This window comes from Cellulosimicrobium composti, assembly GCF_009711085.1.
Taxonomy (GTDB): domain Bacteria; phylum Actinomycetota; class Actinomycetes; order Actinomycetales; family Cellulomonadaceae; genus Cellulosimicrobium; species Cellulosimicrobium composti.
This window is the reverse complement of record NZ_WMKA01000009.1, coordinates 57,672-115,115: the sequence shown is the minus strand read 5'-3', so window position 1 is coordinate 115,115 and position 57,444 is coordinate 57,672. Positions and strand designations below refer to the sequence as shown.

40 protein-coding genes (1 of these 40 cut by a window edge) are annotated in these 57,444 nt (G+C 73.8%); 10 read left to right on the top strand and 30 right to left on the bottom strand.

Going from position 1 to position 57,444, the window contains the following annotated elements; translation table 11 throughout:
• Both GJV82_RS06205 and GJV82_RS06200 read right to left on the bottom strand, forming a co-directional pair.
• A partial coding sequence (locus GJV82_RS06205) for a 5-oxoprolinase subunit B family protein (protein ID WP_318657349.1) occupies positions 1-666 on the bottom strand: 666 nt, incomplete at its 3' end.
• Positions 663-1,457 (bottom strand): LamB/YcsF family protein, encoded by a 795-nt coding sequence (locus GJV82_RS06200; RefSeq protein ID WP_318657348.1) that lies wholly within the window; start codon positions 1,455-1,457, stop codon positions 663-665. The genes GJV82_RS06200 and GJV82_RS06205, both read right to left, overlap by 4 nt.
• 78 nt (positions 1,458-1,535) lie before the next feature.
• Here GJV82_RS06200 and GJV82_RS06195 point away from each other — a divergent pair, with 78 nt between their 5' ends.
• Positions 1,536-2,123, top strand: a complete 588-nt coding sequence (locus GJV82_RS06195) for a GNAT family N-acetyltransferase (RefSeq protein WP_196217192.1) — start codon at positions 1,536-1,538, stop codon at positions 2,121-2,123.
• 50 nt (positions 2,124-2,173) lie between these two features.
• Here GJV82_RS06195 and GJV82_RS06190 read toward each other — a convergent pair whose 3' ends face one another.
• The 15 genes from GJV82_RS06190 to GJV82_RS06120 form a co-directional block, all read right to left on the bottom strand.
• On the bottom strand, positions 2,174-2,839 hold the full coding sequence (locus tag GJV82_RS06190; RefSeq protein ID WP_155098617.1) for a hypothetical protein: 666 nt from the start codon (positions 2,837-2,839) through the stop codon (positions 2,174-2,176).
• 288 nt (positions 2,840-3,127) lie between these two features.
• A complete protein-coding gene (locus GJV82_RS06185; RefSeq protein ID WP_155098616.1) occupies positions 3,128-8,710 on the bottom strand; it encodes a ThuA domain-containing protein in 5,583 nt (1,860 codons plus the stop codon).
• Between the two features lie 104 nt (positions 8,711-8,814).
• A complete protein-coding gene (locus tag GJV82_RS06180; protein ID WP_318657347.1) occupies positions 8,815-9,759 on the bottom strand; it encodes a sugar phosphate isomerase/epimerase family protein in 945 nt (314 codons plus the stop codon).
• 219 nt (positions 9,760-9,978) lie between these two features.
• The gene (locus tag GJV82_RS06175) at positions 9,979-11,208 is read right to left on the bottom strand and encodes a substrate-binding domain-containing protein (protein ID WP_155098615.1); all 1,230 of its coding nucleotides are present in this window, start codon (positions 11,206-11,208) and stop codon (positions 9,979-9,981) included.
• Between the two features lie 127 nt (positions 11,209-11,335).
• Complete coding sequence (locus tag GJV82_RS06170) at positions 11,336-12,418, bottom strand: ABC transporter permease (protein WP_155098614.1); 1,083 nt, start codon at positions 12,416-12,418, stop codon at positions 11,336-11,338.
• Complete coding sequence (locus tag GJV82_RS06165) at positions 12,415-13,461, bottom strand: ABC transporter permease (protein WP_155098613.1); 1,047 nt, start codon at positions 13,459-13,461, stop codon at positions 12,415-12,417. Before GJV82_RS06165 ends, GJV82_RS06170 begins: the two co-directional genes overlap by 4 nt.
• Entirely contained in the window at positions 13,458-15,125 is a 1,668-nt protein-coding gene (locus tag GJV82_RS06160) for a sugar ABC transporter ATP-binding protein (RefSeq protein ID WP_081772178.1), read from the bottom strand. The genes GJV82_RS06165 and GJV82_RS06160 overlap by 4 nt, the downstream gene beginning before the upstream one ends.
• Positions 15,104-16,351, bottom strand: a complete 1,248-nt coding sequence (locus tag GJV82_RS06155) for a Gfo/Idh/MocA family protein (protein WP_155098612.1) — start codon at positions 16,349-16,351, stop codon at positions 15,104-15,106. Before GJV82_RS06155 ends, GJV82_RS06160 begins: the two co-directional genes overlap by 22 nt.
• A gap of 229 nt (positions 16,352-16,580) precedes the next feature.
• The gene (locus GJV82_RS06150) at positions 16,581-17,582 is read right to left on the bottom strand and encodes a sugar phosphate isomerase/epimerase family protein (RefSeq protein WP_024839221.1); all 1,002 of its coding nucleotides are present in this window, start codon (positions 17,580-17,582) and stop codon (positions 16,581-16,583) included.
• Between the two features lie 41 nt (positions 17,583-17,623).
• On the bottom strand, positions 17,624-18,385 hold the full coding sequence (locus GJV82_RS06145) for a hypothetical protein (protein WP_155098611.1): 762 nt from the start codon (positions 18,383-18,385) through the stop codon (positions 17,624-17,626).
• Between the two features lie 251 nt (positions 18,386-18,636).
• Positions 18,637-23,616 (bottom strand): ThuA domain-containing protein, encoded by a 4,980-nt coding sequence (locus tag GJV82_RS06140; protein WP_155098610.1) that lies wholly within the window; start codon positions 23,614-23,616, stop codon positions 18,637-18,639.
• Positions 23,617-23,866: 250 nt separating this feature from the next.
• Positions 23,867-25,039: a Gfo/Idh/MocA family protein gene (locus GJV82_RS06135; RefSeq protein ID WP_024839224.1), complete on the bottom strand. Its 1,173-nt coding sequence runs from the start codon at positions 25,037-25,039 to the stop codon at positions 23,867-23,869.
• Positions 25,040-25,158: 119 nt separating this feature from the next.
• A complete protein-coding gene (locus GJV82_RS06130; protein WP_155098609.1) occupies positions 25,159-26,229 on the bottom strand; it encodes a substrate-binding domain-containing protein in 1,071 nt (356 codons plus the stop codon).
• Positions 26,230-26,338: 109 nt separating this feature from the next.
• On the bottom strand, positions 26,339-27,379 hold the full coding sequence (locus GJV82_RS06125; protein ID WP_024839226.1) for an ABC transporter permease: 1,041 nt from the start codon (positions 27,377-27,379) through the stop codon (positions 26,339-26,341).
• Positions 27,376-28,896: a sugar ABC transporter ATP-binding protein gene (locus GJV82_RS06120; protein WP_081772180.1), complete on the bottom strand. Its 1,521-nt coding sequence runs from the start codon at positions 28,894-28,896 to the stop codon at positions 27,376-27,378. The genes GJV82_RS06125 and GJV82_RS06120 overlap by 4 nt, the downstream gene beginning before the upstream one ends.
• A gap of 400 nt (positions 28,897-29,296) precedes the next feature.
• On the opposite strand from GJV82_RS06120, the gene GJV82_RS06115 reads away from it, so the two are divergent.
• From GJV82_RS06115 to GJV82_RS06105, 3 genes are all read left to right on the top strand, one after another.
• Positions 29,297-30,478, top strand: coding sequence for an ROK family transcriptional regulator (locus tag GJV82_RS06115; RefSeq protein WP_024839228.1), 1,182 nt, complete (start codon positions 29,297-29,299; stop codon positions 30,476-30,478).
• Positions 30,479-30,556: 78 nt separating this feature from the next.
• On the top strand, positions 30,557-31,222 hold the full coding sequence (locus GJV82_RS06110; RefSeq protein ID WP_155098608.1) for a ThuA domain-containing protein: 666 nt from the start codon (positions 30,557-30,559) through the stop codon (positions 31,220-31,222).
• Between the two features lie 40 nt (positions 31,223-31,262).
• Positions 31,263-32,156 (top strand): dihydrodipicolinate synthase family protein, encoded by an 894-nt coding sequence (locus GJV82_RS06105; RefSeq protein ID WP_155098607.1) that lies wholly within the window; start codon positions 31,263-31,265, stop codon positions 32,154-32,156.
• Positions 32,157-32,171: 15 nt separating this feature from the next.
• Here GJV82_RS06105 and ligA read toward each other — a convergent pair whose 3' ends face one another.
• Positions 32,172-34,580: an NAD-dependent DNA ligase LigA gene (ligA, locus tag GJV82_RS06100; RefSeq protein ID WP_318657346.1), complete on the bottom strand. Its 2,409-nt coding sequence runs from the start codon at positions 34,578-34,580 to the stop codon at positions 32,172-32,174.
• A gap of 63 nt (positions 34,581-34,643) precedes the next feature.
• Positions 34,644-35,138 carry a M15 family metallopeptidase gene (locus GJV82_RS06095; protein WP_318657345.1) on the bottom strand — a complete coding sequence of 165 codons (495 nt, stop codon included), beginning with the start codon at positions 35,136-35,138 and terminating at the stop codon, positions 34,644-34,646.
• 304 nt (positions 35,139-35,442) lie between these two features.
• Between GJV82_RS06095 and GJV82_RS06090 the strand changes: the two genes are divergently transcribed.
• Both GJV82_RS06090 and GJV82_RS06085 read left to right on the top strand, forming a co-directional pair.
• The gene (locus tag GJV82_RS06090) at positions 35,443-36,660 is read left to right on the top strand and encodes a sensor histidine kinase (protein ID WP_155098605.1); all 1,218 of its coding nucleotides are present in this window, start codon (positions 35,443-35,445) and stop codon (positions 36,658-36,660) included.
• Positions 36,657-37,400 (top strand): response regulator transcription factor, encoded by a 744-nt coding sequence (locus GJV82_RS06085; RefSeq protein ID WP_318657344.1) that lies wholly within the window; start codon positions 36,657-36,659, stop codon positions 37,398-37,400. Before GJV82_RS06090 ends, GJV82_RS06085 begins: the two co-directional genes overlap by 4 nt.
• 7 nt (positions 37,401-37,407) lie before the next feature.
• Here GJV82_RS06085 and GJV82_RS06080 read toward each other — a convergent pair whose 3' ends face one another.
• The 3 genes from GJV82_RS06080 to adhE form a co-directional block, all read right to left on the bottom strand.
• Positions 37,408-37,797, bottom strand: a complete 390-nt coding sequence (locus tag GJV82_RS06080) for a DUF6907 domain-containing protein (protein WP_143314189.1) — start codon at positions 37,795-37,797, stop codon at positions 37,408-37,410.
• Between the two features lie 65 nt (positions 37,798-37,862).
• Positions 37,863-38,099 carry a helix-turn-helix domain-containing protein gene (locus GJV82_RS06075; RefSeq protein WP_231492774.1) on the bottom strand — a complete coding sequence of 79 codons (237 nt, stop codon included), beginning with the start codon at positions 38,097-38,099 and terminating at the stop codon, positions 37,863-37,865.
• 196 nt (positions 38,100-38,295) lie between these two features.
• Positions 38,296-41,040: a bifunctional acetaldehyde-CoA/alcohol dehydrogenase gene (gene adhE / locus GJV82_RS06070; protein WP_155098604.1), complete on the bottom strand. Its 2,745-nt coding sequence runs from the start codon at positions 41,038-41,040 to the stop codon at positions 38,296-38,298.
• Between the two features lie 206 nt (positions 41,041-41,246).
• Between adhE and GJV82_RS06065 the strand changes: the two genes are divergently transcribed.
• A complete protein-coding gene (locus tag GJV82_RS06065; protein ID WP_155098603.1) occupies positions 41,247-43,460 on the top strand; it encodes a prolyl oligopeptidase family serine peptidase in 2,214 nt (737 codons plus the stop codon).
• Positions 43,461-43,553: 93 nt separating this feature from the next.
• Here GJV82_RS06065 and GJV82_RS06060 read toward each other — a convergent pair whose 3' ends face one another.
• The 3 genes from GJV82_RS06060 to GJV82_RS06050 all read right to left on the bottom strand — a co-directional run bounded on the left by GJV82_RS06060 (position 43,554) and on the right by GJV82_RS06050 (position 48,054).
• A complete protein-coding gene (locus GJV82_RS06060; protein ID WP_318657343.1) occupies positions 43,554-46,031 on the bottom strand; it encodes a glycoside hydrolase family 65 protein in 2,478 nt (825 codons plus the stop codon).
• Entirely contained in the window at positions 46,028-46,801 is a 774-nt protein-coding gene (locus GJV82_RS06055; RefSeq protein ID WP_155098602.1) for an HAD family hydrolase, read from the bottom strand. The genes GJV82_RS06060 and GJV82_RS06055 overlap by 4 nt, the downstream gene beginning before the upstream one ends.
• A gap of 200 nt (positions 46,802-47,001) precedes the next feature.
• Positions 47,002-48,054, bottom strand: coding sequence for a uroporphyrinogen decarboxylase/cobalamine-independent methonine synthase family protein (locus GJV82_RS06050; RefSeq protein WP_024839240.1), 1,053 nt, complete (start codon positions 48,052-48,054; stop codon positions 47,002-47,004).
• Positions 48,055-48,200: 146 nt separating this feature from the next.
• On the opposite strand from GJV82_RS06050, the gene GJV82_RS06045 reads away from it, so the two are divergent.
• Positions 48,201-48,644, top strand: coding sequence for an ester cyclase (locus GJV82_RS06045; protein ID WP_155098601.1), 444 nt, complete (start codon positions 48,201-48,203; stop codon positions 48,642-48,644).
• Here GJV82_RS06045 and mnmA read toward each other — a convergent pair.
• Both mnmA and GJV82_RS06035 read right to left on the bottom strand, forming a co-directional pair.
• On the bottom strand, positions 48,602-49,777 hold the full coding sequence (gene mnmA, locus GJV82_RS06040) for a tRNA 2-thiouridine(34) synthase MnmA (RefSeq protein WP_318657342.1): 1,176 nt from the start codon (positions 49,775-49,777) through the stop codon (positions 48,602-48,604). The genes GJV82_RS06045 and mnmA overlap by 43 nt on opposite strands.
• Positions 49,774-51,027 (bottom strand): cysteine desulfurase family protein, encoded by a 1,254-nt coding sequence (locus GJV82_RS06035; RefSeq protein ID WP_024839243.1) that lies wholly within the window; start codon positions 51,025-51,027, stop codon positions 49,774-49,776. Before GJV82_RS06035 ends, mnmA begins: the two co-directional genes overlap by 4 nt.
• A gap of 209 nt (positions 51,028-51,236) precedes the next feature.
• Between GJV82_RS06035 and GJV82_RS06030 the strand changes: the two genes are divergently transcribed.
• Complete coding sequence (locus GJV82_RS06030) at positions 51,237-52,283, top strand: aminoglycoside phosphotransferase family protein (protein WP_024839244.1); 1,047 nt, start codon at positions 51,237-51,239, stop codon at positions 52,281-52,283.
• A 54-nt stretch (positions 52,284-52,337) separates the two neighbouring features.
• Here GJV82_RS06030 and GJV82_RS06025 read toward each other — a convergent pair whose 3' ends face one another.
• From GJV82_RS06025 to GJV82_RS06015, 3 genes are all read right to left on the bottom strand, one after another.
• Positions 52,338-54,473 carry a PhoX family protein gene (locus GJV82_RS06025; RefSeq protein WP_024839245.1) on the bottom strand — a complete coding sequence of 712 codons (2,136 nt, stop codon included), beginning with the start codon at positions 54,471-54,473 and terminating at the stop codon, positions 52,338-52,340.
• A 111-nt stretch (positions 54,474-54,584) separates the two neighbouring features.
• Positions 54,585-55,592 (bottom strand): electron transfer flavoprotein subunit alpha/FixB family protein, encoded by a 1,008-nt coding sequence (locus GJV82_RS06020; RefSeq protein ID WP_024839246.1) that lies wholly within the window; start codon positions 55,590-55,592, stop codon positions 54,585-54,587.
• Positions 55,593-55,605: 13 nt separating this feature from the next.
• Positions 55,606-56,421 (bottom strand): electron transfer flavoprotein subunit beta/FixA family protein, encoded by an 816-nt coding sequence (locus tag GJV82_RS06015; protein ID WP_024839247.1) that lies wholly within the window; start codon positions 56,419-56,421, stop codon positions 55,606-55,608.
• A gap of 111 nt (positions 56,422-56,532) precedes the next feature.
• On the opposite strand from GJV82_RS06015, the gene glgX reads away from it, so the two are divergent.
• Positions 56,533-57,444 carry the 5' portion of a glycogen debranching protein GlgX gene (gene glgX, locus GJV82_RS06010; RefSeq protein ID WP_404812932.1) on the top strand. It continues 1,389 nt past the right edge of the window, so the window shows 912 of its 2,301 coding nt (coding positions 1-912); its start codon is at positions 56,533-56,535; its stop codon lies beyond the right edge, outside the window.

Sequence of the window (57,444 nt, the reverse complement as noted above, 5' to 3'; positions counted from 1 at the left end):
CGCGCCCGCCGCGGACGCGCGCGCGGCGACCACCCCGCGGACCGGCACGAACCGCACGCGCGCACCCGGCGCGACGAGCGCCGGGGGGTCCCGGTCGGCGTCGAACATCGGCGCGCCCGTGCGCCCGAGGAGCCGCCACCCGCCCGGGGACTCGCGCGGGTAGACGGCCGTGAGGTCGCCCGCGAGCGCGACGGACCCCCCGGGGACGCGGGTCCGCGGCGTCTCGAGGCGCGGCGCCGCGATGCGGGGGTCGACGCCGGACAGGTACACGAAGCCGGGCGCGAAGCCCCCGAACGCGGCCTCGTACTCGCGCCCGGCGTGCCGTGCGACGACCTCCTCGGTGCTCGTGCCCGCCCACCGGGCGACGTCGTCGAGGTCCTGCCCGTCGTACTGCACGGGGATCTCGACGAGCGTGCCCGCCGGTGGGGCGTCGTCGTCCCCCGCGCGGCGTACCGCGTCGCGCGCCCAGGCGAGCGCCCGACGGACGTCGCCGGGGGCCGCGCAACGCACGAGGACGGTCCGGGCCGCGGGGACGACGTCGACCACCCCCGGCGGTACGTCGGCGAGGAGCGCGCGGTGCACCGCGCGCACGGCCGCGAGGTCCGGGAGGTCGACCAGCAGGGCCGTCTCGCCGAACCGGCTCACGGCCCCGTCGGCGCGCGTCACGACGGGCGGACCTCGCGCGCGCCCGTCACCGCGTCCACGAAGGGGCGGACCTCCACCCCGGCCTCCTGGAGCGCCGTCCGCAGCGCCCCGAGCAGCCCGACGGCGCCGGGGGTGTCCGAGTGGACGCACACCGAGTCCGCCTGGACGCGCACCGACGAGCCGTCCGCCGCCTCGACCGTCCCCGTCGTCACCAGCCGGACGACGCGGCGCGCGACCTCGTCCCCGTCGTGCACGACGGCGCCCGGCCGGCCGCGCGGGACGAGCTCGCCGGAGGGGAGGTAGCCGCGGTCCGCGAACGCCTCGCGGACGGTGGGCTGGCCGGCGGCATCCGCGAACCGCAGCACCGCCGAGCCGGGGAGCCCGACGACGGGCAGCGTGGGGTCGTAGGCGCGCACCGCGTCGACGACGGCCCGGGCCTGCGCCTCGTGGTGGACGATCGCGTTGTAGAGCGCGCCGTGCGGCTTGACGTAGCGCACCCGGTCCCCCGCGAGCCGGGCGAACCCGTCGAGGGCCGCGAGCTGGTAGAGCACCTCGTCGGCGAGCTCGCCGGGGTCCACGTCCATGAACCGCCGACCGAACCCCGCGCGGTCCCGATAGCTCACGTGGGCCCCCACCCGCACCCCGCGCGCCGCGGCGTCCCGCGTCACGGCCCGCATGGTGGTGGCGTCGCCGGCGTGGAAGCCGCACGCGACGTTCGCGCTGGTCACGAGCCCGAGCAGGGCCCCGTCGTCGGCGAGGGTCCAGCGGCCGAAGCCCTCGCCGAGGTCGGCGTTGAGGTCGATGCGCGTCACCTGCCCATCATGCCCGGGTCGCGCGGTCGCGGCGGGCACCGTGCGGCCCGTCGTCGCGGCGAGGCGTAGATTCCCCGCATGCCCGACGACCTGACCACCGCACCGCACGCCGTGCGGGTGCGCCGCGCGACGACCGACGACGCGGGCGCCCTCGCCGACCTCGCGGCGGTCACGTTCCCGCTCGCGTGCCCGCCCGGGACGTCGCCCGACGCGATCGCCGAGCACGTCGCCACGCAGCTCTCCCCGGAGCGGTTCCGCGCCTGGGCCGCGAGCGCCGACCGGGTCCTCCTCCTCGTCGAGCCCGACGACGACACACCGGGCGCGGCCGGGGACGCGCCCGTCGGCTACGCGCTCCTGGTGCGCGGCACACCGGACGACCCGGGCGTCGAGGCCGCCGTGGGCCCGGGTGCGGCGGTCGAGCTGTCGAAGATCTACGTGCACCCGCGGGCCCAGGGCACGGGCGTGGCGAGCGCGCTCATGCGCGCGGCCCTGGACGCCGCGCCGACGCTCGGCGAGGGGCTGACCGTGTGGCTCGGGACCAACGTGCTGAACGCGCGTGCCCAGGCGTTCTACCGCAAGCACGGGTTCGCGGTCGTCGGGTCGCGCACCTACGTGGTGGGCGGCGAGGAGCACTCGGACGTCGTCATGGTGCACGGCGCGTCCTGACCGCCGCGCGGGACGCCCGCCGGGGTCGGGCGACGACGCGCGCGGCCGTCTCAGTGGTCGTGGGAGTCCTCGCCGGGGACGTCGAGACCGCCGTCGAGCGAGTCGCCGGGGTGGACGGGGAGGAACACGTGGACGTGCCCCTGTCCCCCGGCGGTCGCGCGCAGGTCGAGCTGGACGGCCGCGAGGCCCCACGTGTCGACGGCGCGCGTGCGCAGCTCGCCCGCGAGCGCGTACAGGTCGGGGGCGGCCTCGGGGGCCGCGTCGGCGGCGAGCGCGACGGCGTCGAGCGCGTCCCCGACGAGCTCGAGCGACGTGAGCATGCCGTTGCGGACGATGTTGTGCTCCGACGAGCCGCTCGCAAGCGCCTCGGTCTCGGCGACGAGCGCGTCCACGTCCGCGCGCCAGGTCGCGACCTGCGCGGGGTCGGCGGGCACCGCGGTCGACCCGTCGACCGGGAGCACCGCGTGCAGCCCGTGGAGGACGGGCACGAGCTCGGTCTGCAGGTGCTGGGCGTGGTCGATCGACGCGACGAGGTTCTCGGCGTCGCGCGCCTCCTCGGCCGCCTCGAGCTCGGCGACCCGCGCCGGGTCCACGGCGAGCCCCTCGGCGGGCTCGCCCGCGTCGCGCGTCAGCGCGACCACGGCCGCGGCCACGACGGCCACGACGGCGAGCGCGCCGAGCACGACGAGCGCGCGGCGCCACGGGTCGAGGCCCACGAACCACCGGCGCGCGCGGACGCGCGCCGGTGGCCGGGGTTCGGGGCGGCCGGCACCACCCCGGTCGTCAGGACGGGAGCGCGCCGCGGACCTCGTCGGCCCGCCCGTGCCCCGGGACGCCCGGGCGTCCCGTGCGGCCGGTCGTGCCGACGACGTGCGTGCTCCGGTGCGCTGTGCCACCTGTCGCTCCTGTCCTGTGGTCGTCCCGCTCGGGTCGCCGGCCCGGCCACGAGGGCCGGGCCGGCGGGCGGCCGGTGACGGGAGCGGGTGCCCGTCACCGGCCCGCCGTCAGCCGCAGCTCACGGCGTCGTACGGCACCTCGATCTCGGTCGTGACGTCGCCGAGCGTCGCCGTGACCGTCGCCGTCCCCGCGTCGAACGCCGCGGCACGCGAGGCGAACGACTGGTAGGCGTTCGCCCCCACCTCGACCGCGTCGAACTCCTTGGAGCCGAACGGCGTGGTCAGGGTGATCGCGACGGGCGCCTCGTCGGCGTTCGTCGCGCGCAGAGCCAGGTACGCCTTGCCCGCGAGGCAGCGGGTGGACGCGGTGACCTCGACGTCGACCGTCGGCTCCGGCTCGGAGCCCGTCGTGAGACGGAACCAGTCGAACGCGACCGTGACGGGCGTCTCCTGCTCCGGGCCGATCGCCATGAGGCCGATCCTCGTCAGCGGCACGTCGTTGGTCACCGGCTCGCCCAGCGGCGTCCAGCTGACCCCGCCGTCGCTGACCCAGGCCTGGTACGTCGTCCCCACCTTCTCGAGGCGCAGGTACCAGTAGCCCGACTCGGTCGAGTCGGCGAGCTCGAGCTGACGGTTGCCGCCGTTGCCGAACTGGCCGCCCTTCTCCGAGACGAGCTCGGCGCCGAGGTCCAGCGCCGTGCCGGGCGTGTTCTTCGCGAGCACGTCGGCCTTGACGTAGTTGTCGTCGTCGCCGTACGCGATGAGCCCCGCGAGCTGCCACCGGTGCACGAGCGGCGCCTTGAACCGCGTCTCGACGACCCAGTCACCCTCCGGAGCGGTCTGGAGGACGAAGTTGCGCGGGTCGTCGTTGTTCCCGGCGTTGATGTCGCCCGGCTGGGTCGTGATGCGCAGCTCGCCGTCGGACACGGCGACCTTCGACCCGTCGTAGCGGACGATCGCGTCCCAGCGGCAGCCGTCGAGGGCGTCGCCCTCGAACTCGTCGCTCGGCTCGCGCTCGCCGTCGTCGGTGCCCGCGCCGGTCACCCGGACGTGGTCGACCTTCGCGACCGTGTCCGCCGTCGCGGTGTCGCCGGCGGCCATGACGCCGAACGTCGCGCCCGCCTTGACGGGCGCGGAGCCCGCCATCGCCGTCCACGCCTCGCCGTCCGCCGAGTACGCGGCCGTGATGGCGGAGCCGTCCGAGACGAGGCGCAGGTGGATCGTCGAGGGGAAGTCCCCCGCGACGTCCGTCTGGCCGTGCCACGTGCGGGACCCGCCCGTCTCGGTCTGGAACTCGAGGAAGCGGGCGCCGTTCTGGTTCTTCGTGAACGCGAGCTTGGTGTACTCGTCGTCGGTCACGTGGACCAGGAGCCCGGCGTGCTGCCAGTGCCGGGCGAGCGGGACGTCGATCTTGGCCTCGAGCGTCCACGCCCCGGCAGGGGCGGGCTGACCGAGGTAGCTGATCGGCCCGGCCGCGTCCTCGTTGATGTCGCCCTGCACGACGGGCAGGACGGCGTGGCCGTCGGCGACCGTGATCGGCGCGCCGTCGGCCTGGCGGACGACCGTCCACCGCGGGTCGAGCGCGTCGCCGTCGAACTCGTCCGACGCCTGCGCGAGGCACTGCGGCGGGGTCTGCTCGCCCGGCTCCTCGGTCTGCGGGTCGTCGTCGAACACGAAGTCCTGGAACTCGACCGCGCTCGTCGCCGTCGTGCTGTGCGCCGTGACGAAGAGGCCCACGTCCTGCACGGACGCCGCACCCGGCAGGGCCTGCGGCTCGCCGATCTGCGTGAAGGTCTCGCCGTCCTTGCTCCAGGACGCCGTGTACAGGTCGCCGTCGCGCACGATGCGCACCCACGCGGGGTAGCTCGTCGTGCTCGCGCTGCTCGACGCCGTGAGCTGCCCGCTCGAGTTGCCGCGCAGCCACTCGAAGCCGCCGCTCGGGCGCATGCCCAGGGCCGCGTAGCCCTGCGAGCTCGAGACCTGCGTGACGTCGTTGCGGACGATGATCCCGGCCTTGGCGGACCCGTTCGAGTTGCCCTGGCTGTTGATCCTCACCGTCGCCGACCAGTTCTCGTCGGCACCCTGCTCGCGGTAGATGGTGGAGTACTCGTTGGTGCCCTGCCACATGTTCGCGCCGCCCGACGTGATGAGGTACTTGCCCTCGGCGAGCTGCTCGAACGTCCCGTTCGCGTTGGTGAAGGTCTTCATGCCCCCGAAGAGGTCGCCGACCTGAGCGAGCACGACGCGGGACCGCGTGTACAGGCCCTTGTCGTTCGTCGCGACCGCGGTGAGCTCGTAGTAGTTGTCCGCCGTGGGGTTCCACGTGGCCTCGTACGGAGCCGTCTCGTCCACGCCGATGGACTCGCCGTCGACGAAGAACTCGACCTGGGTCACCGTGTTCTCGGTGTCGTCCGCCTCCGCGGTGACCGTCATCTCGCCCTGCTCGAGACGGACGCCGGCCTCGGGCGACGTGATCCGGACCTTCGGGCGCGTCGTGCCCGAGACGCCCTTGCCGTCCGCCTCGACGAAGTTGAGGCGACGCTCGCCCTCGCCCGGGAAGACGACGTAGAGCGTGAACGGCTCCATGGGGTCGGTGACGTCGACCGTCACGTCGGTGAACGTGCCGAGGCCCGTCTGCGGGATCTCGGCCGTCCCGAGGAGCTCGCCGTCGGGCGCGTCACGACGCAGCTCGATCGTGCTCTCGGCCGCGGCCGCGACGCGCAGCGTCAGCGCCTGGACGCCGTAGAGGCTCACCGGGTCGTACGACGCCCAGGACCCGTTCGAGCCCGTGATGACGGACCCGCCACCCTCGACGTCCCGGCTCGGGATCGTCGTGGTGCCCTGCGACTCGGCGTGGAACTCCGCCTCGCGCTTCTTCGGGAAGATGAGCGTCGTGTCCGAGCCGGTGAGCGCGGGCACGCCGCCCTCGCCGCCCCGGTCGGTGTACCGCGCGTCGATCACGTAGAAGACGTTCATGTCCTCCCCGTGCCCGCCGCCGAGGCTCGTCGCGACGGTGCCCGTGCGGCCGTGCAGCGGCTCGGACGGGTGCGCGTGCGCGTCGTGCCCGAGGGCCGGCTGGATGATGACCTGCTCGTCGTCGATCTCCTCGCCGTCCGGCGAGTCCTCGGCGTCGGTCACCGACACGTCCCACGTGATGTCGTCGCCGAACTCGAAGAACGAGCCCGTGGGCGGCAGCCCGAAGTCGACCTCGGGACGCGTGTTGCCCACCGTGATCGGGACCGTCGCCGTGCCGACCTTGCCGGCCGGGTCGGTCACCGTGAGGCGGGCGTCGTAGACGCCGTTCTCGGTGTAGGTGTGGCTGGGCGCGGCGGACGTCGAGTCCGTCGTCCCGTCACCGTCGAAGTCCCACGCGTACGTCAGCTCCTCGCCCTCGGGGTCGGTGCTCGCCGTGCCGTCGAACGACACCTCGAGCGGTGCGATGCCGGAGTCCGGCGTCGCGACCGGCTGCGACACCGGCGAGCGCGAGCCCGACACGTAGTCGATGCGGTGCAGGCCCGAGTTCGGGTTGTCGCGACCGAAACCGCCGCCCCAGTCGAGCACGTACATCGCGCCGTCGGACCCGAACTTGGAGTCGATCGGCGCGAGGAACTGCTCCTCGGGCAGGAACGGGTTGACCTTCTCGACGTCGGTCGCACCGGCCCCGGCCTCGGGGTCCTTGAGGTCGATCGTGTACATCTTGTTCCGGGCCCACTCGTAGAAGAAGGCCTTGCCGTCGTAGGACGACGGGAACTTCGTGTCGGAGTCGAGCTCCGGGTCGTACTCGTAGAACGGGCCGCCCATGGGCGCGAGGCCGCCGCCCGCGTTGATCACGCCGGGCACCGACGAGCGCTGGTAGCCGTACCAGAGGTCCGCGGGCTGCGCCGGGGGCAGCTCGGTGAGACCGGTGTTCTTCACCGAGTCGTTGATCGGCGCGTCGCAGTCGAAGAAGTCGCCCACCGTCACCGGGTTCGTCCGGTAGTCGATGTCGCGGAACGGCTCGTTGTCGCCCATGCACAGCGGCCAGCCGAAGAAGCCCGGCTCCTTGATGAGGTTCCACTCCGCGATGCCGGCCGGGCCGCGGTTGGCCAGGTTGTCCGACCCGTTGTCGGGCGAGTAGTCGGCGACGCCGAGGTACCCGGTCTTCGGGTCGATCGTGAACCGGAACGGGTTGCGGAAGCCCATCGCGTAGATCTCGGGCAGCGTCTTCTCGGTGCCCGGGGCGAACAGGTTCCCCTCGGGGATCGAGTAGGTGCCGTCCTCCTCGGGGTGGATGCGCAGGACCTTGCCGCGCAGGTCGTTCGTGTTCGCCGACGTCGCGCGCGCGTCGTGCCACGTGCCGTCGCGCTCCGAGATCGGCGCGTAGCCGCCCGAGGGCTCGGAGTGCGGGTTCACGTCGTCGCCCACGCCGATGTACAGGTCACCGGTCTCGTGGTCGACGAGGAGGCCGCCGCCCGTGTGCCCCGGCTCGTCGGGCAGGCGCCCGGCCGGGATCTCCAGGAGCACCTTCTCCGAGGCCGGGTCGATGACCGTCTCGCCCGGTCCGCCCGAGGTGACCGTGAAGCGCGAGACGCGGCTGAAGAAGTTCGCCGGGTCGGAGTCGTCCGGGCTCGCGGGCGCGTAGTACTGGTACAGGTACCCGTTCTCCGCGAAGTCCTTGTCCAGCGCGATCCCCAGCAGGCCGTCCTCGCCGCCCGAGTACACGGGGATCGTGATGGCGGTCGTGGTGTTCTGCGTGCGCGGGTCGTAGACGCGGATCTGGCCGCGCACGAGCTCGGTGAAGAACACGCGGCCGTCGGGCGCGACGTCCATGCCGAACGGCGCGCTCGTGTTCGTGTCGAGCGCCACCTTCTCGAACGAGCCCCAGTCGGTGCCGCCGCAGTCGCCCTCGACCAGGCCCGCGGCCCACTGCACGCCGCCGACGACGTGCTGCACGAAGTCGGGCTCGTCGGTGTAGTGCGCCCCGAAGTGGCCCATGCCCGTCATCCAGGCCCGGCCGCCGTCGTACGCGCGGCACCACGAGATGGGGTGGTCGTAGCCCATCCTGTTGCCGCCCGGGTCGTACGTGGTCTCGTCCATCGTGGCGAGCACGTGAGCGTTCCCCCGGACGTTCGCCGAGTAGTTGTACCACTCGTCCGCGCGCGTCCAGCGCTGCGGCAGGTGCTCGGTCGACGGGTGCGTGCGGTCCTCGACGCGGACCGTCCCCGGCAGGCCCGGGCTGTTGCCCGTGGCGGCGTGACCGGGCATCAGCGCGCCGATCATGTCGTCCCACCACTGGTAGTCGCCGCGCATGTCGGTCGCGTTGTGGATGGCGACGATGCCGCCGCCCGCCTGCTGGTAGCGCTCGAGCGCGGCCTTCTCGTCGGCGTTCCAGGGGTCGCCCGACGTCTGGAACATGACGAGGGCGTCGTACTGCGCGAGGTCCTCGTCGTTGAAGACGGACGAGTCCTCCGTGTGGTCGGACGCGATGCCGACCTCGGCGAACGCGGCCTCGAGCACCGGGGTGCCCTGCGTGATCGCCTCGGTGTGCCGGAACTGGGTCGTCTTGGTGAAGATGAGCACCTTGTGCTCTTCGTCCGCGGGGACGGGGTCGTCGGCGGCAGTGGCCATCGTGACGGGCGCGAGCGTGAACGCGAGCGCTCCGATGGTCAGTGCCGCGACGGACCGCGCCCTGCGGGGGCGTCGTGCGGTCATCGTGGTGCCTCCAGGGCATGACGTGCGGACCCGGACGTCCTCGTCCGGGAAGGTTGGTCGTCATCCCGCGGCGTGCCGGCGCCTGCGGTCGTCGTCGACTACGGCTACGAGTGCTCCGGCGTGGGCATCAGTCCCTTCAGGTAGGCGAGGCCATCGAGCGCGATGGCGTCCTGGCTCGGCGCCAGCGGCCGCCAGATCGAGGCGGCCGTGGCGATCGTCGCGTTCTCGGCCGTGAAGGACTCGATGACGAGCGGTCCGTCGTAGCCGGTCGCGTCGAGCGCGGCGAGGAGGCCGCGCCAGTCGAGGTGGTCGGTCCCGGGCGCGCCGCGGTCGTTGCCGCACACCTGGACGTGCTCGATGCGCTCGCCCGCGCGCGCGATCGCGGCGGGCAGGTCCGTCTCCTCGATGTTCATGTGGTAGACGTCGAGCATGAGGCCGATGCCGGCCGCGGGCAGGCGCCGCACGACCTCCAGCCCCTGGTCGACGGTGTTGAGGAGGCTCGTCTCGTAGCGGTTGAGCGGCTCCAGGCCGACGACGACCCCCGCGGCGATCGCGTGGTCCACGACGGGCGCGAGGTTCTCCGCGAGCTCGGCGTACGCGGCCTCGCGCTCCGCCGGGCCGAGGCGCCACGTGCGGCCCACGGACGCGTACGCGGGCCCGCCGATCACCGGGGCGCCGACGGTGTGCGCGACGTCGACGACGTGGCGCAGGTAGTCCTGGGTCGAGCGCACCGTCGCGGCGTCCGCGGCGACGAGCTCGCGGCCCTCCCCCATGACGAGCGAGACGCTCGCGCCGAGCCCGTGGTCGGCGAGGACGGCGGCCGCCGTCGCGGGGTCCCAGTCCCCCGGGTTCTCGACGGGGAGCTCGAGCACGTCGAACCCCCACCCGGCCACGCGCGGCGCGATGCCGCGCAGCGCGTCGTCGGTCAGGGGCGAGGTCCATACCCAGGTGTTGACGCCGAGCGCGCGCGGGCGCAGCGGCGGGACGTCGGACCCGTGCGGGGACGGGCCCGGGCGGGCGGACGGCGCGGTCGGGGCGGAAGGAGCCACGTCGCTCTCTCTCGTCAGGTCCGACGCACGGCCGTCCCCGCCCGCGCGCCCGACGACGCGAGGCGCACCTCCGCGCGGGAGGTGCGCCGCGTCGTCGGGCCGACGGGCGGGGCGCCCGGCCGGTCGGACGGCGACCGGGCGGCCCCTGGGTGGTCCGGCCCCGCGGGGCCGGACCGAGGTGCTTCGTCGGACGTTACCGGTCCGCGGCCCTCGAACGGGTCAGCGGTCCGTCCAGGCCTCCGGGAAGCCCGGCAGGTCCTCGCCGCCGAACTTCGCGTAGTGCAGCGACGGCATGTCCTTGTTCGCGTCGAGGTAGGCGTCCAGCTCCTCGGCCTCGATCGGCGCCTGCGGCAGGACCCACTCCGACGGCACCTGCTCGCCGGCCCAGATCATCTGCGCCGCGAGGATCGGGGTGCGCCACTGGAAGTTGGAGTACACGGCGCCGATCGCCGTCATGTCCGTGTCCTTCCACTTGCGCAGGAAGCTCATCTCGTCCTCGCCCATGAAGACCGGGTACGGCTTGCCCGCGTCCTCGAACGCCTCGACCGCCGCGACGGCGCCGTCGCCGGCGTCCATCCAGATGCCGTCGACGTCCCCGCGCTGGAGGTACTGCGTGACGATGTCCTTGATCTTCGCGCCGTCACCGCCGGTGAACTCCGCGCCGACGACCTCGAGCTCCGACTCGGAGAAGATCTTGTCGGCCGCCGCCCAGCGGTTCTCGAGCACGTCCACGCCCGGGAGGATGCGCAGCGCGAGGACCTTCGAGCCCGGCTCGAGGTTCTCCACGAGGAACTCCGCGCCGTCGGCGCCGTAGGCGTAGCCGCCGATCGGGTGGATGAACGTCACCATGCAGTCGGTGTTGACGCCGCGGTCGAACACGATGACGGGCTTGCCCGACTCGCACGCCGCCTCGACCGCGGGCGTCAGCGTCGCCGTCGTGGACGGCGAGATGATGATCGCGTCGCAGTCGCCGGCCTCGACGAAGGCCTGGATGTCGGAGATCTGCTTGTTGTCGTCGTCCGCCGCGTCGGACACGCGGAACTCGCCGATGACGCCCTCCTCGGTGAGGACGTCGACCTGCTGCTGCATCGTGATCCAGCCGGTCACGCGCCACGGGTTGGACACCGAGGCGTTCGAGAAGCACAGCGTGTTGCCGCCCTCCGCGCTCGCGAACTCGGCGGTGTCCACGTACTCGGGCTCGATCGCCTGGAGCCACGGCTGGTCGGCCGGCCCCTCGGGCACGACCTCGCGCTGGGCGAGCTGACGGTCGTAGTCCGCCTGGACGAACCACTCGGAGTCGGCGCCGCCGGACTCCTCGCTCGCGGGGCTCTCCTCGGCGGACGTCTGACCGCCCTCCCCGGTGTCGGTGGGCGTGTCGGTCGTGCAGGCGGCCGCGAGGAACAGCGTGGCCACCGCCGTGCCGGCCAGGAGTGCTCGTGTACGTCGCATGTCCTTCTCTCCTTGGTGAGACGTCGTCGTCCCGCAGCGTGCGGGGAAGGGGGTGCTGGGTCGGTAGGTGGGGGTCTGCGGGCAGGCTGGAGGTCGCGCGGGCGGGGGTCCGCCGGGGCGCCGGGGCTCAGGCGTTGGCGGGGGCGGGCTCCTTCGGTGCGGCGGCCGGCCCCGCGGCAGGCGGGGCGCCGGAGGCGGACGCGCGGCGCCGGGAACGGCGCGGCAGCGCGGCATACGCGACGGCGGCGATGATGATCACGCCCTGGACGGCCGGTCGGATGGTCGACGGGAGGCTGAGCTGGTTGAACAGCGTGAACAGCGCCTCGAGCGTGAGCGCGCCGGCCATCGCCGCGACGACGGTCCCGCGCCCGCCGCCGAGCACGACCCCGCCGAGCACGACGGCCGTGATCGCCATGAACTCCAGTCCCTGGCCCACCTGGGCCGTCACGCCCGCGTAGCCGCCGATGAGGACCGCGGCGACGGTCGCGAGGAACCCGGACAGGAGGAACGCGCGCGTGCGCACCCACCACACCGCGCTCCCGGCGTACCCGGCCGCGACGTCGTTGTCGCCCGTCGCGACGAGCGTGCGGCCGAACGGGCGGCGCATGAGCAGCGCGGCGAGCACGCCGAGCACGACGACGACCACGAGCGCGTACGGCACCTGGAACTGGCCGGGAGTGTCGGGCAGGCCCCCGCGGCCCCACTGCCGGAAGCCGTCGGTGAGGGCGCCCGTGGGCGCGCCGCCCGTCCAGAGCCGGATGGCGCCGTAGAGGACGAGCATCATGCCGAGCGTCGTGATGAACGACGGCACCTTGAGCAGGGTCGTGACGAGCCCGTTGACGAGGCCGACCGCGAGGCCGAACACGACCATGAGCGCCATGACGGGCCACGTCATCGCGTCCTCGCCGTCCATGAGCTTCGCCGCGATGACGACCTGCGCCCCCACGAGCGAGCCGACCGAGAGGTCGAACTCGCCGGACACGATGACGAAGTACTGCCCGATCGCGAGGATGACGAGCGGCGCGGCCTTCTTGGCGAAGGCCATGAGCGACATCGGCTCGCCGAACGAGGGGTTCATCACGAGGATGACCGCGAAGACGAGCACGAGGAGCGCGAACACGGTCCAGCTCCCGCCGGCGGTGAGCCGCTCGAGCCAGCCCGCGCGCGGCGCGCGCGCGGGGATCGTCCGGCGCGTGGTGTCGGTGGTCATGCGGACGCACCTCCGGTGCGGGTCGGGCGGAAGCGGGCCCGGCTGCTCGCCGGGTCGATCTGCCGCCGGGCGTACAGCGCGACGGCGGCGATGATGATGACGCCGCGCAGGACGTCCTTGAAGAACGGGTCGACGTCGAGGACGTTGAAGACCGTGTCGAGCACCGCGAGGATGAGGACGCCGCCCACCGTCCCGACGACCGAGCCGCGCCCGCCCAGGAGGAGGGTCCCGCCGAGCACCACGGCGGCGATCGAGTCGAGGTCCAGCCCGTAGGAGTACACGAGCGCGTTGCCCGTGCCGAAGCGCGCGGCGATGAGGAGGCCCGCGACGCCCGCGCACACCGAGCACAGCACGTGGGCGAGGACCAGCGTGCGGTCGGTGCGGATGCCCGAGAGCCGCGCGACGTCGGTGTTCCCCCCGACGGCGAACATGTGGTACCCGGGCCGCGTGCGCGTCAGGAGCACGACACCGGCCGCGGCGACGAGCAGCATGACGATCGTCGAGACCGGGACGGGGCCGACGCGCGTGTACCCGAACATCTGGAAGGACGACGGCACGTCGCCCGCCGGGCCCTTGAACTGCGTGTCGAGGTAGCCCTTGATGATGAGGCCGACGCCGAGCGTCGCGATGAACGCGTTGACGCGCAGCTTCGCGATGACGAGCCCGTTGACGAGCCCGACGACCGCCGACACCCCCAGCGCCGCGACGACGCCGAGCCAGGCACGGGACGGGTCGCCCGCCATGGTCGTCGCGCCGACGATCGACGCGAGCGCGACGACGTAGCCGACCGAGAGGTCGAGCGAGCGGCACAGGATCGCGAACGTCTGCCCGATCGCGACGAACCCGAGCAGGCTCGTCTGCGTGAGCATGTACGCGGTGTTCGCGGTGCTGAAGAGGTTGCCGCCGCCGACGGCGACGAGGACGCCGGCGATCACGAGGATCCCGACGAGGGCGAGGTAGACGATCTCCGTCGAGCCCAGGCGGCGCCGGCGCGCCGGGGCGCGGCGCGCGGTGGGCGCGGCGGTCGCGACCGCGGTGCTCATCGGTCCTCCTTCGGGCCGTCGTGGTCGTGCGGGGCGGCGTCCGGCTCCGCGCCGGGGAGCTCGTCGGCGTCGGCGAGGGCGTCGAGGTCGACCCGGACGTGCTCGCCCGACGTGTCCTCGCCCGCGCCCGTGGCGAGCGCCATCACGGTCTCCTCGTCGCTGCCCGCGGGCAGCTCGCCCGCGAGGCGGCCGTCGCGCATGACGAGCACGCGGTCCGCCATCGCGACGACCTCGGGGAGCTCGGACGAGATGAACAGGACGGCGACGCCGTTCGCGGTGAGCTCGCGCATGAGGTCGTAGACCGCACGCTTGGCGCCCACGTCGATGCCGCGCGTCGGCTCGTCGAGGACGATGACCTGCGGGTCCGTGACGAGCCACTTCGCGAGGACGACCTTCTGCTGGTTGCCCCCGGACAGGTACTGGACCTCGGCCTCCTGCGAGCTCGCGACGAGCTCGAGCGACGACAGGATCCCGGGGATCCGCTTCGCGCGACGGTCCGCCTGGCCGGGGACCACCGCGTCGAGCACGAGCCGCGCGTTGGCGAGGATCGACTGGCCCAGGGCGAGGCCCTCGGCCTTGCGGTCCTCGGTGACGAGCGCGAGCCCGGCGCGCACGGCCTGCCGCGGCGAGCGCACGTCCACGGGCCGTCCGCCGACGAGGACGCGGCCGCGCGTGAAGCCCGCGATGCCGAAGATGCCGTGCGCGATCTCGGTGCGCCCCGAGCCCTGGAGACCCGCGAGCGCGACGATCTCGCCGGCCCGGACCTCGAACGACACGTCGTCGACCTGCGTGTTGCCGGCGCCCTCCAGCGCGAGGCGCACCTCGCCCGGGACGGTCGAGGGGTCCTTGTCGGGGAAGTAGCCCGCGAAGTCGCGGCCGACCATGGTGCGCACGAGCCGGTCGGGGTCGATGTCCGCCGTCGGCGTGGTCAGCACGTGGTTGCCGTCCTTGAGCACCGTGATGGTGTCGCAGAGGTCGAAGATCTCCTTGAGGCGGTGCGAGACGTAGAGGATCGCGACGCCGCGCTCCTTGAGCCGGTGCACGAGCTCGTAGAGGAGCTCGACCTCCTGGTCGGCGAGCGCCGCCGTCGGCTCGTCCATCGAGATGATGCGCGCGTCGTAGGACACGGCCTTGACGATCTCGACGATCTGCTGCTGCGCGACGGACAGCGAGCCGACGCGCATCCACGACGCGAGACCGGTGAGGCCGAGGTCGGCGAGGAGCGCGGTCGTGTCGGCGTGCATGCGGCGCCGGTCGACGAGGCCCGCGCGGCGCGGCTCGCGGCCGAGGTAGACGTTCTCGGCGACGGAGCGCTCGGGCAGGAGGTTGAACTCCTGGAACACGGTGGACACGCCCGCGTGCTGCGCGGCGAGGGGTGACGCGAAGGTCGTGACCTCGCCGTCGAGCTCGAGCGTGCCGGCGTCCGGGCGGTGCACGCCCGCGATGATCTTCATGAGGGTCGACTTGCCCGCGCCGTTCTCGCCGACGAGGGCGTGGACCTCACCGGGGCGCACGTCGAGGTCGATGTCGCGCAGCACGGAGTTGCCGAAGAACTCCTTGCCCACGCCGCGCAGGCGCAGGATCGGCTCGTCCCCGCCCTCCCCCGCGGCCGGGGGCCGCGGCTCGCGCGTCGTGGTCGCGGTCACGCCGCCACCTCGACCCATCCGCCCGAGCGCACCGACTCCGCGACCGCCGCGGCGAGACGCGCGGCCCGCAGGCCGTCGTCGAACGTGGGCAGACCGTCGGGGACGTCCCCGCCGATCGCGGCGGACGTGTCGGCGACGAGCGCGTCGAAGCAGTCCTGGTAGCCCTGCGCGTGCCCCGCGGGCAGGCGCGAGTAGCGGGCGGCGGCCGCCGAGAGCGACTCCGGGTCGCGCACGAGGAGACGCGACGCGTCCCGCCGGCCCTCCCACAGCAGCTCGGGCTGCTCCTGGTCGAACGACAGGGTCGACTCCGAGCCCGAGATCTCGAGGAACAGGCGGTTCTTGCGTCCCGCCGACACCTGCGAGATGACCGCGGACCCGAGCGCGCCCGCGTCGGTCGCGTACTGGAGGGTCACGGCGTCCTCGGTCGCGACCTCGCGCTCGACGCCGTCCGCGCCGCGGCGCCGCGGGTTGACCGTGGCCGACTGCGCGACGAGCCGCACGATGCGGTGCCCGGTCGTGAACTCGAGGAGGTCGCAGAAGTGCGAGCCGATGTCGCCGAACGCGCGGCTCGCGCCGCCGAGCGCGGGGTCGACGCGCCAGTTGTCGTCGGAGTCGCGCAGGAGCCAGTCCTGCAGGTAGGACCCATGCACGAGCGAGACCGCGCCGACCTCGCCGCGGCGCACGCGCTCGCGCGCCTCGCGGACCATGGGGTGGAAGCGGTAGGTGAACGGGACCACGGCGACGCGGCCGTCGGCGGCTCGGGCGTCCGCGGCGAGGCGCGCGAGCTCGACCGCGCCCTCGACGTCGGTCGCGAGCGGCTTCTCGCACACGACGTGCTTGCCGGCCTCGAGCGCCGCGCGGGCGAGGGGGACGTGCAGGTGGTTGGGCGTGCAGACGTGGACGACGTCGACCTCGGGGTCGTCGAGGACCTCCTGGACCGAGCCGACCGCGCGCTCGGCGCCCATCCCCGGCGCCGCGGCGCGCGCGGTGTCGAGGTCGGCGGCCGCGACGCTCACGACGCGCCCGCCCCCCGTGCGCACGGCCCGGGAGTGGACGCCGCCCATGAAACCGGCGCCGAGGATGCCGGCGCGGTAGCCGGCGGCGGGGAGCCCGCCCTCGTCCGGGGCGCTGGAGGGAAAGGTCTGTCGGGCGGCGAGGGCCCCTGCTGTGGTCGCTCCCGGGAGGGGCGCACCCGGCTCCAGCACCGGTGTGCGCACGTCCTGCGCGACGTCGTCGGCTCGCATGGGTGATAAACGTAGAGGCACTTATGTCGAGGGTCAAGCAAAAGACGAACATAGCCCGTCACGGTTATATAACCCAAGTCGCAAAACAAATGTGAAGGATCGTCCACGGGACGGTCCGCGCCGGGCACGCCACCGCCCCCGGTCGGCGGGCGACCGGGGGCGGTGACGCGTCGGACTGTCCTCCCCCACCCGTCGGCCGGCGCGCCGGCCGACGGGGAGACCGTGCGGGCTACTTCGTCGAGAAGGCGGCGTCGAACGCCGCGTCAGGAGCGTCGAAGGCGTACTTCTTCACGAACTCGAGCGCCTCCGGAGCACCCACGAGTCGGTCCATCCCGGCGTCCTCCCACTCGACGGAGATGGGACCCTCGTAGCCGATCGTGTTGAGCATGCGGAAGGCGTCCTCCCACGGCACGTCACCGTGGCCGGTCGAGATGAAGTCCCAGCCGCGGCGCGGGTCCGCCCACGCGAGGTGCGAGCCCATGCGGCCGTTGCGGCCGTTGCTCATCCGCTTCTTCGTGTCCTTGCAGTCCACGTGGTAGATGCGGTCCTTGAAGTCCCACAGGAAGCTCACCGGGTCGATGTCCTGCCAGACCATGTGGCTCGGGTCCCAGTTGAGGCCGAACGCCTCGCGGTGCCCGATCGCCTCGAGCGTACGAACCGTCGTCCAGTAGTCGTACGCGATCTCGCTCGGGTGGACCTCGTGCGCGAACCGCACGCCCACCTCGTCGAACACGTCGAGGATCGGGTTCCAGCGGTCCGCGAAGTCCTGGTACCCGGCATCGATCGCCTCCTGGGAGACCGGCGGGAACATCGCGACGTACTTCCAGATGGCCGACCCCGTGAAGCCCACGACGGTCTTGACGCCGAGCTTCGCCGCGATCCGCGCGGTGTGCTTCATCTCCTCCGCGGCGCGCTGGCGCACGCCCTCGGGGTCGCCGTCGCCCCACACGACGTCCGGCAGGATGTCGCGGTGGCGCTGGTCGATCGGGTCGTCGCACACCGCCTGGCCCTTGAGGTGGTTCGAGATCGCGTAGACCTTGAGGTCGTACTTCGCCAGCAGGTCGAGCTTGCCCTGGACGTACTCGTCGTCGTCCCAGCGCCAGGGGTCGAGGTGGTCCCCCCAGCAGGCGATCTCCAGCCCGTCGTAGCCCCAGCCGGACGCGAGCCGCGCCACCTCCTCGAACGGCAGGTCGGCCCACTGCCCGGTGAAGAGGGTGATCGGTCGTGCCATGGTCGTGTCTCCTTCGGTCGTTCTCGGTCGGGCGCCCGGGGTCACCGGGCGGACGTGCTGGTCAGGGTGCGGTCGTCGTCCGAGCGGCCCGGCGCGGACGCGCGCGAGCGGCGGCGGACGACGAGGAGGCCCCCCGCGAGGAGCAGGGCGGCGACGACGGCGACGGCGATCCACACGCCCGCGCCCGGTCCGGTCGACGTGCCGTCCGCGGCGGCGGCGCCGTCGGCGCTCTCGTCCGCGGCGCCGTCCCCGTCCTCCGGGGCGGCCTCGTCGGCGGCGTCCGCGTCGCCCGCGGCGGCGGCGTCGTCCTCGGCCCGCGGCGCGGGCTCCGGCAGCGGCACGACGTCGACCTGCGCGGTCGCGGTCGCCTCGGCGGGCTCGGTGATCGTGGCGGTCAGGGTCCAGTTGCCCTCCGCGAGGACGCCGGGCTCGGACGTGTACCAGCCGACGCCCTCGGACGCCGACTGGAGCGTGAGGGGGCCGACCGTCTCGCCGTCGGCGGACTCCGCCGTGACCGAGACGTCGGCCGACTCCTCGACCGGGTGGCCGTCGAGCTTCCAGGTCAGGTTGGCGGAGATGCCGCCCTCGCCGTCGGTGCCGAGCGAGATGACCACGTCGCCCCCGTGCGCGGCGGCCGGCCCCGCGAGGCCTGTCAGCGCCAGGACGGCGCCGAGCAGGGCGACCAGCGCCGCCCGGAGCAGCGCGCGCGGTCCGGTGCGTCCTGCGCGGCGCGCGGGGCGCAGCGGCCGGGACCGCTCCCGGTGCGGGGCTCGGGTGCTGGTGCGCGAGGGCGTACGGGACATCGGGTCATCACCTCGTCGTGGTGGTCGGTAGGCGGGGCCGACGGTCGTCGTCGGTCCCCGGGGGTGCCCCGGCGCCGGGCCGGAGCGCCCGTACCCGGGCGCCGGGGCCGGAGACCCAGAGGTCCCCGTCGTGCTCGTCGTGCGGCAGCGTACGGTGGCCCGGCCGATGGGCCGTCCGTGCGCCGGTGACCCGCGCGTCGAGCGCGGTGCCCGGCGGGCCGGTGCTCAGCGCACCGACCCGCCGGAACCTGTCAGGAGCAGGACCGGGCCGCGTAGTCAGCCGTCCCGGTGAACGTCCTCCCCTCGGCGTCGGTCGCGGTCACGGTCACGGTGCCGGCGTCGACCGCCGCCGCGCGCGAGGCGAACGACTGGTAGGCGTTCGCACCCGGAGCGACGTCCGCGAACTCCTTCGACCCGAACGGGGTCTCGAGAGTGATCGCGAGCGGGACCGTGTCGTCGTTCGCCGCGCGGACCGCGACGAACACCTTGCCGGCCATGCAGCGCGTCTCCACGGTGACCGTCACGGCGACCGGCTCGACGTCCTCGCCGACCACCCGGAAGTGGCCGAACGACGCCGGCGCACCGGTGTCCGCCGAGGCGCCCAGCGCGAAGAGACCCACCCGGGCGTCGGCCGCCGGAGCGTTCGTCACGCTCTGGTCGAACGTCGTCCAGGTCTCGCCGTCCGCGCTGTACGCACCGGTGAACGTGTCACCGGAGCGCGTGAGACGCAGGTGCCACACCGAGCCGGGGAGGTTCCCCGTCTGCGGCTGCGGGTTCTGCACGACGCCGCCGACCTCGCTGCGCAGCTCGATCCGGGCGCTCCGGGACTGGCCCGCCTGGTTGTCGACCACGTAGTCGAACTTGACGTAGTTGTCGTCGTCGGCGTAGACGATCAGACCGCCCTGCTGGTACTGGCGGTCGAGCGCCGAGCCGTCGACGACGGTCTCGATCGTCCACTCGTCGCCCGGCTGGTCCTGCAGCACGATGTTCGGCACGGGGCGGTTGTCCGTCCCGTAGATGTCCGTCGGCGTCGTGTCGATCTGCAGGGAGCCGTCCGCCACGCGGTAGCCGGTCGGGTCCTCGCGGACGATCGACCAGCGGCACGTGTCGAGGGCGTCGCCGTCGAACTCGTCGTCCGGCCCGGAGGCGGACGCCGTGTCGTCGGGCGTGATGTGGAACCAGTCGAACTCCGCCTCGATCACGGGGGTGCTGGTGTTGTTCCCCTTGAGCGCCACGAGCCCGATCTTCGGGTTCGTCAGGTTCGCGATCGACTTGGTCTCCGGCATCAGCGTGAAGTCGACGCCGTCGGCCGAGTACGCGGCCTGGAGGTTCTCCCCGTTGCTGATGAACCGCACGTAGACCGTGTCGGGGTAGTCAGCGCCGAGGTTGGCCGTGTTGGACTGGTTGACCTCGTTCGGCTGGGCGTTCTCCTCCCGGATGAACTGGAAGATGCGCGTCGAGGCGTCCGCCGAGGCCGAGCGGCCCTGGAGAACCATCTTCGCGTAGTTGTCCTGGTCGCCCCAGATCAGCAGGCCGGCCTGCTGGTACTGCTGGCGGGCGGGCAGGGTGACCTTCGCCGTGGCCGTGAACGGGCCGTCGGGCAGGTCCTGCAGCACCAGGTTCGGCACGACCGTGTTGTCCGTCCCGTAGAAGTCCCGCGTCGCCGTCGGGACCACGAGACGTCCGTCACGGACGACGAGGTTCTGGTCGCGGTTCGTGACCGTCCAGCGGTCCTCGTCGACGTCCGAGCCGAGGAAGTCGTCCGAGCGGCCCGAGAAGCACATCCCCGGCCCGGTCTCGGGCGCCTTCACCGTCACGGTCGTGTACTCGGTCGAGTACGCGCCGCGCTCGTCCGTCGCACGGACCTGGAGGCGGTACGTGCCAGGCTCGTCGTACGTGACCTCGAACGTGTCGCCGCCGTCGACGAAGCCGTCGCCGAGACCCGCGTCCCACGCGAACGTGATCGCGTCGTCCTCGGGGTCGGTGGCAGCGACCGACGCCGTCACGGTGAGAGGCGCCGTGCCCGTGGTCGGGGTGACCTCGAACGAGTCGATGGTCGGGCGCTCGTTGTCCGTGACACCACGGCCGTCGAACTCGAGCCAGTTGACGTTGGCCTGGCCGGACGTCAGGACGAAGTAGAGCGTCCCCGTGCCCGAGGGCACGTCGGTCAGCTCCGCCGCGACGTTCGTGTAGACCTGCCAGTCACCGGTGCCGGGCACCTGGACGGACCCGATCTCCGGGCCGTCCGCGGCGTTCCAGCGGATGGAGACCACCGCGTTGCTCGGCGAGGCCGCACGCAGCGCGATCGAGTCGACGCCGTGGAGCGAGATCGGCTCGTACGCCCACCAGTCACCCGGCTCGATGTAGCCGATGTTCTGGCCACCGCCGGCGCTGTCGCCCGTCGTCTCGCGCACGACACCGGGGTCACCGGTGCTCGTGGAGTCCGCGAGACGGCCCGTGGCCGTGAAGAACTCGGCCTGGAGCAGCTTCGGCTGCAGCACCTGGAGGTCGTTGGCGGTGAGCGGGGCACCCGCCTCGCCGCCGTCGTCCGTGTACGACGCCTCGATCACCCAGAAGATGTTCGACTCGATGCCGTGGCCCTCGTCGCGGGCCGTCTGGAAGACGCCCTCGCAGCCGCCGAGCACGTCCATGGGGTGGGCGTGCGCGTCGTGACCGAGCGACGTCGCGAGCTCGACGTTGCTGCAGTCGACCACGCCGTCGGGGTCGTCGACCTCGATCTCGTAGCGGACCTGGTCGCCCCACTGGAAGAAGCCGCCGTTGTCCGGGAACGTGATGGAGATCGTCGGCGCCTCGTTGCCGACGACGATCGTCACGTTCGCGATCCCCGTCTGGCCCTGGGCGTCGGTCGCCACGAGCTGCGCGACGTAGGTGCCGTTCTCCGTGTAGGTGTGGACCGGGTTCGCCTCGCTCGACGGCTCGGAGCCGTCGCCGAAGGTCCACTGCAGGGTCAGCTCGTCGCCGGCCGGGTGGCGCGTGCCCTCCGAGGAGAACTGCACCGTGAGCGGCGCGTGACCGCTCGTCACGTCGGCGCTCGCTCGCGCGATCGGCGACGGGTTGCCCTTGACGTAGTTGACCTTGTAGATGCCGCTCGAGTCGTTGTCGCCACCGAAGCCCGAGCCCCAGTCGACGACGTAGAGCGCACCGTCCGGACCGAAGTCGAAGTCCATCGCACGGTCGAACCCGGCGCTCGGGTCGAAGATCTTGGGCAGGACCCGGTTGATGTCCACGACGTCGTCACGGCTCTCGCCGTCGAGCTGGATCGAGTACAGCTTGCCCTGGTTCCACTCGCCCAGGAACGCCTTGCCGTCCCAGTACTCGGGCCACTTGACGTCCGAGTCGAGCTCGGCGTCGTACTGGTACACGGGGCCGCCCATGGGCGCACCGCCGCCGCCGATCTCCGGGAAGCTCGGGTTGCCGGCGTAGTTGTACCAGACCTCGGCCTCGATGGCCGGGGGCAGCTGGGTCAGACCCGTGTTGTTCGGGGACGAGTTGACCGGGCCCTCGGCGCAGTTGAACGCCGCGCCGGACTGACCGGTCGCGAAGTTGTACTTGAAGTAGTCCGCGTTCGCGCCCGTGCAGTACGGCCAGCCGTAGAAGCCGGGCTCGCTGACGACGTTCCACTCCACCGTGTTGCCCGGGCCGCGCGTCGGGCTCGCGTTGCCCGCGTCGGGCCCGTAGTCACCCACGAGGATGTTGCCCGAGTAGGGGTCCACGCCGATGCGGAACGGGTTGCGGAAGCCCATCGCGAAGATCTCGGGCCGCGTCTGCGCGGTCCCGGGGGCGAACATGTTGCCCTCCGGGATCGTGTACGTGCCGTCGTCCTCCGGGTGGATGCGCAGGACCTTGCCGCGCAGGTCGTTCGTGTTCGCCGACGACCGCTGGGCGTCGTAGTCCTGACGGCCGGCGCGCTCGTCGTGCGGCGAGTAGCCGCCCGACTCGAACGGGTTGGTGTTGTCACCGGTCGCGAGGATCAGGTTGCCGTCCTCGTCGAAGATCATGTCACCACCGGCGTGGCAGCACGTGTTGCGCTGCGTCGTGACGGTGAGGACCTTCTTCTCGGTGGCCTGGTCGATCGTGCCCGTGGCCGGGTCGAAGTCGAACCGCGAGATCCGGTTGTGCGGACCGTCGGAGCCGACGTTCGCCGGAGCCCAGTAGGTGTAGACCCACCCGTTCTCCGAGAAGTTCGGGTCGAGCACGAGCCCGAGCAGACCGTCCTCGTTGGCGGTGGTCACCGGGAGGGTCGTCGCGGTGTGCGTCGTGTTCGTCTCCGGGTCGATGACCTGCACGCGGCCGTCACGCTCGGCGTAGAACACCGTGCCGTCGGGCGCGACGTCCAGGACCATCGGGTTGCGCGTCTCCTCGTCGAGCGCGACCTGCTCGTAGCTCGCGGACTGCGTCGCCGAGCAGTCGGACGCCACGGCGCCCGCGGCGGTCTGGATGCCGCCCAGCAGGTGCTGGAGGAAGTCCGGGTCCGCGAACGACTCGTCGGTGTGCCCGCCGCCCGTGTACCAGGAGCGGCCGCCGTCGTAGACCTGGCACCACGCCGTCGGGTGCTCGGCGCCCATGGCGCCGCTGCCCGCGTTGTACGTGGTCTCGTCGAGGCTCGCGAGCACGTGCACGGTGTCGCGCGGGTTGGTCCGGAAGTTGTACCACTCGTCGAACCGCTCCCAGCGCGAGGGCAGGTGGGCGGTCGACTCGTGGACGTGGTCCTCGACCTTGACGGTCGCCGTCTGGTTCTGCGGGTGGGCGCTGAAGTACGCGCCGACCAGCCCGCCGTACCAGGGCCAGTCGTACTCGGTGTCGGACGCCGCGTGGATGCCCGCGTACCCGCCCCCGTTCTGGATGTAGCGCTCGAACGCGGCCTGCTGCTCCTCGTTGAGCACGTCGCCGGTCGTGGACAGCCACACGACCGCCTCATACTGCGCGAGGTTCTCGTCCGTGAACGCACCGGCGTCCTCGGTCGCGGTCACCTCGAAGCCGTTCTCCTCGCCGAGCTGCTGGATCGCGGCGATGCCGGCGGGGATCGAGCCGTGGCGGAAGCCACCGGTCTTGCTGAAGACGAGCACGTCGAACGGGTCCGTGTCGGCCGCCGCCACGACCGAGGCCGCCTGCACGGGGCCCGCGGGAGCGGCCGTGGCCGATACCGCCGTCGCGATGGTCAGGGGGAGTGCGACCGCCGCCGCGGCTGCTGCCGCGACCGTGCGCCTCATGGCGAGCGATCCTCCTAGCACGTTTCTCACAAGGTCTCCTCGTCGAGATGGGAACTGTGCTGCGCTCCGCCGGGTCGGCGCCATCGGCCAGCCGTCCGTCCCGGGCTCGTCGGCGGAGAAGTCTCGGCGCTCCGCCGGGCGCCTTCTCGCCGCGCGTGCGGCGGTCCTACCTCCTTCCGTGTCCCCGGTCGCCGGCCGCGCACCTGCGCACGGCCGGCGACCGGACGTTCCGTCCGTGCCGGGCCGGTCCCTAGGGCTCGACCCAGGCGCCCGACGCCGCGCTGCGCTCGACCGCGTCGAGCACGCGCTGGACCGCCAGGCCGTCCGCGAAGGTCGGGGCCGGGTGCGTACCCGCCGCGATCCCCTCCACCAGGTCGACGACCTGGTGCGTGAACGCGTGCTCGTACCCGAGGCCGTGACCCGCGGGCCACCAGTGCGCGACGTACGCGTGCTGGGGCTCGGTGACGACGATCCGCCGGAAGCCGGCGATCGCCGGGTCGTCCGCGGCGTCGAAGAAGTGCAGGACGTTCATGTCCTCGAAGTCGAACGCGACCGAGCCCTTCGACCCGTTGATCTCCAGGCGGATCGCGTTCTTGCGGCCGTACGCGAAGCGCGTGGCCTCGAACGTCCCGATGCCGCCGCCCGACATCCGGGCGAGGAAGACCGCGGCGTCGTCGACCGTGACGGGGCCGCGCTCCGTGCCGCCCTGGCCCGACAGCCCGGCGAACTCGGTCGCGACCGGGCGCTCGGTCACGAAGGTCTCGAGCAGGCCCGACACGCTCGTGATGCGCTCGCCCGTGATGAACTGCGCGAGGTCGATGACGTGCGCCCCGATGTCGCCGAGCGACCCGCTGCCCGCCTTCGACTTGTCGAGGCGCCACGACAGCGGCGTGTCCTCGTCGGCGATCCAGTCCTGCAGGTACTGCGCGCGCACGTGGCGCACGGTGCCGATCCGCCCGTCCGCGACGAGCTGACGCGCGAGCTGGATCGCCGGCACGCGCCGGTAGGTGAAGCCCACCATGGCGACCTGCCCGCGCTGCGCCGCGGCCTCGGCGGCCGCGACCATCGTCTCGGCCTCGGCCACCGTGTTCGCGAGCGGCTTCTCGCACAGCACGTGCTTGCCCGCCTCGAGGGCGGCGATCGCGATCTCCGCGTGCGTGTCGCCGGGCGTGCACACGTCGACCAGGTCGACGTCGTCACGGCTCACGAGCGCCTGCCACCGCGTCTCGGTGGACTCCCAGCCGAGCTTGCGCGCGGCGGCGGCGAGCGCCTCCGGGTTGCGGCCTCCGAGCACCCGCATGCGCGGGGTCAGCGGGAGGTCGAAGAACCGGGGAGCCGTCCGCCAGGCCTGCGAGTGCGCTGCCCCCATGAACGAGTACCCGACCATGCCGACGCCGAGCTGCGCGTCGTCGTTTCCTGCCATGACGTTCCTTCCGTGCTCCTCACGGCGCACGCCCACGGTCCGGCCGGGTCGTGCCCGGGCGGACCGTGGGCGTGGTCCGCGTGTCTTCGTGCTCCGTGCCGACGACCGTCAGCGGTCGATCAGGACTGGAATGCCGAGGGCAGGTACTGGTCGACGTTGTCCTTCGTGACGACCGGCGCGAAGAGCTGGACCGTGCGCGGCACGCCCGAGGAGGCCAGGTCGCTCATGTTCTTCTCGTGCGCGACCAGACGGGCGAGCTTGATGCCGTCCGCGGCCTGGGTCGACGGGTAGATGACCGTCGCCTGGAGGACCGAGTCCCCGGCCTTGATGTGCTCCATGACGTTCGCCGAGCCGGCGCCGCCGACCATGAAGAACTCGTCGCGGCCCGCGTTCTCGATCGCCGAGAGGACGCCGACGCCCTGGTCGTCGTCGTGGTTCCAGATGGCGTCGATCTGCGGCGCGGCCTGGAGCAGGTTGGCCGTCGCGGCCTCGCCGCCCTGGACGGTGAAGTCGGCGGCGACGCGGTTGTCGACGTCGAGGCCGCAGTCGGACAGCGCGTCCGCGAAGCCCTGGCTGCGGTCCTGCGTCAGCGGGAGCGAGTCGATGCCGGCGATCTCCGCGACGACCGCGTCGGGGTTGTCGCCGAGCTGCTCGCAGATGTACTGGCCGGCGCTGACGCCCATGCCGTAGTTGTCGCCGAGGACGGTCGTGCGGGCGGCGAACGGGCTGGAGAACTCGCGGTCGACGTTGATGACCGGGATCCCGGCCTCCATCGCCTTCGTCGCGACGTCCGTGAGCGCGGCGCCGTCGAACGGCAGGAGCACGATCGCGTCGACGCCGTCGTTGATGAAGCCCTCGATCTGGCTGATCTGGACGTTGACGTCGTTCGTGCCGTCGGCGACGCGGAGCTCGACGTCCTCGTACTTCTCGGCCTCGGCCTCCGCCGCGCTCGTGATGGCACCCATCCAGCCGTGGTCGGCGGCGGGGGCGGAGAAGCCGATGACGATCGGGTCGCCCGGGGCGTCGTTGTCGGAGACGGCCTGGCTCGAGCCGCCGCCGCCGTCGTTGCCGTCCGCCGTGTTCTCGGCGGTCGGCGTGTTCGACGTGCACGCCGTGGCGATCAGGGCGACCGAGGCCGCGGAGACGGTCGCGAGCGTGATGCGGCGACGGAGGGTGGTGCGTGCGGACATGGGATCTCCTTCGATGCTGTCCTGCGGGGAGGAACTTCGGGGGAACTGTGGGGGTACCGCCACGGAGGGTGCGGAACCGTGGGTGGTGCGACGAGCCGGTCCGGCGGCGCTACGTGGTCCGCCGCGTCAGGCGCTGCTGGAGCAGCACGGCGCCGACGATGATGGCGCCCTTGGCGATCTGCTGGACCGAGCTGTCGATGTTGTTGATGATGAAGACGTTGGTGAGCGTCGTGAAGATGAGGACGCCCAGGACGGTGCCGACGATCGTGCCGCGACCGCCCGCGAGCAGCGTCCCGCCGACCACGACCGCCGCGATGACGTCGAGCTCGAGGAGCAGGCCGTTCGTCGACGAGCCGGCGCTCGTGCGGGCGAGGATCATGACGCCCGCGATGCCCGCGGTGAGCCCCGAGAGCGCGTACACGTACACGAGGTGGCGCTTGACCTTGATGCCGGCCAGGCGTGCCGCCTCGGCGTTGCCGCCCACGGCCACCGTGCGGCGGCCGAACGTCGTGCGGTTGAAGAGGAACCAGCCGAGCACGGCGACGATCGCGAAGATCCACACGATCTTCGGGACGCCGAGGATGTTGCCCTTGAAGACGTCGTTGAACGCCGGGACGTCCACGATCTGCGTCCGCTTCTGCGCGATGAGCTCGGCGAGGCCGCGCGCCGCGACGAGCATCGCGAGCGTCGCGATGAACGCCACGACCCGCCCGTAGGCGATGATGAGGCCGTTGAGCAGCCCGGCGCCGACGCCGACCGCGAGCGCGCAGATGACCATGACGACCCACCCGTACGACTGGGTCGCGAGCGTCGTCGCCCAGACCGACGCGAGCCCGAGCACGGAGCCGACCGACAGGTCGATGCCGCCCGTCGTGATGACGAACGTCATGCCGATGGCCACGACGCCCAGGACCGACCCGAGGCTGAGGATGGTCATGAGGTTGCTGAGGCTCAGGAACCGCTCGCCGCCCGTCGCGAAGCCCACGACGCACAGGAGGAGCAGCGCGACGACGAGGCCGACGTTCCGACCCGCCGCCCCGGACATGAACCCGCTCTTGCGACGCTCGCTCGCGGCCTTCTCGACCCGGGCCGACTCGTCGGCGTCCGGCTTGTTCGTCGGCACCGATGCCGACACCTGCTGCTCGCTCACGCGACACTTCCTTCCATGACCATGTCGAGCACCTGGTGCTCGTCGATGGAGCTCGAGGGCCCCTCGTGCACGACGCGTCCCTCGGAGACGACGAGGACGCGGTCGGCGAGGCCGAGGACTTCGGGGATCTCGCTGGAGACGACGACGACGGCCGCACCCCCGTCGGCGAGCCTGCGGATGAGGGCGTAGATCTCGGCGCGCGCGCCGACGTCCACGCCGCGCGTGGGCTCGTCGAGGAGCAGGACGCGGCAGCCGTGGACGAGCCAGCGGGCGAGCATCGCCTTCTGCTGGTTCCCGCCCGAGAGCGTGCGGATCGGGCGCTCGACGCCTGCGGGACGGAGCTCCAGGGAGTCGGCCTGCTCCTTGGCGGCGCGACGCTCGGCGCGCTCGTCGAGCAGTCCTCCCCGTGCGAAGCGGGCGAACGTCGACAGCGTGACGTTGCGGTAGACCGGCTCGTCGAGCAGGAGCCCCTGGCTCTTGCGCTCCTCGGGCGCGAGCCCGATCCCGGCGTCCACCGCGGCGGCCACGGAGCCCGGGCGCAGCCTCTTGGAGTCGACGGTGACCGTGCCGGCGGTCGCGCGTCGCGCGCCGTAGATCGTCTCGATGATCTCCGAGCGCCCCGCGCCCACGAGACCGGCGAGACCGACGATCTCCCCCGCGCGCACCTGGAGCGACACGTCCTCGAACACGCCGCGCAGGCCCAGTCCCTCGACGTCCAGCACGACGGGTGCGTCGTCCGAGGTCTCGGGGGCCTCGGGGAAGACGTACTCGACGGTGCGGCCCGTCATGAGGGTGATGAGCTTCTGCGTCGGGGTCTCGGAGACCGGGAGGTTCTGCGCGACGGTGCGGCCGTCCTTGAGCACGGTGATGCGGTCGCCGATCTCGCGGATCTCCTCGAGGCGGTGCGAGATGTACACGACCGCGACGCCCGCCTTGGTCAGCTCCTTGACGACGCGGAAGAGGTTGCCCACCTCCTCGGAGTCCAGCACGGCCGACGGCTCGTCCATGATGATGACGCGCGCGTCGTGCGACAGGGCACGCGCCATCGAGACGATCTGCTTGCCGGCCGCGGACAGGTGCCCGACCTCCTGGGTGGGCGAGACCTCCGCGTGGCCGAGCCGCCTGAGGATCTCCCGTGTGCGACGCACGGCCTCGCGCCGCTGGGAGAACCCCGCGGTGGCGAGCTCGTGCCCGAGGTAGACGTTCTCGGCGACGGTGAGGCCGTCGACGACGTCGAGCTCCTGGTACATCGTCGCGACGCCGTACCGCAGGGCGGTGACGGGGTCGGAGATGGTGATGGGCTCGCCGTCGAGGAGGATCTGCCCCTCGGTGGGCTGGTGCGCCCCGGCGAGCACCTTGATGAGCGTGGACTTGCCGGCGCCGTTCTGCCCGAGGAGGCAGTGGACCTCGCCCGGGAGGACCTCGAGATCGACGCCGTCGAGCGCTCGCGCCCCGGGGAACACCTTGACGATGCCCTGCATCTGCAGGAGCGGCTGGGGAGGGTCTGCGGTGACCATGCGGTGAACCTAGCCGACCTTTTGACGAGCGTCAATCATAAGATCGCGACCTTTTGCCGCTGTTACGACTTCGTTACCGTCAAAAGTGCGCGCTTCGTGACGGATCGCGAGAACGCTCCCATCCGAGGGGTTCGCCGTCGCCGACAGCGGTGACATCGGGGAGGGAGGCGCACAACCTGCGGAACGCTGCGGTTCCTGGAGGAAAGTCGGGATGGGGAGCTGGGGTGGGGCGACTCGGCGCCCGGACGAGGCCCGCCGTCGGGCCTCCGGATCTTCGGCGACGTCCATGTCGCCTTGAGACGGGACAGTAGGGTACCTTTTGGCGATCGTCAAGCAAAAGCCGATGACTCGTCCGGCACGAACGGACGACCGACGAGAGGCTCCGTGATTCACTGTGCCCATGGAGGAACTGCTGAAGTTCGCGCCGCGCCCGACCGGCGCCGGCGACATGTTCCAGCTGCTCCGGGACGGTCAGCCGCGCACGCGCGCGGACCTCGCAGCGATCACGGGACAGGCGCGGTCGACCATCGCCGCCCGGATCGACCTCCTCATGTCGGCGGGCCTCATCGCCCCTGCGGGCGAGGCGAGCTCGACGGGCGGCCGCCCGCCCGTGACCTTCGCCTTCAGCCCCGAGGCGCGCATCGTGCTCGCGGTCGACCTCGGCGCGACGCACGCGCGGCTCGCCGTCACGGACCTCGCGTCGAACGTGCTCGCGGAGACGGACGCGGCGCTCGCCATCGCGGACGGCCCCGACGTCGTGCTGTCGTGGGTCGCGGACACGGGCGAGAAGCTCGTCGCGACGACGGGCCGCAGCCTCGACGACCTCGTGAGCGTCGGCGTCGGCCTCCCCGGGCCCGTCGAGCACTCCTCCGGCCGGCCCATCAACCCGCCGATCATGCCCGCGTGGGACGACGTCGACGTCCCCGGGATCCTCCAGAAGCGGTTCAACGCGTCGGTCCTCGTGGACAACGACGTCAACATCATGGCGCTCGGCGAGCACCGCACGGCGTGGCCCGCCGTGACGGACATGCTCTTCGTCAAGGTCGCCACCGGCATCGGCTCCGGGATCATCGCGGACGGCGAGCTGCGCCGCGGCGCCCAGGGCGCCGCCGGCGACATCGGGCACGTCGCCGTGCCGAGCGCGGCCGACGTCCCGTGCCGCTGCGGGAACGTCGGGTGCCTCGAGGCCGTCGCGAGCGGCCAGGCCGTCGCCGCCGCGCTCGCGGCCGCCGGGCTCGACGCGAGCAACAGCGCCGACGTCGTCGCGCTCGTGCGCGCCGGCGACCTCGCCGCGAGCCAGGCCGTGCGCCAGGCAGGGCGTGACATCGGCTCGGTGCTCGCCGCGTGCGTGAGCCTCCTGAACCCCTCGCTCATCGTCATCGGCGGCATCGTCGCCGAGGCGGGCGAGCACCTCATCGCGGGCATCCGCGAGATCGTGTACCAGCGGTCGCTCCCCCTCGCGACCCAGCACCTGCGTATCGTCACCTCGCAGGCGCGCGGCCAGGCCGGCGTGCTCGGTGCGAGCGCCATGGCTGTGGATCACGTACTCTCGCCCGCAGCGATCGACGCGCTCATCGCCTGAGCGGCGGGGGCGCGGTCGCCGGGGGCCGCTGCCCGCGCACGCGGGCGCGCAGAGTGTGACGAGGCACGAGGAGGAGTCATGACCGAGCGGGACCGTCGAGCGCTGGTGGTCCGGGGTGGGTGGCCCGGGCACGCACCCGAGGAGGCGGCCGAGCTGTTCGTCCCGTTCCTCGAGGCGTCCGGCTTCGACGTGACGCTCGAAGGGTCGCTGGAGGCGTACGCCGACCAGGAGTTCATGGCGGGGATCGACCTCGTCGTCCAGTGCTGGACGATGGGCGAGATCCTCCCCGACGAGATGCGCGGGCTGCGCACGGCCGTCGCCAACGGCACCGGGTTCGCGGGCTGGCACGGCGGCATCGTCGACTCGTTCCGCCTCGCGACCGACTACCTGCAGATGGTGGGCGGGCAGTTCGCCGCGCACGCGCACGACCTCATCGACCACACCATCGAGATCGTGCCCGAGCGGGCCGACCACCCCATCGTCGCCGGGATCGGCCCGATCTCGCTGCACTCCGAGCAGTACTGGGTGCTCGCGGACTCGTACAACGAGGTCCTCGCGACGACGACCATCGTCCCGCAGGACGGTGACCCGTGGCACGAGCCGGTCGTGTCGCCGGCCGTGTGGACGCGACGCTGGGGCGCCGGCCGCATCTTCGTGTGCGCGGCGGGTCACCAGCTCGCCGACCTCGAGGTCCCGCCCGTCCGCACGATCGTCGAGCGCGGCATCCTCTGGGCGAGCCGCTGACGCCCGTCCCGCCGCGCGCCGGGTTCCCTGGACTCGGCGCGTGACCTCGTTCCACGGCCTCCTCGCCTACCCGATCACGCCGCTCGCCCCCGGCGGCGCGCCCGACCTCGACACGCTCGGCCACCTGGTCCGCGGTGCCGTCGTGCTCGCGTCCTCCGGCGCCGGGGTGACGTTCGACGCCGACGAGCGCGACGTCGTGGTTCGTGGAGCGGTCGGTGCCGCGCGGGCCGCGCCCTCCCCCGACGGCGCCGCACCGGTGCCCGTGCACGTCGCGGTGAGCGGGTCCTCCACGCGCGAGGTGCTCGCCCGCGCCCGCGCCGCGCGCGACGGCGGCGCGGACGGTCTCGTGCTCGCGCCCTTCTCGTACCTGCCGCTCGACGAGCGGGAGGTCGTCGCCCTGTTCGAGGCCGTCGCCGCCGCCGTCGACCTGCCCGTGTGCTTCTACAACCGGAGCGTGCAGACCGCATACGACCTCACGCCCGACGCGCTCGCACGGCTCGCGCGCACGACGACCGTGACGGCCGTCAAGGACCCGGCGTCGACGCCGGCGCGGCCGACCGGCCGGGTCGCCGCGCTGCGGGCGGCGACCGCCGGTCTCGGGGTGAGCGTCGGGCTGAGCGGCGACGCCGCGATCGTCGACGGTGCCGAGGCGGCGGACGCCTGGCACACCGGCCTCGCGGCCCTCGTCCCCGCCGACTACGTGGCGCTCCGCCACGCCCGGGTCGCGGGCACGGAGCCCGACCCGGACCTCCTGGCGTGGCTGCACGACCTCACCGGGGTGCTCGCCGGGATCCGTCCGGTGAGCGGGCTCCACGCGCTCGCGACCCTGCTCGGCGTGCCGACCGCTCCCCCGCGCGGCCCGTCGCTCCCGGTCCCGCCCGACGACGTCGCGCGCCTGCGCGAGGTCGTGGCCCGGCGCCCCGTCACGACCTGAGGCGGCGGGTGCGCCTCAGGCCTCGGGGTCAGGGGCGGCGCCCGTCCCGTCGCCGCCCACGCGGTCGGCCACGGCCTCGGGGCCGCCGGCGAGGAGCGCGACGAAACCCTCCTCGTCGAGGATCGGCAGGCCGAGGTCGCGCGCCTTCGTCTCCTTCGAGCCCGCGTTCGCGCCCACGACGACGTAGTCCGTCTTCTTCGACACCGACCCCGACGCCTTGCCGCCCGCGGCGATGACGGCCTCCTTCGCGCCGTCGCGGCTGAAGCCCTCGAGCGAGCCGGTGACGACGACCGTCAGGCCGGCGAGCGGGCCCGTCGGCTCCTGCCGGGCACCGGGACCGGGATGGCCGGGGATCTCGAACCGCACGCCCGCCGCACGCCAGCGCTCGACGATCTCGACGTGCCAGTCGACCGTGAACCACTCGACGACCTGGTCGGCGATCACGGGGCCCACACCCTCGACCGCGGCGAGCTCGTCGCGCGACGCCGCGCGGATCGCGTCGAGCGACCCGAACCAGTCGGCGAGGGCGCGCGCGGCAACCGGGCCGACGTGGCGGATGTTGAGGCTCACGAGGATGCGCCACAGGTCCTTCGTCTTCGCGAGCTCGAGTTCCTCGACGAGCTTCGTCGCGTTCGTCGACGCCTCGAAGAGCGGCTCGCCCGCCTCGATCGCCGCCCGCTCCGCGGCCTTGGAGAGCTTGCGCTTCTTCCGGAAGGGCCACACGGACTTGACGGTCGCGGTCGAGCCGTCGGGCATCGTGATCTCGGCCGGCTCGCCCGTGCCGTCGTACTCGCGCGGCAGCCCGGTCTCGGCGTCGCGCACCACGACGCGGATCGGCACGAGCTGCTCGACGCTGAGGTCGAACAGCCCCGCCTCCGTGCGCAGCGGCGGCTCGGCGGGCTCGAGCGGCTGCGTGAGCGCCGCCGCGGTGACCTCGCCCAGCACCTCGATGTCCAGCCCTCCGCGCGAGCCGATGTGCTCGACGCGCCCGCGCACCTGGGCCGGGCACGACTCGGCGTTGGGACAGCGCAGGTCGACGTCGCCCTCCTTCATGGGCCGCAGCGGCGTGCCGCACTCCGGGCAGTTCGTCGGCATGACGAAGTCCTCGCGCGGGTAGCCGTCGTCCGCGAGCGCCGCGACCGGGCCGAGGATCTCCGGGATGACGTCCCCCGCCTTGCGCAGCACGACCATGTCGCCGATGCGCACGCCCTTGGCGCGGACCACGTCCTGGTTGTGCAGGGTCGCCTGGCGCACGGTGCTGCCCGCGACCTTGACCGGCTCCATGACGGCGTACGGCGTCGCGCGCCCCGTGCGCCCGACGCCGACCTGGATGGCGAGCAGCCGGGTGTTGACCTCCTCGGGCGGGTACTTGTAGGCGATGGCCCACCGGGGCGCGCGGCTCGTGGCGCCGAGGCGGCGCTGGAGCGCGAGCTCGTCGACCTTGACGACGATGCCGTCGAGCTCGTGCTCGATGTCGTGGCGGTGCTCCCCGAAGTACGCGATGCGGTCCATGACCTCGTCGAGGCCGTGCACCACGCGGTTGTGCGGCGAGACGGGCACGCCCCACTGCTCGAACAGCGCGTACGCGTCGGACTGGCGCGCGAGCTCGGCGTGCTCGCCGGCCTCCCACTGGAGCGCGCCGACGCCGTGCGCGTACATGCGCAGGTTGCGGCTCGCCGTGACCGCCGGGTCCTTCTGCCGCAGCGAGCCGGCCGCGGTGTTGCGCGGGTTGGCGTAGGGGGCCTGGCCCGCGGCGACGAGCTTCTCGTTGAGGGCCGCGAAGTCAGCGACTCCCATGAAGACCTCGCCGCGGATCTCGATGACGTCCGGGTGCGTCGCCGGGTCGCCGCCGAGGCGCTGCGGGATGCTCCCGATGGTGCGCACGTTCGCGGACACGTCCTCGCCGGTGCGGCCGTCGCCGCGCGTGGCGGCGCGCACGAGCCGGCCCTTCTCGTAGAGCAGCGCGATCGCGAGGCCGTCGATCTTCACCTCGCACAGGTAGTCCACGGCCGCGTCCTCGCCCACCCCGAGGTCGCGGTGCACGCGCGCGGCCCAGGCCGCGAGGTCCTCGGCGGAGAACGCGTTGTCGAGCGAGAGCATCGGCTCGAGGTGCTGGACGGTCGCGAAGCCCGCGGCCGCACGCCCGCCGACGCGCTGCGTGGGCGACTCGGGCGTCTGGAGCGCGGGGTGCGCGGCCTCGAGCGCCTGGAGCTCGTGCATCCGCGCGTCGTACTCGGCGTCCGAGGAGACCGGCTGGTCCTCCTCGTAGTACGCGCGCTGGTCGGCCTCGATCTGCGCGACGAGCTCGGACCAGCGGCGCTGGGCACCCGCCTCGTCGAGCTCGGCGGCGGACGTCGCCGCGGGGGCGTCCGGGTCCGTCGCGGTCGGGGTGGTCGGTGCGGACGTCGGGATGCTCTCGCTCACCCGCACATCATCGCGCGGACCGCCGACATCCGCCGCCCCCGCCGCGCTGCCCCGCCCGGGCGCTCAACCCCACCCGTGGGACGCGTCGTCGTGCATCGGCGGGCACGTCCCGCCCGGCTCCGTCGCGGCCTCGAAGTGCCACAGCTCGTTCGCGTACGTGCGGCACAGGCCGAACTCGGCGCCGTGCTGCTCGAGCCACAGCGCGCCGTCCGTCGGGCCCACGTCGATCGCGAGGCCCGCCACGTGCTCCGACGTCTCGGGCGGCAGCACCCACCGGTGCGCCTCCTGCGCCGAGCCGTAGCGCTCGAGCGCGGCCTCGACGAGCCGCTGCTGCTCCGCGGCGGTGCGCCACCCGGACGTGAGGCGGAGCTCGACGCCGTCCGCGTCGGCGGCGGCGCGCGCGGCGTCGAACCGGCGCTCGAGCTCCGGATCGAGGCCCGTCGCGGCCGGCGGGCTCGGTGTCGCCGCGGCGACGGGCGCGTCCCCGCGGTCGGACCCGCGCACCGCGTCGAGCGCTCCCGTGGCCGCCCACCCGAGCGCCGCGGCGACGGCGACCACCGCCACGACGGTGCCCGCGGAGCGCCCGGCGCGGGCGAGGAGGGCGGCCAGGGACGTGGCGCGCGGGGAGGTCGGGACGGGCGGGACGGACTCGTGTCGTGGTCATGCACCGAGGCTCGCCCGGTCGCCCGCCCCGCCGCATCGACCCGTCGGCGACTCGTGCACCCCCGCCGTCCGGCGCACGCGGGCGCGCGCCGTCAGCCCGCGGCCCGACGCGGCTCAGCCCTGGGGCGGAGCCGCACCCGGCCCCGGTCTGCCACCCCGGGCTGTCCCGCGGCGACCGGCGCGCGGCTACCGTGGACGCGTGCCACAGCTCACCCGCCTGCCCGCCTGGGCGCAGGACCTCGCGGTCGCGCTCGCCGCGGGCGCCGTGTGGTTCACCGTCATCACCGTGATGGAGAGCGGCGACTACTGGTACCCCCGGAACCCGGAGTCGTACCGCGTGGCGGGCCTGTGGATCGTGCTCACCCTCGCGCTGCGCCGCGTGGTGCCGGGCCCGCTGTTCTGGACGACGGCGATGCTCTACCCGCTCGCCCTGCCGTGGACCATGCAGACGCCGTTCGAGCTGATCCCGCTCCTCGTGGCGGGCTTCGCCGCGACGCGCTCGGGCGCCGTGCCGTGGCCGCTCGCGGCGCTCGCGAGCGGCCTCTCGGCGTTCGCGCTGCAGCTCTGGGAGCGCCCGCACCTCGCGCTCCCCCTGCAGCCCCCCTCGCCGCTGTGGCTCGGCCGGTCGCCGTCCGACGTGCTCGTCGCGCTCGCGCTCGCGCTGGGGGCCGTCGCGGCCGGGTACTTCTTCCGGCGCCTCGCGCTCACGTCGGAGCGCCTGCGCGCACGCAACGCGGAGCTCCAGGCCCTCCAGGCCGAGCTCGCCGAGCGTGCCGTGCTCGCGGAGCGCACGCGCATCGCGCGCGAGCTGCACGACGTCGTCGCGCACCACATGTCCGCGATCGTCGTGCGGGCGCAGGCCGCGGACCGCGTCGCGGCGAACCAGCCCGGCGCCCCCGCCGAGGCCGTGCGCTGGATCTCCGACGAGGGCAAGCAGGCGCTCACCGCGATGCGCTCGGTCGTCCAGGTGCTGCGGCGCGACACCGAGGCCGACGGCGGGACCGCCGCCCTCGCCCCGACGCCCGACGGCACCCGCACCCCCGACGAGCTCCGCGCGGCCGCGCGCCGCCTGCGCGACGCGGGCCGCGACGTCGCCCTCACGCTCCCCCACTCCTGGCCGACGACGAGCGCCGAGACCGGCCTCGCCGTCGTCCGCATCGCCCAGGAGGCCCTGACGAACGTGCTGCTGCACTCGCTCGCCCGCGACGTCACCGTGACGCTCACCGACGACGCGCCCGACCTGCGCCTGCGCGTCCACGACGCGGGCCCTCCCCTGCCGAGCACCGACGGCCGCCGGGGCCACGGGCTGACCTCGATGCGCGAGCGCGCGCTCGCCGCCGGGGGCGAGCTCTCCGCCGGGCCGGACGGGCGCGGCGGCTGGACGGTCGAGGCACGCATCCCCCGGGAGGGCGCGTGACCGCCCCCGCGCCGGGCGCCGACGGGGCCGGCGCCGCGCTCTCCTCGGTCCGCGTCGTCGTCGTGGACGACCAGGCGACGATCCGGCTCGGCCTGCGGATGATCCTCGACAACGAGCCGGACGTCACCGTGGTCGGCGAGGCCGGGGACGGGGAGACGGCCGTCGCCATGGCACGCGCCCTGCGCCCCGACGTCGTGCTCATGGACGTCCGCATGCCGCGGCTCGACGGCATCGAGGCGACCGCGCGCATCGTGGCGGATCCCGACCTCGCGGACGTGCGCACCCTCGTGCTCACGACGTTCGACGACGACGAGTACGTGTACGGCGCGCTGCGCGCCGGGGCCGCGGGGTTCCTCCTCAAGGACGCGGACCCGCAGACCCTCGTCGACGCCGTGCACCGCGTCCGCGCGGGCGACTCCCTGCTCGACCCGGCGGTCACCGGTCGGATCATCTCGACGTACGTCGAGCTCGCCCGGCACGCTCCGCTCCCGGGCGCCGACGCCGCGACGGGCGACGCGCCGGCCGGGCTCGACGCGGCGACGCCGCGCGAGCGGGAGGTGCTGCTCGCGGTCGCGCGCGGCCTGTCCAACCGGGAGATCGGCGCGGAGCTGCACCTCACCGAGGCGACCGTGAAGAGCCACGTGCGGTCGCTCCTCACCAAGGTCGGGCTGACGAACCGGGTGCAGCTCGTCATCCTCGCCTACGAGGCCGGGGTCGTGCGGCCGGGCGGCGCCGACTGAGCCCGGCTCACGCCTCCGGGGGCAGGCCCTCCACGGCCTGCCCGAACGCCTCGACGATGCGCCACATGTCTCCGAGCAGGACCTCGAGGCGCTGCTCGAACCCGTCGCCGACGTAGACCCAGGTGTCGTGGGACCCGTCCCGGCGGTGGAGCGACACCACGAGCTCCGACGCCGACCGCTCGTCCCGCTGCACGCCGTCCGAGGACGCGCGCGGCGCGAGGGTCGTGGCGGGCACCGTGAGCTCCGGGCCGAGGTGCTTGCGGTCGTGCGGGTGGTCGCCCTCCTCGTGGACGGCCACGCACCACGGCGGGCAGTCGTCCACCTGCCAGGACGGCCTCCCGAGCGGCGAAGCCCACACTGCTGATCCCCCTGTCGTGCTGTCGAGCACGTCCGTCATGCCGATCACCTCCCCGGCGACGGGACCATGATGCCGGGGGCGTCCGACACGCCGGACCGCGCCGTTTACGAAGGCGGTGGACGGAGGAGCGAGACGGGGTCGACGTCGAGCCGCTCGGCGAGCTTCTCGACGGAGCGGAGAGTCAGGTTGCGTTCGCCGCGCTCGACCCCGCCCATGTAGGTCCGGTGGACGCCGAGGAACTCGGCGAAGTCCTCCTGGCTCATCCCGCGGCGGACCCGGAGGGTCCGCAGGTTCTCACCCAGCGCGCGCTGCAGATCTCCTTGCACGCGTGCAACCGTCACCCAGCGCTACTCCTCGGTCTACAGACTTATCGGTATCACTCCCGTTCTCGAACGGCCCCCTCCCCCGCGCGGCGAGGGCGCCCGCGGACGCTGCTACTCATAGATAGCACACGCCGCCGGCTCCCGTCACGCGACGGAGCCCGACGGCGGGAGGGGACTCGCGCCGTCGGGCTCCGCTCTCGTGGGGCCGGGAGGGTCAGCCGGCCGCCACGCTCCCGGCGGACGGGGTCACCGCCCGCTCGTCCTGCGCGCCCGCGCCCTCGTGGGCCGCGAGGCGCTCGGCACGCACGACCTCGCGGCTGCTGCCGCGGTAGGCCGCGACGAGGATGTCGCGCATGTCCTCCAGGACCGGCATCCGCGGGTTCGCGGGGGCGCACTGGTCCTCGAACGACCGCAGCGCGAGGTCGTCGAGACGGCTCATGAACGCCCGCTCGTCGACGCCCTGCGCGGCGAACGTCGGCTCGATGCCGACCTTGGCCCGCAGCTCCTCGACCGCCGTCGCGTACGACTCGACGCCCTCCTCCGGGGTGGAGGCCGGCAGGCCGAGGTGCTTCGCGATCTCCTGGAACCGCTCCGGGGCCACGTAGCGCTCGTACTTGGGCCAGCTCGTGAGCTTCGTGGGGACCTGGCCGTTGTAGCGGATCACGTGCGGCAGGAGCACCGCGTTGGTGCGCCCGTGCACGAGGTGGAAGGTCGAGCCCACGGTGTGCGCCATGGCGTGCACGATGCCGAGCATCGCCGAGCCGAACGCCATGCCCGCGATGGTCGCCGCGTTGTGCATCTTCTCGCGGGCCTTCGGGGCCGCCGCGCCCTGCGTGACCGAGTCCTCGACGTTCTCGAAGACCATCTTGATCGCCTGCAGGCACAGCCCGTCGGTGAAGTCGTTCGCGTAGACCGAGACGAACGCCTCGGTCGCGTGCGTGAGGGCGTCGAAGCCCGAGTCGGCCGCGAGCTTCGCCGGCATGGTGTCCGTGAGGACCGGGTCGACGATGGCGACGGTCGGGGTGAGCGCGTAGTCCGCGAGCGGGTACTTGAAGCCCGTCTCCGGGTCGGTGATGACCGCGAACGGCGTCACCTCCGCGCCGGTGCCCGACGACGTCGGGATGCACACGAGCTTCGCTCTGCCCCCGAGCTCCGGGAACTTGTACGCGCGCTTGCGCACGTCGAAGAACTTCTCGCGCATGTCGGCGAACTCGATCTCCGGGTGCTCGTACCGCAGCCACATGACCTTGGCGGCGTCCATCGGCGAGCCGCCGCCGATCGCGATGATCGTGTCCGGCTCGAAGTCGCGCATCGACTCCGCGCCGCGGTTCACGGTCCCGACGCTCGGCTCGGGCTCGACCGCGTCGATGACCTGGATCGCGACCTTCTCCTCGCGGCGGGCGAGGACGTCGAGCACGCGGTCCACGACGCCGATGCGGCTCATGACCTTGTCGGTGACGATCGTGACGCGGTGCACGTCGCGCATCTGCGCGAGGTACTGGATCGAGTTGGGCTCGAAGTACGTCTTGGCCGGCACCTTGAACCACTGCATGTTGTTGTTGCGCCGCCCGATCCGCTTGACGTTGATGAGGTTGACCGCCGAGACGTTGTTCGACACCGAGTTGGCGCCGTAGCTGCCGCAGCCGAGCGTGAGCGACGGGAGCAGCGCGTTGTAGATGTCCCCGATGCCGCCGAGCGACGTCGGGCTGTTCCAGAGCACGCGCACCGCCTTGACGCGCGAGCCGTACTCCTCGACCAGCGCCTCGTCCGCCGTGTGGATCGCGGCGGAGTGCCCCAGGCCGTCGAGCTCGACCATGCGCTCCGCGAGCCGGACGCCGTGCTCGGTGTCGCGCGCGCGCAGGACGGCGAGGACGGGCGTGAGCTTCTCACGGCTCAGCGGCTCGTGGGGGCCGACGTCGTCGATCTCGGCGAGGATGATCGACGTGTCGTCGGGGACCTCGAAGCCGGCCTCGCGCGCGATCCAGGTGGGCGACTTGCCCACGACCTGCGGGTTGAGCTTGGCGCCGGCGCAGTTCGCGCCCGTCGCCTCGACGCCGAAGATCAGGCGCTCGAGCATCGCCTTCTCGGCCGGGGTGGCGCGGTAGGCGTGCAGGCGGGCCAGCTCCCGCATCGCGTCGTCGTAGACGACGTCGTCGAGGATGAGCGCCTGCTCCGACGCGCACACCATGCCGTTGTCGAACGCCTTCGACATCACGACGTCGTTGATCGCGCGGCCGAGGTCGGCGCTCTTCTCGACGTAGGCGGGGACGTTGCCCGCGCCGACGCCGAGCGCCGGCTTGCCGGCCGAGTAGGCCGCGCGGACCATGCCGTTGCCGCCCGTGGCGAGGATGAGCGCGACGCCCGGGTGGTGCATGAGCGTGTTCGTCGCCTCGATCGACGGGTGCTCGACCCACTGGATGCAGTCCTCCGGTGCGCCGGCCGCGACCGCGGCCTCGCGCACGATGCGGGCCGCCTCGACCGACGAGCGCTGCGCGCTCGGGTGGAACGCGAACACGACGGGGTTGCGCGTCTTGAGCGCGATGAGCGACTTGAAGATCGTGGTCGACGTCGGGTTGGTCACCGGCGTCACGGCGCACACCACGCCGACGGGCTCGGCGATCTCGACGACGCCCGTGAGCTCGTCGCGACCGATGACCCCGACCGTCTTGAGGTTCGCCATCGAGTTGGGCACGTGCTCGCACGCGAAGATGTTCTTCGTCGCCTTGTCCTCGAAGACGCCGCGCCCGGTCTCGGCGACGGCCATCTGCGCGAGGTGGCCGTGCTGGTGCAGGCCGGCGACGGACGCCTTGAGGACGATCCGGTCGACGTCCTCCTGCGTGAGGCTCATGAACTGCTCGAGCGCCTTGCGGGCGCGCTCGACGAGGACGTCGATCTCGTGGGTGGTGCGCGTGTCCTCGGTGCGGGTCTCGGTCGTCGTGCGGGCGCTCGTCGCGCTCATGCGTCCCCTCCGGTGCCCGGGCGGGCGTCGGCCGCGGGTGCTGCCGGGGCCGGATTGCCCCGGCTCCTTCAGCGGTCTCTCTACTTGTGAAGACTTTCACAAGATGCCGGGCCCCACAAGGTCTCCGCCGCGGTGCGGGCCCAAGGTCCCGCCGCCCTCGTGACCTCCGCACCACCACGCGCGCCGTCGCCGTAGGGTGGGGGACCATGACCGCCGAGCAGACGACGAGCCCCTCCCGCGCACCCGAGAGCTCCGGCCAAGCCGTCCCCGCCGACCACGCCGCGGCGCACGACCCCTACCTGTGGCTCGAGGACGTCGACGGCGACGAGGCCCTGGCCTGGGTCCGGGCGCGCAACGCCGAGGTCGCCGCGACGCTCGAGACCGCCGACGCGTTCACGGCGACCGAGCGCGCGATCCGCGAGGTGCTCGACTCCGACGCCAGGATCCCCGAGGTCTCGAAGATCGGTGACCGGTACTACAACTTCTGGCGCGACGCGCAGCACGAGCGCGGCGTCTGGCGGCGCACGACGCTCGACTCCTACCGCACGGACGAGCCGGAGTGGGAGACCGTGCTCGACCTCGACGCGCTCGCCGCCGCCGAGGGCGAGTCCTGGGTCTGGCACGGCGCGACCGTCCTGCGCCCGACGCCCGAGCAGCTCGCGGCGGGCGAGCCGTGGCGCCACGCGCTCGTCGAGCTCTCCCCCGGCGGCTCCGACGCCGACGTCACGCGCGAGTTCGACCTCGTCGAGAAGCGGTTCGTCGCGCCCGAGGAGGGCGGCTTCCTCCGCGCCGAGGCGAAGGGCTCGCTCGGCTGGCTCGACGCCGACACCGTGTACGTCTTCACCGACTTCGGGGAGGGCACGCTCACGCCCTCCGGCTACCCGCGCGTCGTCAAGCTCTGGACGCGCGGCACCCCGCTCGAGGACGCCGTGACCGTCTACGAGGGCACGGACGAGGACATGTACATCTCGGCCTGGCGCTCGCACACGCCCGGGTTCGAGCGCGACTTCGTGCACCGGTCCAAGGCCTTCTACTCCGACGAGCTCTACCTCGCCGAGAATCCCGGGACGCCCGAGCAGCGCCTGACGAAGATCGACGTGCCGGACTCGGCCGAGGTCGGCGTGCGCCGCGAGTGGATGCTCGTCGAGCTGCGCGACGACTGGACCGTCGGCGGCGCCACCTACCGCGCGGGCTCGCTCCTCGCGGCCCGCTTCGACGACTTCCTCGCAGGCGACCGCGGCTTCACCGTGCTCTTCGAGCCGAGCGCGACGACGTCGCTCGCGGGCGCCACGTGGACGCGCCACCACCTCGTGGTCAACGTCCTGGACGACGTGAAGAACCGGCTGCACGTGCTCACCCCGCCGGACGCCTCCGCGACCGCCGGCGACGGGACGCCCGCCGCGCAGGACGCCGCGGACGCGCCGTGGGTGCGCTCCGAGCTCCCCGGCCTGCCCGCGCTCGGGACGGTCGCCGTCGGCGCGGTGGACCCCGTCGACTCCGACGACCTCTGGCTCGTCACGACCGACTACCTGACGCCCACGACGCTCTCGCTCGTGTCGCTCGGCGACCACCCCGGCGAGGCGGGCGCGCCCGAGGTCGTCAAGTCCAACCCCGCGTTCTTCGACGCCGACGGCATGACCGTCGCGCAGCACTTCGCCACGTCCGACGACGGCACGCGCGTGCCGTACTTCGTCGTCGGCCGGGCGGACCTCGTCGAGGGCACGGGCGCCGCCCCGACGCTGCTGTACGGGTACGGCGGCTTCGAGATCTCGCTCACCCCCGCCTACTCCGGCGCGCTCGGACGGGCCTGGCTGGCGCAGGGCGGCGTCTACGTCGTCGCGAACATCCGCGGCGGCGGCGAGTACGGCCCCGCCTGGCACCAGGCCGCGCTCCGGGCGAACCGCCACCGCGCCTACGAGGACTTCGCCGCCGTCGCGCGCGACCTCGTGGCCCGCGGGATCACGACGCCCGAGCACCTGGGCATGGAGGGCCGCTCCAACGGCGGCCTGCTCGCCGGGAACATGCTCACGCAGTACCCCGAGCTCTTCGGCGCCGTGATCGTCGGCGTCCCGCTGCTCGACATGCGCCGCTACACGAAGCTCCTCGCCGGCGCGTCGTGGGCCGCCGAGTACGGCGACCCGGACGACCCCGAGCAGTGGGAGTTCCTCCGCACGTTCTCGCCGTACCACCTGTTCGACCCCGAGCGCGACTACCCGCCCGTGCTGTTCACGACGTCGACCAAGGACGACCGCGTCCACCCCGGCCACGCACGCAAGCTCGCCGCGGCGATGCTCGCCGCGGGCAAGGACGTCACGTACTACGAGAACATCGAGGGCGGCCACGGCGGCGCCGCGAACAACGCCCAGGCCGCGCACATGGCCGCGGTGCACTACCGCTTCCTCGCCGAGCGCCTCGCCTGACCGGACGCTCCTGGCGGGTCGAGCAGGTGGTCCCGGCGCGCCCGGGTTGCCGGACGCGCCGGGACCACCTGCTCGGCGACGTCGGGGCGGGCCTCAGGAGTGCGGCACCGTCGCGGTGATGAGCGTGCCGTCCTCGCGACGGTTGCCGGACAGCGCGCGCAGGCTCGGGCGGCCCGGGCGCACGGGCCCCTGACCGTCGAGCGCGACGCGCGCGACCTCGCCCGGCACGACCTTGACCTGCTCGCCGCGCACCGTGACCTGCGCGCCGTCGCCCGTCTCGGCGTCGAGCTCGATCGCGTCGGGCTCGACGGTGACGCGCAGGCGCGACCCGTGCCACTGGACGCGGAACGTCAGCGACTCCCACCCCTGCGGCAGGCGCGGGTCGAACGAGAGCTCGCCGTCGGAGTCGCGCATGCCGCCGAACCCGTACGCGAGCGCCGACCACGTGCCGCCCGCGGAGGCCACGTGCACGCCGTCGGAGGCGTTCGCGTGGAGGTTGGCGAGATCGACGAACAGCGACGAGATGAAGTACTCGAGCGCGAGCTCGTGGTACCCGACCTCGGCAGCGACGATCGACTGCACGACGCCCGAGAGGGTGGAGTCGCCCGTGGTCAGCGGGTCGTAGTACTCGAAGTCGGCGAGCTTCTCCTCGGGCGTGAAGTGCTGGCCCTGGAGGAACAGCGCGAGCACGACGTCCGCCTGCTTGAGCACCTGGTAGCGGTAGATGACGAGCGGGTGGTAGTGCAGCAGGAGCGGCCGCTTGTCCGCGGGCGTGTGCGCGAGGTCCCAGATCTCGCGCTCGAGGAAGTGCGAGTCCTGCGGGTGGATGCCGATGTTCTCGGCGTACGGGATCGACATGTGGTCGGCCGCGCGCACCCACTCCGAGGCCTCGTAGGCGCCGAGCTGGAGGCGGTCCACGAGCAGCGCGTAGTCCTCCGGGTGCTCCGCCTTCATGCGCTCCACCACGAACGCCGCGGCGCGCAGGTTGAACCGCGCCATGACGTTCGTGAAGAGGTTGTCGTTGACGACGGTCGTGTACTCGTCCGGACCGGTCACGCCGTGGATGTGGAAGTTGTCGTCGCCGTTGGCGCGCCAGAACCCGAGGTCCTCCCACATGCGGGCGGTCTCGACGAGGATGTCGACGCCCTCGCGGCGCAGGAAGTCCCGGTCCCCCGTCGCGCGCACGTACTGCACGAGCGCGTAGCTGACGTCGGCGTCGATGTGGTACTGCGCGGTGCCCGCCGCGTAGTAGGCCGACGCCTCCTCGCCGTTGATCGTGCGCCACGGGAAGAGCGCGCCCTTCTGGGACAGCTCCGCGGCGCGACGCCGGGCGGCGTCGAGCATCTGGTAGCGGAAGCGCAGCGCGTTGCGCGCGTACCGCGGGCTCGTGTACGTGAGGAACGGCAGGACGTAGATCTCGGTGTCCCAGAAGTAGTGCCCGCTGTACCCGGAGCCCGTGAGGCCCTTGGCCGGCACGCCGTTGCCCTCGGCGCGCGCCGTCGCCTGGGCGAGCTGGAAGAGGTTCCAGCGGACGGCCTGCTGGATGCCGGGCTGGCCGGGCACCTCGACGTCGGAGCGCGCCCAGAAGTCGTCGAGCCACTCGCGCTGCAGGTCGAGCTGAGCCTGGACGCCCGTCTCGCGCGCCCGGTCGAGCGTGCGGCGGCAGCGGTCGACGAGCTCGCGCGACGGCACGCCGCGCGACGTGTGGTACGCGACGAGCTTGGTGAGCCGGATCGGCCGTCCGGGCTCCGCCTGCACGCGGAACACGTGCTTGGCGAGGTCCTCGTCGACCTGCGTGCGCACGTCCCAGTCGTTCTCGGTCTCGAGCAGGTCGTCGGCCGCGACGGCGAGCGTCATGCCGGAGTTGGTGCACCGGTAGGACAGCACCAGGCGCTCGTCGTCGCCCCACTGCGTCTGCGGCTGCAGCACGCGCCCGGTGAACTGGTTGCTCTTGCGCGGGTCGAACCCCTCGCCGAGCGACGCGGACCGCACGTGGTACTCGTCCTGGCCGTCCTGGCGGTTGAGGATCTGCGACGAGATCGCGACCGGCGCCGCGTCGTCGAGCATCGTGACCTCGAAGGTCATGATCGCGAGGTGGCGCTCGACGAACGACACCACGCGCTGCGAGCGGATCTGCACGCGCTTGCCCGACGGCGTGCGCCACACGAGCTCGCGCCGCAGGACGCCGTCGCGCAGGTCGAGCGAGCGCTCGTAGTCGACGAGGTCCGCGACGGGCAGCAGCAGCGGCTCGTCGTCGACGTAGAGCCGGATCACCTTCGCGTCGGGGACGTTGACGATGGTCTGGCCCACGCGCGCGAACCCGTACGCCTCCTCGGCGTGCCGGATCGGCCAGGTCTCGTGGAACCCGTTGATGAACGTCCCGTGCGCGTGGGACTCGCGGCCCTCCTCGACGTTGCCGCGCATGCCGAGGTAGCCGTTCGCGACGGCGAACAGCGTCTCGGTCACGCCGAGGTCCTCGGCGGAGAACTGCGACTCGACGAGCCGCCACGGCTCGGCCGGGAAGCGCAGGCGGTCGACGGTGCCCTGCTCGTCGGCGGTGCGGCGGATCACGCGTCCCCTCCCTCGGTGGGGGCGGCCGCGGCGGCGTCCGTCGCGACGCGCGGGCGGTCGAGGACCGTCGCGTCGAGGTCGCCGAGGTCGGTCACGACGACGTCCGCCCCGTGCGCGTGCAGCGCGGCCGCGCCGACGCCGCGGTCGACCCCGAGCACGAGGCCGAAACCGCCGGCGGCACCCGCCTGGACGCCCGAGAGCGCGTCCTCGACGACGACCGCCTCCGCGGCGGGCACCCCGAGGAGCTCGGCCGCGCGCAGGTACGTGTCGGGCGCGGGCTTGCCCGCGATGTGCTCGCGCGCGGCGACGTTCCCGTCGACGACGACCGCGAACCGGTCCGCGAGGCCGGCGGCCGCGAGGACGGCGGGCGTGTTGCGCGAGGACGAGACGACGGCGACGGCGGCCCCCGCGCGCGTCACGTCGTCGAGGAAGCGGACCGAGCCCGGGTAGGGCGCGATGCCCTCCTCGGCGAACATGCGGTTGACGATCTCGTCCTTGCGGTTCCCGAGCGCGCACACCGTGCCCTCGCCCGGGGCGTCGGACGCCTCGCCGCGCGGCAGCTCGACGCCGCGCGACGCGAGGAACGTCGCGACGCCGTCGTACCGGGGCTTGCCGTCGATCGACGCGAAGTAGTCCGCGGCGGTGTACGGGGCGAGGCCGTGCGCGGTGCAGTAGGGCGCGAACAGCCGTTCCCAGGCGCGCATGTGGATCTCGGCGGTCGGCGTGAGCACGCCGTCGAGGTCGAACAGCACGGCTCGCAGGACGGGCATGGGAGTCCTTCGCGGTGGGGGGACGTGGGTCGGCGCCCGGTCACGTCCGCGTCGTGGGAGGTGCCGTCGCACGGCACGTCCGCACGTCGCCGTCGTGACCGCCGCGCGAGGACAAGCGTACGCACCGCGAGCCGTGCGCGGGAAGCGGGAGGACGGCGTCGGCGGGGTCGCGCGGACGTCTCCCCCGGCGCGCCCGCGCGTCAGGCGTGGGCGCGCTCGGCGAGCGCCTCCGCGACGCGGCCGAGGTTCGCCAGCAGCGCGCGGTGCTCGTCCGGCGTGCCGGCCACCCCCCGGCCCGGTCCCGTGCCCGCGCCCGGGCGCGGTGCGCCGAGGAGCGTGACGGCGTCGAGCGCCGGCAGCGGCAGCCCGATGCGGCGCCACGGGACGCTCACGAGGTCGGCGAGCTCGCCGAGCGCCGGCCCCGCGCACTGCGACACCCTGGCGGGCGGGAGCGCGGCCCACAGCCCCACGCCGCGCTCGGACGCGCGCGCGAGGGTCTCCCACAGCCGCTCGTCCCACGCGCCGAGCGTGACGCCCACGGCGTCCGCCCCCGCGAGCACGGCCGGGGCGACACCGACCCAGGCGGACCCGAGGTGCACGACCGAGGCGGCCGACGCCGCGCGTGCCGCGTCGAGCACGGGGCGCAGCCCGTCCACGAGGTCCGGCCCGGGGACCGCGCGCAGGCGCGAGTACCCCGAGAACGTGGGCAGCACGCCCGCCCCGACCTGCGCGAGGAGCGGCTCGTCGACGTGCACCACGACGTCCGCGCCCGGTACCTGCCGGCGCACCTGGGCGACGTGCTCGGCCACGCCCGCGGCGAGCGCCTCGACGACCTCCCGCACGGCGCCGGCGTCGGACAGGACGCGGTCGCCGCGCGCGAGGTACACGTCGGCGGCGAGCGTCCACGGCCCCGTCACGGTGACGGCGAGCGGCCCGGCGTACCCGGCGGCCGCGATGGCGAGCGCCTCGACGTCCTCGCGCAGGTACCCCTGCGCGCGCCGCAGGTCGGCGCCCGGGTGGTCGGCGAGCTTCCAGCCGTGCGGCCCGAGCTCGACCGGCAGGCCGGGCAGCAGCGCCGCCGTGCGGCCCGTCGCGTCCGCTCCCGGGCCGCGGCCCGGGAGCTGCACGAGGAACGGCACGCCGCGCACGCCCGTGGGGAGCTCGGCGAGGTCGCCCAGCACCGTGAGCTGGGCCTCGAGGACGTCGGAGCCCTCACCGCCCGGCCAGGGCCCGAGCCCGCCGACCGCCGTCATGCCGCACCCCCGCGCGAGGTCGTGCCCCGCCCGTCGTCACGAACCACGTGCCGTCCACCTCTCTCCAGGAGCACACCGGTACACCGAGCCGTGCCGCGACCCCGCCGGGGTCCGGGGGCCGCGCGGCCTGGCGGAAGGACTCCGACATGGGCATGCCCGAGAACAAGGCCGCGGCGATCGCCGTGCACACGCGCGCGATCCCCGGGAACCACGGCGACGCCGTCGCGGCGCTGCTCGCGCCCGGGTTCCGCAACCACGACACCTCGCCGGGCGGCGAGGGCGGCGCCGAGGCCCTCCTCGCGACGATGCACTGGTACGACGAGGCGTTCGAGGAGCAGCGGGTCGAGGTGCTGCACGCGGTCGCGGACGGCGACCTCGTGGCGCTGCACGTCGAGCTCAGCGCGCGGCACACCGGGTTCTTCCGCGGCGTCGCGCCCACGGGGCGCCGCTTCGCCGTGCGCGAGATGCACGTGCTGCGGTTCGCCGAGGGGCGCGAGGCGGAGCACTGGTGCGTGCGCGACGAGGCCGCGCTCGTGCGGGTGCTCGCTCACCCCGCGCCCGTCGCGGTCGGCGCCGCGGCGGCGCGGTAGGCGCGGTCGACGGTCGCCTGGCCGAGCACGCGCGTGCCGTCGTAGACGACGACGGACTGGCCGGCCGCGACACCGCGCAGCGGCGCACCCGTGAGCGCGATCTCCATGCCCTGCGCCGGTCCCTCCGGGGCGCCCTCGACGGCGCGCACGCGCGCGGGGACCGGGGCGCCGTGGGCACGGACCTGCACCTCGGCGTCGACCCACGCCCCCGGCGCGGGCCGCGCGCCGTCGAACCACACGGCCGCGCCCGCCTCGACGCGGTCGACGCTGAGGAGCTCGGCCGGGCCGACGACGACGCGGTTGCGCGCGGGCTGCACGTCGAGGACGTACCGGGGCCGGCCGTCGGGCGCCGGGCGGTCGATCCGCAGACCCTTGCGCTGGCCGACGGTGAACGCGTACGCGCCGTCGTGCTCGCCGAGGACGGCGCCCTCCGCGTCGACGATCTCGCCCGGGCGCGCGCCCAGGCGCTCGCGCAGGAAGCCCTGGGTGTCGCCGTCGGCGACGAAGCAGATGTCGTAGGAGTCGGGCTTCGCGGAGACCGACAGGCCGCGACGCGCGGCCTCGGCCCGCACCTCGTCCTTGGACGCGAAGCCGCCGAGGGGGAAGATCGCGCGCGCCAGGCGCTCGGGGCCCATGACCGCGAGCACGTAGGACTGGTCCTTCGCGGTGTTGGGCGAGCGGTGCAGCTCGCGGACGGGCCGCGTGCCGCCGGGCGCGGACGGGTCCGGGACGTCGCGCGTGACGACGCGCGCGTAGTGGCCCGTCGCGACGGCGTCGAACCCGAGCGCCGTCGCCTTGTCGAGCAGCGCCTCGAACTTGATGTGCTCGTTGCAGCGCACGCACGGGTTGGGCGTGCGCCCCGCCTCGTACTCCGCGAGGAAGTCCGCGACGACGGTGTCCTCGAACCGCTCGGAGAGGTCCCACACGTAGTACGGGATGCCGAGCACGTCGGCCGCGCGCCGCGCGTCGCCCGCGTCCTCGATCGAGCAGCACCCGCGCGAGCCGGTGCGGAACTGGTCGCGGTTGCGCGACAGGGCCATGTGCACGCCGACGACCTCGTGCCCGGCGTCGACCGCGAGCGCCGCGGCGACCGCCGAGTCGACGCCGCCCGACATGGCGGCGAGCACCCTCACGCGGCACCCCCCGTGCGGCTCGCCACGGCGGTGCGCGCCGGGGCGGACGCGAGGCCGGCCGCCCGGGCCCGCTCGACCGCGGCGGGCAGCGCGTCGAGCAGGCGCGCGACGTCGTCCGGGGTCGACGTCGCCCCGAGGGAGAACCGCAGCGCGCCGCGCGCGTCGTGCTCGGGCACGCCCATCGCGAGCAGCACGTGCGAGGGCTGCGGGACGCCGGCCTGGCACGCCGATCCGGTCGAGGCCTGCACGCCCGCGGAGTCGAGCAGGTAGAGCAGCGAGTCGCCCTCGGCCCCGGGGAACGTGAAGTGCGCGTTGCCGGGGAGGCGGGTCGCGGGCGCCGGCTCGGGACCGGACAGGACCGCGCCGGGGACGCGCTCGCGGACGCCCGCGACGAGCGCGTCGCGCAGCGCCGCCACGTGCGCGGCGCGCTCCTCGCGCTGCGCGACGGTCTCGGCGACCGCGACGCCGAACGCGCGGATCGCGGGCGCGTCGAGCGTGCCCGAGCGCACGCCGCGCTCCTGGCCGCCGCCGTGCAGGACGGGCGTGAGCGGGGCGTCGCGGCGCGCGACGAGCGCGCCGACGCCGACGGGGCCGCCGAGCTTGTGGCCCGAGATGGTCATCGCGTCGAGCCCGCTCGCCGCGAAGTCGACCGGCACCTGCCCGACGGCCTGCACCGCGTCGGAGTGCACGGGGATGCCGTGGGGGCGCGCGAGCTGCACGACCTCGGCGACGGGCTGGAGCGTGCCGACCTCGTTGTTGGCCCACATGACGGAGACGAGCGCGATCTCGTCGGCGTGCTCCGCGATCTCGGCGCGCAGGGCCGCGAGGTCCACGCGGCCGTCGCCGTCGACGGGCAGCAGCACGATCTCCGCGCCCGCGTGCTCCGCCATCCAGAACGCCGGGTCGAGCACCGCGTGGTGCTCCACCGCGGAGACGACGATGCGGCGGCGACGCGGGTCGGTCGTGCGCCGGCCCCAGAACAGTCCCTTGACGGCGAGGTTGTCCGCCTCCGTGCCGCCGGCGGTGAACACGACCTCGCTCGGGCGCGCGCCGAGCGCCGCGGCGACGGACTCGCGCGCCTCCTCGACGGTGCGTCGCGCGGCGCGGCCCGCGGCGTGCAGCGACGACGGGTTGCCCGTGCGGGACAGCTCGTCGACGAACGCCTCGCGCGCCGCGGGCGACAGGGGCGTCGTCGCGGCGTGGTCGAGGTACGCGGCCGCCGCGGGGACGGATGGGAGGGTCACGGTCACCCAGTCTACGAACCGCCGCGCCGCCCGCGGTCCGGGACGTGGTTTCGTGCTGGACATCCCGCGCAGAAGCGCTAGGTTGTCAGAGGTCTGCGCCCGGCCGCCGCCGGGCGCTCTCCCGGTCGCCGCACCGCCGTCGCGCCGCTCGCCGCGGGCGGGTACGCGCCCGACGGCACACCGTCCCAGCCACCGACAGGGGAAGTGGCATCTCGATGCCCGACGACGTCGCACTGCCCGCCGCCGAGGCCACCGGTGAGGTCCCGGTCGCCTCGGGCGGCGGCCGCCTGCGCTGGGCGGACCTGCCGCTCGCGCTGCGCGACGAGCTCGAGGCGGTCGCGGGCGGTCGCGTCGTGCAGGAGCGGTCGGTCACGACCGGGTTCAGCCCCGGCCTCGCGTCCGTGCTGACGTTCGACGACGGCAGCCGGCTCTTCGTCAAGGCCGCCCGCACCGCCGACGAGCCCGTCGCGGCGGACCTGCACCGCGCCGAGGCGAAGGTCGCCACGCGCCTGCCGCGCGCGATCCCCGCCCCGCGCTTCGCCTGGGGCCACGGGGACGGCGACTGGATCGCCCTGGCCTACGACGTCGTCGACGGGCACGTGCCCACGACGCCCTGGGACCCCGACGAGCTGGACCGCGTGCTCGCGACGCTCGTGAGCGTCGCGGCGGTGCCCGGCGCCCGCGCGATGCGGCTGCCGCCGACCGGCCCCGACTTCGCCGACATGGCCACCGGGTGGCGCGCGCTGCGGGACGACCCCGACCCCCGGCTCGCGGAGGTCGTGCCGTGGGCGGCCGCGCACCTCGACGACCTCGCGGAGGCGGAGCGCGGCGCACTCGTCGCGTGCGAGGGCGAGTCGTTCGTGCACGGGGACCTGCGCGCGGACAACGTGCTCCTCACGCCCGAGAAGGTCTACCTCGTGGACTGGCCCTACGCGTCGCGCGGCGCGGCATGGCTGGACCTCGCGATGCTCCTGCCGAGCGTCGTCATGCAGGGCGTCGCGGGCGTCAGCGAGCCCGTCACGGTGAGCGCCGACGCGGCGCGCCGGGCGCGCGGCGGGGCGTGGGCGGCCTCGACCTTCGCGGCGCACCCCCTGGGGCGCGACGTGCACCCCGCGGACCTGCGCTCGGTCGTCGCGGGCATCGCCGGGTACTTCCTGCACTCCGCGCGCAAGCCCGCCGTGCCGACGATCCCGCGGCTGCGCGCGTTCCAGCGCGCGCAGGGCGTCGCGGCCGTCGCATGGCTCGAGCGCCTGGGCCTGTAGCCGACGGCGAGGGCCCGGCGCCGTCGCGGTGCCGGGCCCCTCGCGTGCGGTGCGTCAGTCGCGCCACACCTGGACCACCGCGGGCCGGGGGCCGGCAAACGCTCCCGGCGGGACGGGCGCGCCCGGCGTGAGGTAGTCGGGGAAGTACGAGTCCTGCGCGTCGAACGTGCCGTCCTCCCCCGGGTGCTGGACCGCCACGTAGACCATGCGGTCCGCGGAGTCGACGACCGGCCCGCACGTCTCGGCGCCTCGCGGCACGGAGAGGAACTGCTCGACGCGCCCGCGCTCGCGGCCGTCGAGCGTGACCTTGAACAGCCCGTCGCACCGCTGGATCGTGCTCGGCTGGCCGTCGGTCGAGATCCACAGGTTCCCCTCGGCGTCGAACGCGAGGTTGTCCGGGCACGAGATCGGCGAGACCTTCTCCCGGGGGTAGCCCGCGAAGTACGTGGACGCGTTCGCGGACGGGTCGCCCGCGACGAGGAGCAGGTTCCACCGGAACGTCAGCGACGCGGCGTCGTCGCGGTCCTCGACGATCTCGACGACGTGCCCGTCGCGGTTGGTCGTGCGCGGGTTCGGCTCCGTCGCGCCCTCGGCGCCGTCCGCGCCGCGCGACGTGTTGTTCGTGCACGCGACGTACACGCGACCCGTGACGGGGTTGGGCTCGACGTCCTCGGGGCGGTCCATCTTCGTCGCGCCGACCCGGTCGGCCGCGACGCGCGTGTACACGAGCACCTCCTCGACGCTCATGCCCTCGACCGCGCTGCGGCCGTCGACGACGAGCGGCAGCCACTCGCCACTGCCGTCGAACGCGCCGTCGGACGGGAGCGCGCCCGAGCCGTCGATCTCGGCTGCGGGCGAGTCCCCGGTGAAGCGCGCGACGTAGAGGGAGCCCTCGGTGAGCAGCGTCTTGTTGTGGCGCCGCGCGCCCTCGCCGTTCCCCGGCCGCATCGTGCGCGACGAGACGAACTTGTAGACGTAGTCGAAGCGTTCGTCGTCGCCCATGTACGCGACCGCGTGCCCGCGGCGCGAGAGGACGACGTTCGCGCCCTCGTGCTTGAACCGGCCGAGCGCCGTGTGCTTCACGGGCGGCTCGTCGGGCGCGTACGGGTCGATCTCGACGATCCAGCCGAACCGGTTCGGCTCGTTCTCGTACCCGGGGGTGCGGGCGTCGAACCGCGGGTCGTCGAGCTCCCAGCCGTACCCCGTCGCGGCGTCGCGGAGGCCGTAGCGCGCGTCGTGGCCCGTGCCCGACGTGCGGAAGTAGCCGTGGAAGTTCTCCTCGCCCGAGAGCACCGTGCCCCACGGGGTCGTGCCGCCGGCGCAGTTGTTGAGCGTGCCGAGCACGCGCGTCCCCGACGGGTCGGCGACGGTCCTCACGAGGTCCGAGCCCGCGACGGGACCGGTGAGGCGGAACTCGGTCCCGAGATGCACGCGACGGTTGTACGGGCTGTCCGACACGTGGTCCCACGGCGTCCCCGTGCGGCGGCGGCGCACCTCGACGACGGACATGCCGTGCGCGGCGCGCTCGATCGCGCGGCGGGTCGGGGCGTCGTAGGAGTCGTCGAACATGATCGCGGGGTTGGTGTACTCGTGGTTCGCGACGAGCAGCCCGCGCGTGCCGCGCCCCGGCCCCGCGCCCTTGCCCCGGGCGGCCGCGACGGCGTGCGCGCGCTCGAACGGCAGGACGTCGAGGTAGTCGTTGTTGTAGCCGAACTGCCGCGCCTGCTGCTCCGGGGTCTGGCGGGAGGCGTCGAACGGCGCCCCGCCGGGCAGGATCGGGTCGCCCCAGCGGATCACCGGGCGCCAGCGGTAGCCGTCCGGCACGACGAGCGCGTCGCGCGTCGCGGGCTGGGGCGGGATCGCGCCGAACGCGAGACCCTTCGGCGGACGGCCGCCGCCGTGGCCGCCGTGCGCCGCGACGCCCTCGGCGGCGGCGGCGGGCGGCGCGGCGACCGTCTGCGCGCCGAGCACGACGGCCGCGGCACCGACCGCGAGCCCGCCGAGCAGCGCGCGGCGCGACAGCGTGCCGGCGACGACGTCGCGGAACGTCCCGTTGGCGCTCTCGTTCGGCACGGGGTGGGAGCACGCGTCCGCGCACTTCAGCCGGCAGGTCACGGGGCTGCGCTTGCCGCGCGCGTACGGCGCGACGGCGAGCAGGGAGCGGTGCTCGGGGGCGGGCGTGATCGTCATCGGTCGTCTCCACGGGTCGGGGGGACTCCCCGTCACGGGGAGCCGACCCGACACTAGGAACGGTCGGTGACCGGTCGACCACCGCCCGGAGGACGGCGGGTGAACTCTCGGCTACCCCTGCGACGCCCGGTGCTCGCGCAGCACCTCGGCGGCCTGGGGCAGCACGTCCGCGAGGTCGCCGACGACCGCGAAGTCCGAGATCTCGAACAGCGGGCACTCGGGGTCGTTGTTCACCGCGACGATCACCTGCGACGCCTGCATGCCGCCGCGGTGGTGCGGCGCACCCGAGATGCCCGCGCCGATGTACAGGCGCGGCGCGACCGTGACGCCCGTCTGGCCGACGAACTGGTCGTGCCAGCCCTCGTAGACGGCGTCGCGCGTCGCGCCCACGGCGGCGCCGAGCGCGTCGGCGAGCTCGACGACCGGCCCGAAGTCGCCGTTCGTGCCGCGCCCGCCCGCGACGACGATCGCGGCCTCGCCGAGCGCGGGGCGCCCCGCCCCCGCGGACTCGTCGACCGTCCGGGACACGACGCGCGCGGCCGTCGCGGCGGGCGAGAGCTCGACGCGCAGCGCCTCGACCTCCGTCGCGACCGCGGCGTCCGCGGGCTGCGGCACGACGGAGTTGGCGCGCAGCGTGAGCACGGCCGGGTCGGTGAGGATCTCGCTGCGCACGTCCCAGGACCCGGCGAACACGCGCTTGTCCGCGACGAGGTGCGTGCCGTCGTCGTGCAGCGCGGAGGCGTCGACGACGAGTCCCGCCTCGGTGAGGAACGCGAGCCGCGCCGCGGCCTCCTTGTTCGGGAACGACGACGTCAGCAGGACGGCGTCCGCGTGCGACGCGCGCGCGGCCGCGGCGAGGACCTCGGCCACCACGGGGGTCAGGTGCAGCGCGTCGCCCGTGACGACCTCCCCGCCGGACGACGGCTCGGCCTGGCGCACGAGCGCGACGCCGTGCGCGCCGAGCTGGGCGAGCACGCCGACGCTCGGCGCCTCGAGCGCGACGGCCTCGACCCGGCCGAGGGCGCGGCCGATCGTGAGGAGCTCCAGGACGGGCGAGCGCAGCTCGGTCGCGGCGGAGTCGAGGAGGACGAGGACGGTGCGGGTCCCGGGGGTGCTCATGTGCGGACGCCTCTCAGACCAGGTCGTTGCGGATGAGGAACTCGGCCAGGGCGCGCCCGCCCTCGCCCTTGTCGACGACGATCTCGGCGTCGGGGCGCGGGGGTCGCGGCGACGCGTCGAGCACGCGCGTGCGCGCGCCGGCGTCGCCGACGAGCGCGGCGTCGACGCCGAGGTCGGCGAGGCTCCACGCCTCCACGGGGCGCGTGCGCGCCGCCATGATGAGCTTGAAGTTGGGCATGCGCGGGTCGTTCGCGTGGTCGGTGACCGACACGACGGCGGGCAGCGGCGCCTCGAGGACCTCCTCGACGCCGTCGAGCTCGCGCGTGACGCGCGCGGTGCGCGCTCCCGGCCCGCCCTCGACCTCGAGCCTCCCGGCGAGCGTGAGCTGCGGGAGGTCGAGCTCGGCGGACAGGAGCGCCGGGACGACGGAGCCCAGACCGTCGAGCGCGGCCATGCCCGTCACGACGACGTCCACCGGGGCCTCGTCCGCGAGGCGGCGCACCGCGGCGGCGAGCACGCGCGCGGTGCCGAAGTAGTCGGAGCCCGCGATCGCGTCGTCGCTCACGCGCACGCCGCGGTCCGCGCCGAGCTGGTACGCGCGGCGCACGGCGCCGTCGGCGTCCGGCCCGGCCACCGTGAGCACGACGACCTCGCTGGTCTCGCGCTCGTCCTCCGGCAGCGCCTCCTTGAGGCGCAGCGCGGCCTCGACCGCGTTCTCGTCGAGCTCGTTGAGCGTGCCCTCGTCGGCCCGGCGCACGACGCGCCCGTCCTCGAAGCCCCGGTCCGCGTGGATGTCCGGGACGTACTTCACGGCGACGACGATCCGCATCGGCTGCTCTCCCTGTGCGCTGGGCGGTCGGCCGGAGAGGTTCCCGGCCCGCTCGGGGAAGCCTACCGGCGGGCGACCGGCCGGACCGGTGACACCCGCCACAATGGACGCGTGCACGCGCCGTCCCCCGACCCGTCCCCCGCCCCCGCCGCGCCCCCGGTCGCGCCCGGTCCCGTCGACCGGCACGCCCCCGTGCCGCCGCTCGGCGTGCACGTCGTGGGCGACGGCGTGGACGTCGCGGTCCTCGCGTCGCACGCGAGCGCCGTCGAGCTGTGCCTCGTGGACGTGGTCGACGCCGCGCGGCCCGCCCACGACCCGGCGCGCTACCGCGAGCGCCGCGTGCCGCTCGCAGGACCGGCCTTCGGCGTGTGGCGCGCGCACGTCCCCGGGGTGCGTCCCGGGCAGCGGTACGGGTTCCGCGTGCACGGCCCGTGGGAGCCCGCCGCGGGGTTGCGGCACAACCCCGCGAAGCTGCTCGTCGACCCGTACGCGCGCGGACTCGTCGGCGAGCTCGTCGACGACCCGGCGATCCGCGGGCAGGTGGGCGACGACCCGTACGGCCCGCCCGACGCGCGCGACTCGCTGCCGTTCGTGCCGCACTCCGTGGTCGTCGCCGAGCCGACCGGGCCCCTCGCGCCGCGGCCGCGCGTGCCGTGGCGCGACACCGTGATCTACGAGGCGCACGTGCGCGGCCTCACGCAGCGCCTGGAGGCGCTGCCCGAGCACCTGCGCGGCACGTACGCGGGCGTCGCGCACCCGGTGACCGTCGAGCACCTGCGGTCGCTCGGCGTCACGACGCTCGAGCTGCTGCCCGTGCACGCGAACGTGCCGGAGCCGCACCTGCTCGCGTCCGGCCGCACGAACTACTGGGGCTACTCGACGCTCGGGTTCTTCGCGCCCCACGCGGCGTACGCGACGCGCGCCGCGCAGGAGGCCGGCCCGGGCGCCGTGCTCGACGAGGTGCGGGGCATGGTGCACCTGCTGCACGAGGCCGGGATCGAGGTGCTGCTCGACGTCGTGCAC

What these genes read in the sequence shown, in the direction of transcription:
- GJV82_RS06195 (WP_196217192.1), top strand. Translation starts at nt 1,536, where the DNA reads ATGCCCGACGACCTGACCACCGCACCGCACGCCGTGCGGGTGCGCCGC.
- GJV82_RS06185 (WP_155098616.1), bottom strand. Translation starts at nt 8,710, where the DNA reads ATGACCGCACGACGCCCCCGCAGGGCGCGGTCCGTCGCGGCACTGACC.
- GJV82_RS06175 (WP_155098615.1), bottom strand. Translation starts at nt 11,208, where the DNA reads ATGCGACGTACACGAGCACTCCTGGCCGGCACGGCGGTGGCCACGCTG.
- GJV82_RS06170 (WP_155098614.1), bottom strand. Translation starts at nt 12,418, where the DNA reads ATGACCACCGACACCACGCGCCGGACGATCCCCGCGCGCGCGCCGCGC.
- GJV82_RS06165 (WP_155098613.1), bottom strand. Translation starts at nt 13,461, where the DNA reads ATGAGCACCGCGGTCGCGACCGCCGCGCCCACCGCGCGCCGCGCCCCG.
- GJV82_RS06160 (WP_081772178.1), bottom strand. Translation starts at nt 15,125, where the DNA reads ATGGGTCGAGGTGGCGGCGTGACCGCGACCACGACGCGCGAGCCGCGG.
- GJV82_RS06155 (WP_155098612.1), bottom strand. Translation starts at nt 16,351, where the DNA reads ATGCGAGCCGACGACGTCGCGCAGGACGTGCGCACACCGGTGCTGGAG.
- GJV82_RS06150 (WP_024839221.1), bottom strand. Translation starts at nt 17,582, where the DNA reads ATGGCACGACCGATCACCCTCTTCACCGGGCAGTGGGCCGACCTGCCG.
- GJV82_RS06145 (WP_155098611.1), bottom strand. Translation starts at nt 18,385, where the DNA reads ATGTCCCGTACGCCCTCGCGCACCAGCACCCGAGCCCCGCACCGGGAG.
- GJV82_RS06140 (WP_155098610.1), bottom strand. Translation starts at nt 23,616, where the DNA reads ATGAGGCGCACGGTCGCGGCAGCAGCCGCGGCGGCGGTCGCACTCCCC.
- GJV82_RS06135 (WP_024839224.1), bottom strand. Translation starts at nt 25,039, where the DNA reads ATGGCAGGAAACGACGACGCGCAGCTCGGCGTCGGCATGGTCGGGTAC.
- GJV82_RS06130 (WP_155098609.1), bottom strand. Translation starts at nt 26,229, where the DNA reads ATGTCCGCACGCACCACCCTCCGTCGCCGCATCACGCTCGCGACCGTC.
- GJV82_RS06120 (WP_081772180.1), bottom strand. Translation starts at nt 28,896, where the DNA reads ATGGTCACCGCAGACCCTCCCCAGCCGCTCCTGCAGATGCAGGGCATC.
- GJV82_RS06115 (WP_024839228.1), top strand. Translation starts at nt 29,297, where the DNA reads ATGGAGGAACTGCTGAAGTTCGCGCCGCGCCCGACCGGCGCCGGCGAC.
- GJV82_RS06110 (WP_155098608.1), top strand. Translation starts at nt 30,557, where the DNA reads ATGACCGAGCGGGACCGTCGAGCGCTGGTGGTCCGGGGTGGGTGGCCC.
- GJV82_RS06080 (WP_143314189.1), bottom strand. Translation starts at nt 37,797, where the DNA reads ATGACGGACGTGCTCGACAGCACGACAGGGGGATCAGCAGTGTGGGCT.
- adhE (WP_155098604.1), bottom strand. Translation starts at nt 41,040, where the DNA reads ATGAGCGCGACGAGCGCCCGCACGACGACCGAGACCCGCACCGAGGAC.
- GJV82_RS06065 (WP_155098603.1), top strand. Translation starts at nt 41,247, where the DNA reads ATGACCGCCGAGCAGACGACGAGCCCCTCCCGCGCACCCGAGAGCTCC.
- GJV82_RS06055 (WP_155098602.1), bottom strand. Translation starts at nt 46,801, where the DNA reads ATGCCCGTCCTGCGAGCCGTGCTGTTCGACCTCGACGGCGTGCTCACG.
- GJV82_RS06050 (WP_024839240.1), bottom strand. Translation starts at nt 48,054, where the DNA reads ATGACGGCGGTCGGCGGGCTCGGGCCCTGGCCGGGCGGTGAGGGCTCC.
- GJV82_RS06045 (WP_155098601.1), top strand. Translation starts at nt 48,201, where the DNA reads ATGGGCATGCCCGAGAACAAGGCCGCGGCGATCGCCGTGCACACGCGC.
- GJV82_RS06030 (WP_024839244.1), top strand. Translation starts at nt 51,237, where the DNA reads ATGCCCGACGACGTCGCACTGCCCGCCGCCGAGGCCACCGGTGAGGTC.
- GJV82_RS06025 (WP_024839245.1), bottom strand. Translation starts at nt 54,473, where the DNA reads ATGACGATCACGCCCGCCCCCGAGCACCGCTCCCTGCTCGCCGTCGCG.
- GJV82_RS06020 (WP_024839246.1), bottom strand. Translation starts at nt 55,592, where the DNA reads ATGAGCACCCCCGGGACCCGCACCGTCCTCGTCCTCCTCGACTCCGCC.
- GJV82_RS06015 (WP_024839247.1), bottom strand. Translation starts at nt 56,421, where the DNA reads ATGCGGATCGTCGTCGCCGTGAAGTACGTCCCGGACATCCACGCGGAC.